Consider the following 42,360-nt stretch of genomic DNA (forward strand, 5'->3'; position numbering starts at 1 on the left):
ACAAGTCCATTTTCGCCACCCGGCAACTGGCCAAGCGCCAGCTTACCTGGCTGCGCGGCGAGCTTGATGCGCGCTGGTTCGACCCCCATATGGATGGGGAGCGCCTCGCAGGCGCGGTGTCGACCTTCGTTGCACGCTGAACCGACGCTGGCCGTGTACCATCATGGGCCGGAAAGCGGCTCGGGGGCCGCGGCAACCGCCGGCTACCAATAAGAACAATAATCAGGAGTGTGCAATGTCCAAGGGGCAATCGCTGCAGGATCCTTTCTTGAATGCACTGCGGCGCGAGCGCGTGCCGGTTTCGGTGTACCTGGTCAACGGCATCAAGCTGCAGGGCACCATCGAATCGTTCGATCAGTTCGTGGTCCTGCTGCGCAACACCGTCAGCCAGATGGTCTACAAGCACGCCATTTCCACCGTGGTGCCGGCGCGCAACGTCAAGGTCGGCCCGGGTGGTGGGTACGTGCAATCAGGTGAGGATGGTCAGGCGGGTGATGAAGCAGACGAATGATGTTGGAGCGGTGAATGTTTGACCGCTCGAAAAAGGGCGAACACGCCCTGTTGATCCAGCCGCATTTCGGCAAGCTGGAAGACGATGTGCTGGAAGAATTCGGTGATCTGGCCCGCTCGGCCGGCGCCAGCATCGCGGTGACCATCACCGCGCGGCTGGATCGCCCCAACCCGTCGACCCTGATCGGCAGCGGCAAGCTGGATGAGATCAAGGCCGCCGCCGAAGCCACCGGCGCAGACCTGATCCTGGTCAACCACGCGTTGAGCCCGGGCCAGGAGCGCAATCTGGAGCGTTTCCTCGAGCGCCGGGTGATCGACCGTACCGGCCTGATCCTGGACATCTTTGCCCAGCGTGCGCGCAGCCATGAAGGCAAACTGCAGGTCGAGCTGGCCCAGCTGCGGCATATGTCGACACGGCTGGTGCGCGGCTGGACCCATCTGGAGCGCCAGCGTGGTGGTTCGATCGGCCTGCGCGGCCCGGGTGAAACCCAGCTGGAAACCGATCGTCGCCTGCTGCAGAAGCGGGTTGAACAGCTGCAGAAGCGGCTGGAAAAGGTCGAAGTACAGCGCACCCAGATGCGTCGTGCGCGTGTGCGCAGCGAACTGCCGCGCGTCGCCCTGGTCGGCTACACCAATGCCGGCAAATCGACCTTGTTCAATGCGATGACCGGCGCCGAGGCCTATGCGGCCGACCAGTTGTTCGCCACCCTGGATCCGACCGTACGCCGGATCGCCGTGCCCGGTGGCAACGTCGTGCTGGCCGATACGGTTGGTTTCGTACGCGACCTGCCGCATGACCTGGTGGCGGCCTTCCGCTCGACCCTGTCTGAAGCGCGGGAAGCGGATTTCCTGCTGCACCTTGTCGATGCCGCCGATCCGCACCGCGAGGAGCGCATCGCCCAGGTCGACGAAGTGCTGACCGCCGTCGGTGCCGGCGACCTTCCGCAGTTGCTGGTGTTCAACAAGATCGACCGCATCGAGGGTGCCGACGTGCGCCACGACGGCCAGGACGGCGTGCCGGATGAATCACGGCGTGAGCGGGTGTGGATTTCCGCACGCGACGGGCAGGGCATCGAGCTGTTGCAGGCCGTGCTCGGCAAGCGGTTGGGTCTGCAGCACGTCACCGGCGAGTTGCGCCTGCCACCCAGTGCCGGCCGCCTTCGCGCTCGCCTGCACCAATTGGAAGTGGTGCGCAGTGAAGAGGCTGATGAAGAAGGCTGGCTGTTGCAGGTCGATCTTCCCATCGCCGAGGCCGAGAAGCTGGCGGCCAGCGCCGATGGCGAGCCGATCCGGGCCCTGCTGCCGGAGAAGCTGCCCGAATGGTGAGGCAGTGCCGGCCGTTGGCCGGCATGTCCTGCGGCCGCGACACCACCCTGCCATCTGCGGTACAACGTGCAGGTTCTTCACTTTTCAGCTACCCCGATGGCCTTCCCGACCGACGCCGAACTCAATGCCCAGGCCGCTGCGCTGGGCCAGCGCCTGCAACAGGCTTCGCTGCAGCTGGTGACTGCTGAAAGCTGCAGCGGCGGCTGGATCGCCAAGTGCATGACCGACATCGCCGGTTCCTCGGCGTTCTTCGACTGCGGCATGGTGGTCTACAGCTACGAAGCCAAGCAGCGCCTGCTCGGCGTGCGCGCGCAGACGCTGGAGCAGTTCGGTGCGGTCAGCCGCGAAGCCGTGCTGGAGATGGTCTCCGGGGCGCTGGTCAATTCCGGTGCCGGCATCGCGGTGGCGGTGACCGGTATCGCAGGGCCGGGCGGTGGCAGCCCGGACAAGCCGGTCGGCAGTGTCTGGATCGGCTGGAAGCGCCGTGGCGGCTATGCCCGGGCCGAACTGTTCCAGTTCGATGGTGACCGTGAAGCCATCCGCCGGCAGACCGTAGCGGCGGCATTGCACGGCATCGACGCCCAGCTGTGACATGCTGCTCCGGCAATCAACCGGAGTAGGCAACGATGTGGGAGACGCTGGGCACCGTCCGTGACCTTGGCCGGCTGCAGGAAATTGCCGCCGTCCTGATCCGCTACGGCTTCGGCGACGTCGTGCGGCGCATCGGCCTGGCCACGGTACTGGAACGTGCCGGCCGCCTGCTGCACTGGAACGAGGAGCGGCAGGAAATGCTGCGGATGACCGCGCCGGTGCGCGTGCGCAGCGCCCTGCAGGATCTCGGGCCGACGTTCGTGAAGCTGGGCCAGGTGCTCGCCACCCGCGTCGACCTGCTGCCGCCGGACTGGATCGCCGAACTCTCCGAATTGCAGAACGCGGTCCCGGCATTGCCCTACGAGAAGATCCGCGAACAGCTGGAGGCCGACCTCGGTGCGTCTCCGTCGCAGGTGTTTGCCTTCCTTGATGAAACCCCGATGGCGGCTGCTTCCTTGGCCCAGGCCCATCGGGCGCGGTTGCGTGATGGCCGCGAAGTGGTGCTGAAGGTGCGCCGCCCTGGTATCCGTGACGTGGTTGAAGCCGATCTGCGCCTGCTGGCACGGCTGGCCGAGATCGTTGAGGCTCGGCTGCCGGATCTGCGGCGCTACCGGCCCGCCGAGGTGGTGCAGCAGTTCACCGTGTCGCTGCGCCGCGAGCTGGATTTTGCCGCGGAATGCCGCAACGCCGAGCGCATCGCGCGCAACTTCGAGGGCCGTGACGACATCCTGATTCCGGCGGTGCACTGGCAATGGACCTGCGAAAGCCTGAATGTCCAGGATTTCGTCGACGGCATTGCCGGACGTGATCTGGCCGGTGTCGATGCGGCCGGCATCGACCGCCGTGAACTGGCCCGGCGTGGCGCCGACATCGTATTGAAGATGGTGCTGGAGGACGGCAGTTTCCATGCCGATCCGCACCCGGGCAACATCATCTACCTGCGCGACGGCCGCATCGGCGTGATCGATTTCGGCATGGTCGGCGCGTTGTCGGAGGTGCGTCGCTTCCAGGTCGCGCAGCTGCTGCATGGGCTGGTGGAACAGGACCCGCAGGGCGTGGCCGATGTGTTGCTGGACTGGGCCGGTGGCGTGGAAGTGGACGAGAACCGGTTGCAGCATGACATCAGCCTGTTCGTCGACCAGTACCGCGGCGTGCCGCTGAAGGACCTGCGCATCGGCCTGATGCTGGGCGACATCACCCAGCTGCTGCGCAGCTACAACCTGACCCTGCCGGCGGATCTGGCGCTGATGATCAAGGCCTTCCTGACGCTGGAGGGCATGGGCCGCCAGCTCGACCCGGATTTCGACATGGCCAGCGCCGCGCGCCCGTTCCTGGAGCGGGTGGTGCTGCAGCGCTATGCGCCGCGGGCGCTGTTCAAGCGTGGCCGACGCAGCTTGCTCGGCATGATCGACTTTGCCGGTGAACTGCCGCGGGACCTGCGCAAGCTGGTCCAGGCGGCGCGCCGTGGCCGGCTGCAGCTCAAGGTGGAGACCAGCGCGCTGCAGGGCTTCGGCGACCAGGTCAACCGCGCCGCGAACCGGCTGGTGATGGGGATCGTCACGGCAGCCTTGATCATCGGCTCCTCGATCGTGATGCACAGCGTAGGAGGCGTTTCCAGCCGTTGGCTGCTGGCGCTGGGCGTGTGCGGTTTCATCGGCGCAGGGTTCTGTGGGGTGTGGATCCTGTTCTCGATCTGGAGAAGCGGCAAGCACACGTAGTGTGCGTACTGCGGCGGTTCCCGCCGGGAACCGCGGCATCGCGCGGCGATTCCTGTAGCGCCGACCGCGGGTCGGCTGCTTCTGCCTTTGCCGCCCCCAACCAGCCACGCCGCATTCCCGGTAGCGCCGGGCCATGCACCGCGGCTTTCGCTCCTGCCGGAATCGCCCTCGGCACTTGCAGTCCTGGGCGTTAGTAGTAATACTACTAACCATGGACCTGACCGACACCCAGCAGGCGATCCTGCAGTTGATCGCCGAGCGTATCGAGAGCGAAGGCGCACCCCCTTCGCAGACTGAAATCGCGCGTGCCTTCGGCTTCAAGGGCGTACGCGCAGCGCAGTATCACTTGGAGGCGCTGGAGCAGGCCGGGGCGATCCGTCGCGTGCCGGGCCAGGCCCGCGGCATTCGTCTGGTGCAGGCACCGCCGGTGGAGAAGCTGGCCGAGCCGGGCCTGCCCGACAGCGTCCTGCGTCTGCCGATCCTGGGTCGGGTCGCTGCGGGTCTGCCGATCGGCGCCGACATCGGCTCGGATGATTTCGTGGTGCTGGACCGGGTGTTCTTCTCGCCGGCACCGGACTACCTGCTGAAAGTGCAGGGCGATTCGATGATCGACGAAGGCATCTTCGATGGCGACCTGATCGGTGTGCACCGCACCCGCGATGCCCATTCCGGGCAGATCGTGGTGGCCCGCATCGATGACGAGATCACCGTCAAGCTGCTGAAGATCGCCAAGGATCGCATCCGCCTGCTGCCGCGCAATCCCGATTACAAGCCGATTGACGTGCTTCCGGATCAGGATTTCTCGATCGAGGGCCTGTACTGCGGGCTGCTGCGACCGAACCGTTGACGATTCACCCTGCATTTCCCGCGGTCTTTTGTGGCGATTCTCTGGTTCTGCTGAGGTTGGTACGGATGTCCGATAATTTTTTTCCGAACGCCGGGCAGAATCTCAGCCTGTGCGATACGCCAGCCTTAAAGTGAACCCATGGCCAAGAAGACTTCCAAAGACAGCACCTCCAACGACGTGACCTCTGCAAGGACCAATCCGATGGACGAGAACAAGAAGCGCGCCCTCGCTGCAGCTCTGGGCCAGATCGAAAAGCAGTTCGGCAAGGGCTCGGTGATGCGCATGGGCGACCGCGTGGTCGAGCCCGTCGAGGCGATCCCGACCGGTTCTCTGATGCTGGATATCGCATTGGGCATTGGTGGCCTGCCCAAGGGCCGCGTGGTGGAAATCTACGGTCCGGAATCCTCCGGCAAGACCACGTTGACCCTGCAGGCCATCGCCGAGTGCCAGAAGCTGGGTGGCACCGCCGCCTTCATCGATGCCGAACACGCGCTGGACCCGATCTACGCAGGCAAGCTGGGCGTCAATGTCGACGATCTGCTGCTGTCGCAGCCGGATACCGGTGAGCAGGCGCTTGAAATCGCCGACATGCTGGTGCGCTCCGGCTCGGTGGACATCCTGGTGGTCGACTCGGTCGCCGCGTTGACCCCCAAGGCTGAAATCGAAGGTGAGATGGGCGACCAGTTGCCGGGTCTGCAGGCGCGTCTGATGAGCCAGGCGCTGCGCAAGCTGACCGGCAACATCAAGCGCTCGAACACCCTGGTGGTGTTCATCAACCAGCTGCGCATGAAGATCGGCGTGATGATGCCGGGCCAGAGCCCGGAAGTGACCACCGGCGGCAACGCGCTGAAGTTCTATGCCTCGGTGCGCCTGGACATCCGCCGTATCGGCGCGATCAAGAAAGGCGACGAGATCATCGGCAACCAGACCAAGATCAAGGTCGTCAAGAACAAGCTGGCGCCCCCGTTCAAGCAGGTCATCACCGAGATCCTGTACGGCGAAGGCATCAGCCGCGAAGGCGAGCTGATCGATATGGGTGTCGAAGCCAAGCTGGTCGAGAAGGCCGGTGCCTGGTACAGCTACGGTGAAGAGCGCATCGGCCAGGGCAAGGACAACGCCCGTGGCTATCTGCGCGACAACCCGCAGGTTGCCGCCAAGCTTGAGGCTGAGCTGCGCGAGAAGTTCCAGCCGACCGAAGCCGTCCGTGAGGAAGGCGAAGACGAAGGCGACGACGAGTAAAGGCTTGCTGTGGGGCAGGGCGGCGCCGTCAGTGACGTCGCCCTGTCCTGCAGATTCGGTTTCCCCGACGGGGGACGCGCCAGGGACGGCGCATTTGATTGAAGGCGAGAATGAACGATTCCGACGCCCCGGCACCTGGCCGCAAGCGCCGCGTACGCGAACAGACGCCTGTCCAGCGCGCCTTGGGTCTGCTGGTCCGTCGTGAGCACTCGCGCAAGGAGCTGACCCGCAAGCTGACGTCCCGGGGCATCGAGGACGAGGCCGCGCAGGCGGCGGTCGACAAGCTGACCGAGGCCGGTTGGCAGGACGACACCCGGTTTGCCGAGAATCTGGTGCGCATGCGCGCCAATACGGGTTATGGCCCCATCCATGTACGTGCCGAGCTGGGAACCCACGGGCTGGACAGCGAGCAGATCACTGCTGCGATGGATACCTTCGAGGGCGACTGGACGGAGAATGCCCGGGATCTGGTCCGTCGCCGCTTTGGTGAGGCCGGTCCGCAGGACCTCGCGCAGCGCCGCAAGGCCGCCGATCTGCTGGCCCGCCGGGGCTTCGATGGCGACAGCATCCGCCGCGCGACCCGCTACGATCCGGACGACTGAGACTGATGGCGCCGGGCCTGATACCCTTTGGGGTTTCGGCGGTCCGTTCGACCCTGGCCACTGCGGCCGGCGGCACGGGCCCCGGCCCGCAGACTGCCAGCCCCCATGAACGCATCCGCCAAATTCACGACATCCCAGATCCGCAGCGACTTCCTTGAATTCTTCAAGGGCAAAGGCCACACCATCGTGCCGTCGGCGCCGCTGGTGCCGGGCAACGATCCGACCCTGCTGTTCACCAACTCCGGCATGGTGCAGTTCAAGGACGTGTTCCTGGGCGCGGAGAAGCGCAGCTACGTGCGCGCGGCCGACGTCCAGCGCTGCCTGCGTGCCGGTGGCAAGCACAACGATCTCGACCAGGTGGGCTACACCGCCCGCCATCACACCTTCTTCGAAATGCTGGGCAACTGGTCCTTCGGCGATTACTTCAAGAAGGATGCGATCGCCTGGGCCTGGGAGCTGCTGACCCAGGTCTGGAAGCTGCCCGCCGAGCGCCTGCTGGTGACGGTCTACCAGACCGATGACGAGGCCTACGCACTGTGGCGCGACATGATCGGCATTCCGGAAGACCGGATTGTCCGCATCGGCGACAACAAGGGCGCGCCGTTCGCCTCGGACAACTTCTGGCAGATGGCCGATACCGGTCCGTGCGGTCCGTGCACCGAGATCTTCTACGATCACGGTGACCATATCGCCGGTGGCCCGCCGGGCTCGCCGGACGAGGACGGTGACCGTTTCATCGAGATCTGGAACCTGGTCTTCATGCAGTTCGATCGCCAGCAGGACGGCACGCTGATGCCGCTGCCGGCACCGTGCGTGGACACCGGCATGGGCCTGGAACGCCTGGCTGCGATCCTGCAGCACGTGCATACCAACTACGAGATCGACTTGTTCCAGGCGCTGATCCGCAAGGCATCGGAGCTGACCGGAACCGCTGATCTGGAAAACAAGTCGCTGCGCGTGATCGCCGACCACATCCGCGCCTGTTCGTTCCTGATCGTCGATGGCGTGCTGCCGTCCAACGAAGGCCGCGGCTACGTGCTGCGCCGGATCATCCGCCGCGCACTGCGACACGGCTGGATGCTGGGCGTGCGCCAGCCGTTCTTCAGCAAGCTGGTGCCGACCCTGGTCGAGCAGATGGGCGAGGCCTACCCGGAACTGCCGGCACAGGCCGATACCGTGGTGCGTGCCCTGCAGGCAGAAGAAGAGCGTTTCGCCGAGACGCTGGACTCGGGCATGAAGATCTTCGACGACGTTGCGGCCAAGGTCAGCAATGGCGTGATCCCGGGCGTGGACGCGTTCCGCCTGTACGACACCTACGGCTTCCCGCTCGACCTGACCCAGGACATCGCCCGCGAGCGTGACCTGACCGTGGACATCGACGGCTTCAACGCCGCGATGGAGACGCAGCGCGAGACCGCGCGTGCCGCCGGCAAGTTCGGCGGTGGCGTGACGCTGTCGGCCGATCTGGTCGCCACGCTCAAGCCGACTGTCTTCCTGGGCTATGACCGCCTGCAGGCCGACGGCCTCGGCGTGGTCGCGATCCTCAAGGATGGCCGCCCGGTGGACGCTGCCCAGGCCGGTGACGAGGTCATCGTGCTGACCAACCAGACCCCGTTCTACGCCGAGTCCGGCGGCCAGGTCGGCGACACCGGCACCTTGTACGCTGCCGGCGTACAGCTGCAGGTGAGCGATACCCAGAAGTTCGCGGGCCAGTTCCATGGCCACGTCGGCAAGCTCACCCAGGGCAGCCTGAAGATCGGTGACGTGCTGTCCGGCCAGGTCGATGGCGAGCGCCGTGGCGCGACCATCCTCAACCACTCGGCGACCCACCTGCTGCATGCTGCCCTGCGCGAAGTGCTTGGCACCCACGTGCAGCAGAAGGGCTCGCTGGTGGCGCCGGACCGTCTGCGCTTCGACTTCTCGCATTTCCAGCCGATCAGCGCCGAGGAACTGGCGATCATCGAGCGCAAGGTCAACCAGCAGGTGCGCGCCAACAACGCCGCCGAAGTGCACACCATGGGCATGCAGGAAGCGCTGGACTTCGGCGCGATGGCCCTGTTCGGCGAAAAGTACGGCGAGAACGTGCGCGTGCTGAAGATGGGTGACTACTCCACCGAGCTGTGTGGTGGCACCCATGTCAACCGGACCGGTGACATCGGTCTGTTCAAGATCACCTCCGAAGGCGGTGTCTCGGCCGGTGTGCGTCGTATCGAGGCCGTCACCGGCCAGGGCGCGCTGGACTACGTGGATGCCGAGGAGGCCCGTCTGGCCGAGGCCGCCGAGCTGCTGGGTGGCAGTGCTGCCGACGTGGTCGAAAAGATCCGTGCGCTGGGCCTGCGCCAGAAGCAGCTGGAGCGCGAGCTGGAGGCCGTGAAGGCCAAGGTCGCCGCTGGCGCCACCGCCGACCTGTCCGGCCAGGCCGTCGAGGTCGCCGGTGTGAGGGTTCTGGCTGTCCGCCTGGAAGGCTTCGACGCCAAGGCCCTGCGCGATGCCATGGACCGCCTGAAGCAGCAGCTGGGCGACGCGGTGATCGTGCTGGCCGGTGCCCAGGATGGCAAGGCGGCGCTGGTCGCGGGCGTGAACGGCAGTGCAATGGGCAAGGTCAAGGCCGGGGAACTGTTGTCCCATATCGCCGGTCAGATCGGGGGCAAGGGCGGCGGACGCCCGGACCTCGCCCAGGGTGGTGGCGAGGACGGGCCCGCCCTTGCTACCGCGCTGGCTGCGGTCGTCGAATGGGTCAGCCCCCGCCTGTGATGAATCCCCGCCGTCCCCCTCCTTGTAGGAGCGGGACGGCTGACGGTACCATTGCGAATCTTTTCCCTTTGTCGTGGGCGCGCTTCTTGACGGAGCGTCAAGCCGGTGGGGGATACCCTTCCACACGGTTCCATGGAGACTTAAAAAAATGTTGATCCTGACTCGCCGCGTCGGCGAAACCCTGATGATCGGTGACTCGGTGAGCGTCACCGTGCTTGGCGTCAAGGGTAACCAGGTGCGTATCGGCATCACTGCGCCGAAGGACGTCGCCGTGCATCGCGAAGAGATCTACCAGCGCATCCAGCGTGGTGACGAAGCCGGCAGCACCGGTGGTGAAAATTCTGCGGAATAAGGCTTTACCTTCGCGCGTGATTAACGTTATGATTCACGCCCCGCTGAGGTGCAACGCACCAGACGCGGAGAAAACCCCGGAGCGATGCCCGAGCGGCTGAAGGGGCTCCCCTGCTAAGGGAGTATAGGGTCAAAAGCTCTATCGAGGGTTCGAATCCCTCTCGCTCCGCCAGATGCAAAAGAGCGCCCGCAGATCCTGGATCTGCGGGCGTTTTCTTTGTGCGTCGCGTTGACCTGCGGCCCACGATCGCGGTGCCAGGTTCGCACCATGACCGCCGAGCGGAGCACGTCGATGACCAGTGCGAAGAAGGCCACCTTCCTGCAGCGACGTCTGGCGTTTCGGTGACGGCAGGATGGCTACGCTCCGGGTCTTTGTTGTCGACCCCGGATCAGCTGCCTGATGCAGCCAGCGCCAGCCAAGGCCCGGCCAACGGGCCGCAGCTGGGTATCATCGACGCACCATGACGCCGCCTGATTCCCCGCAGGACCCGCTGCAGCGCTTCCATCCCGCGACGCAGGCCTGGTTCCGTGCCGCGTTCGACGCCTCCACGCCGGTGCAGGATCAGGCCTGGTCGTCGATCGGTGCCGGGCAACATACCCTGGTCATCGCGCCAACCGGATCGGGCAAGACACTTGCCGCATTCCTGCATGCCATCGACCAGCTGTTCGCCGAGCGTGATCGGCAAGCGCGCGCAGCGCCGTTGGCCAAGCCGGTGCGGCGAACCCGCGTGCTTTACCTGTCGCCGATCAAGGCGCTGGGCAGCGACGTGCAGCGCAACCTGCAGGTGCCGCTGCAGGGCATCACCGACGAGCGCGCCCGACGCGGCGAGCCGGCGGTGCAGCTGACCGTCGCATTGCGTACCGGCGATACCTCCAGCAGCGAACGTGCAGGCCTGGTGCGGCGGCCGCCGGACATCCTGATCACTACGCCCGAGTCGCTGTACCTGATGCTGACCTCGCAGGCACGCGAGATCCTGCGCGATGTGCAGACCGTCATCCTCGATGAAATCCATGCAGTGGCCGGTGGCAAACGCGGTTCGCATCTGTCGCTGAGTCTGGAACGGCTGGATGCGCTGCTGCACGAACCGGCGCAGCGCATCGGCCTGTCGGCCACGGTGCGGCCGGTCGACGAGGTGGCGGCGTTCCTGGGCGGCGACCGCCCGGTGAGCGTGGTCCAACCCGGCTCGGCGCGGCAGCTGCAGATGCGCATCGTTGTGCCGGTGGAAGACATGTCCAGCCTGGCTACGCAGGGCACGCCCGGGGAGCGCGACGGCGGCGCGCGGATCGGCTCGATCTGGCCGCACGTGGAGGCAAGCATTCTCGACAACGTGCTGCGCCATCGCTCGACGATTGTCTTTGCCAATTCGCGTGGCGTAGCCGAAAAGCTGACCGCACGCCTGAACGAGCTGCACGCCGGACGCAGTGGCGAAGACGGCGCAATCCGTGGAGATTCGGGTAACGGGTTGGCCTATGGCTCTTTCACCGGCAGTACGGTCAACCGGGTCTCCGCTGCGCCGGCACTGATTGCACGCGCGCATCACGGGTCGGTCTCCAAGGAGCAGCGCGGCGAGATCGAGCAGGCGCTGAAATCGGGTGCACTGCGCTGCGTGGTGGCCACGTCCAGCCTGGAACTGGGGATCGACATGGGGCTGGTCGACCTGGTGATCCAGGTGGCCGCGCCGCCGTCGGTGGCCAGCGCCCTGCAGCGCGTTGGTCGCGCCGGCCACCAGGTGGGTGGCATGTCCCGCGGTCTGGTGTATCCGCGTACGCGGCGCGACCTGATCGATGCCGCCGTGGTGGTGGACAGCATGCTGGCCGGACGCATCGAGGCCATCGCTCCGCCGCGCAGCCCGCTTGATGTGCTGGCCCAGCAGACGGTGGCGGCGGTGGCGATGGAGCCGTGGCAGGCCGATGCCTGGTATGCGCGGGTACGCCGTGCCGCACCGTACCGCTCACTCCCGCGCAGTGCCTTCGACGCGGTGCTGGACATGCTTTCCGGCCGCTATCCGTCCGAGGATTTCGCCGGCTTCCGGCCGCGCCTGGTATGGAACCGGCAGAGCGGTGAGCTCAGCGCTCGCCCTGGTGCGAAGCAACTGGCAGTTACCAGCGGCGGCACCATTCCCGACCGTGGCATGTACAGCGTGGTGCTGCCTGAAGGAGAAGAGCGGGCCGGATCGCGCCGCGTCGGTGAGCTGGACGAGGAGATGGTCCACGAGTCGCGGGTGAATGATGTGATCACGCTGGGCGCGACCTCATGGCGGATCGACCAGATCACCCACGATCAGGTGGTGGTGACGCCTGCACCCGGACGTTCGGCGCGCCTGCCGTTCTGGCGTGGCGAAGGTGTGGGCCGCCCTGCCGAACTGGGACAGGCCATCGGCGCGTTTCTCGCCGCGTTGGAGGCGCACATCGACAGCAGTGACACCCCGGCGAAGGCGCTGCACGCACGCCTGCAGGCCAGTGGCCTGGACGCCAACGCGATCAGCAACATGCTCGGCCTGGTCGCCGAGCAGCGGCAGGCCACGGGCGTGCTGCCCACCGATCTGCGTCTGGTGGTGGAACGCTGCCGCGACGAGCTGGGCGACTGGCGGGTGATGCTGCATTCGCCGTATGGCCGCCGCGTGCATGATCCGTGGGCATTGGCGGTGGCAGCACGATTGCGCGAGCGCTGGGGCATCGACCCGGCCGTGGTCGCCAGCGACGATGGCATCATCGCGCGGATTCCCGACAGTACCGGGCGCGTTCCGGGGGCGGACATGTTCGTGTTCGAACCGGAACGGTTGCGCCGCACGATCACCGCGGCGGTCGGCCATTCGGCACTGTTCGCGGCGCGCTTCCGCGAGTGTGCCTCGCGCGCACTGCTGTTGCCGCGCCGCACGCCGGGGCGTCGATCGCCGCTGTGGCAGCAGCGCCTGCGCGCCGGCCAGTTGCTGGAAATCGCGCAGGCCCATGCGGAGTTCCCGATCCTGATCGAGACCGCCCGCGAGTGCCTGCAGGATGTCTACGACCTGGATGCGCTGGACGCGCTGATGCAACGCGTTCAACGCGGCCAGGTGCAGTTGCTGGACGTCGCGACCGAGGTGCCTTCGCCGTTCGCGGCCAATCTGCTGTTCGGCTATGTCGCCGAGTTCATGTACGAGGCGGACGTGCCGCTGGCCGAGCGCCGCGCCTCGGTGCTGTCACTGGACAGTGGCCTGCTTGCCGAGCTGCTGGGCCAGGTAGACCTGGGCGAACTGCTGGATGCGGGGGTGGTCGATCAGGTTGAACGTGAACTGCAGCGGCTGGAACCTGCGCGCAGGGCCCATGGCATGGAAGGCGTGTCCGACCTGCTGCGCGAGCTGGGACCGTTGCCTGCATCGGACCTGGCGCTGCGCCTGTCCGATCCGGAATTCGTGGAAGTGCACCTGGCAGCGCTGCAGGCGCAGCAGCGCGCCATCCCGGCTTCAATTGCCGGCCACACGCAGTGGGTCGCCGTGGAGGACGCCGCACGTGTGCGCGATGCGTTGGGTACGGCGCTGCCGGGCGGGCTGCCCGAGGTGTTTCTTGCAGGCATGCCCGATCCCCTCGGCGATCTGCTGGCCCGCCACGCACGTACGCATGCGCCCTTCACCAGCAGCGCGCTGGCCAAGCGGTTCGGGCTGGGTGTGGCGGTGGTCGACGGCGCGCTGGAAAGGCTGCAGGAGCAAGGGCGGGTGCTGCGTGGCAATTTCGGCGCAGCGCGGCGACAGCAGGGAAATGAGCGGGTGCATCCGCCGCCGGACGTAGTGCACGAATGGGTCAGCGAAGATGTGTTGCAGCGTCTGCGCCTGCGTTCGCTGCAGGCCGCACGTGAAGCCACCCGGCCGGTGCCACCGGCAGCCTATGTGCGCCTGCTGCTGGAGGGGCAGGGGGTATTGCTGGAAGGCGGCGCCGGGCGTGCCCGCAATGGTGCCGTTGCGGCCATGCTTGAGGGCAGCGACGGCGTTGCCCGTGTGGTCGAGCAGCTGGCGGGGTTGCCGCTGCCGGTTTCGGTCTGGGAACACCAGGTCCTGCCGACCCGGGTGCGCGACTACGCACCGGCCCTGCTTGATGAGCTGCTGGCCACCGGCATGGTGCTGTGGGCCGGGCACGGGCGGCTGGGTGACGACGACGGCCTGGTGTCGCTGCACCTGCAGGAACATGCCGCCGAAACGTTGCCGCTGCTGCCGGAAGCGGATCCGGCGCTGCGTACACCGATGCAGGACGCCATCGTGCAGGTCCTGGCTGATGGCGGTGCCTACTTCGCGCGGCAGCTGGCCACGCAGGTGCAGTCACGCCTGGCCGGCAGTGCGGCGGCGGCCGAGGACTTCCAGCTGGCGCTATGGCAGCTGGCCTGGAGGGGCGAAGTGAGCAGCGACCTGTGGTCGCCGTTGCGGGCCCTGGCCGGTGTGCGCCAGCAGCGGGCGCGCGTTGCGTCGGCCTCGCGGCGCACGCGGGGTTTCCGCTTCATGCCGACGCTGGACGCGCGGGCCACGGCGCTGGACCCGGCCATTGCCAGCGGGCCGACCCTGGCGGGGCGATGGTCGTTGCTGCCCCGCGAGCGCAGCAACGACACGGTGCGGGCGCTAGCGCTGGGCGAAAGCCTGCTTGATCGCTACCGGGTGGTGACCCGGGCGGCGGCAATGACCGAAGCGGTAACCGGTGGGTTCCCTGCACTGCAGCCTGTCTATCGAGGCATGGAAGATGCCGGGCAGGTCCTGCGTGGCCGCTTCGTGGCGGGGCTGGGCGGAGCACAGTTTGCAGAGCGCGGCACCATCGACCATCTGCGCGAGCTGTCCGAGCGTGTGCCGCGTGAGCTGTCGGTCGTCGCGCTGTCAGCGCTGGATCCGGCCAATCCCTTCGGCAGCCTGCTGCCGTGGCCGCAGCCGGTGGCCGGTGCACGTCCGCTGCGGCGTTCCGGTGCGATGGTGGTGATCGGCAACGGCCGGTTGCTACTGTACCTGGCGCAGGGCGGGCGGCAACTGTCCAGCTGGATCGAGGGCGGGGCAGAGGATGCGGCCAATACTCTGGTTGCCGCTGCACAGGCCCTGGCGGTGGCATTGCGCCGGGGGCGGCGCCTGTCCTTCACCCTGGAACGGATCAATGATGTGCCGGTGCATCGCGGCGCGCTGGTGGACGCGCTGCGGGCCGCAGGCTTCAGCAACGAGCCGCGCGGGCTGGGATGGAACGGCTGAGCGCGGCGGAATCACCTCGATGAATGCTCACTCCGTGGGGCCTGGCCCCGGATCGGACTGCCGGACTGTGATGCAGTTCGTTACGCGCCTGCCCCGGTGGCTGCAGAGTCCGGGTAGTGTGGCGATCGTGCACGTTGCGCAGACGGTTCTTCACTCGACAGGAGACTCACATGAAGCTGTTTTCTGCTGTGCTGCTGTCCCTTCTTTCGCTGCAGGCATCGACGGCGCAGGCGGCCGACGCTATGCGTTCGCCCCTGCTCGGCCGCTGGTCGCTGGAGATCGCCACTTCCGCACTTCCTGAGGCGCAGCGGCCGCAACAGGTCGTGCTGGAATTCAAGGATGCCGGTGCGGGCAGGTGGAGCTCGCACGTGGACATCGTCCTGCATGACGGCAAGACGATGAAATCCGACGGTACGCTGGCACTGGATGGCACGCCCGCGGCGTTGACCGGCAGCTACGGCGCCAACCAGGCAACGCTGAAACTGCCGGCGCCGAATACGCTGGTGATGCAGCTGGTCGATCATGGCGCGCCGGCGTCCACCCGCGTGTACACGGTGGCCGCCGATCGTTCAACGATGACCGAGACCAAGGCCTTCTTCGGCCATGACGGCACGCCGATCCTGCAGACCAACCTGTTCAAGCGGTTGCCGTAGTGATGTGATGCAGCGGCACCCACAGAAGCGTGCTCTGCGGGTGCCGTTGCTGTTCTGTCATGCTGCGGCGGGATCGCGCTTGCCGGTGTCGATGCCGTACCGGTCGATCGCCTGCTGCAGCAGGCCCCGTTCCACATGCCCGTCATCGGCCAGGGCCTTCAGTGCCGCCAGTACGATGAAGTGACGATCGACTTCGAAGAACGTGCGCAGCGATTCGCGAGTATCCGAGCGGCCAAAGCCATCGGTGCCGAGTGCGATGAAGCGCCGGTCGTTGATGAAGGGGCGGATCTGGTCGCCGACGATCTTCATGTAGTCGGTCGCCACCACCACCGGGCCGGCATGGTCCTGCAGGCACTGCTGCACGTAGGGAACGCGCGGCTCGTCGGCCGGATGCAGCAGGTTCCAGCGCTCGGCAGCCAAGCCATCACGGCGCAGTTCGGTCAGGCTGGTGGCACTCCAGACATCGCTTGCGATGGCGAAATCCTGCTGCAGCAGATCGGCGGCGGCCAGCACCTCGCGCAGGATCGCGCCACTGCCCATCAGCTGCACGCGAGGCTGTGCCGTGCTGTCGGCAGCGGCGGGACGCAGCAGATAGAGCCCCTTCAGGATGCCGGCTTCGGCGCCGTCAGGCAGTGCAGGGTGCGGGTAGTTCTCGTTGAGCAGGGTGATGTAGTAGTAGATGTCTTCCTGGTCCACATACATGCGGCGCAGGCCGTCGTGGATGATCACTGCCAGTTCGAAGTTGTAGGTCGGGTCGTAGGACACGCAGCTTGGAATCACCGAGGACAGCACGTGGCTGTGGCCATCGTCGTGCTGCAGGCCTTCGCCCATCAGGGTAGTGCGGCCGGAGGTGGCGCCAAGCAGGAAGCCACGGGTGCGCGCGTCGGCCGCTGCCCAGGCCAGGTCGCCGACGCGCTGCAGGCCGAACATCGAATAGAAGATGTAGAACGGAATCGTGGCCAGGCCGTGGTTGCTGTACGCGGTGCCCGCTGCGATCCACGAACAGATAGCGCCGGATTCATTGATGCCTTCCTGCAGGATCTGGCCGTCCTTGGACTCCTTGTAATAGCTCAGCTGGCCGGCGTCCTGCGGGGTGTACAGCTGGCCCAGGAAGGAATGGATGCCGATCTGGCGGAACAGCCCTTCCATGCCGAAGGTACGCGATTCATCGGGCACGATCGGGATCACCAGCCTGCCCAGTTCGGGATCCTTGAGCAGGGTGGTGAGGATGCGTACGAAGCCCATGGTGGTGGATTGGCCACGATCATCGCTGCCCTGCAACTGCACGTTGAACGTGGACAGCGGCGGGAGCGGCAACGGATCGACCTGGGTCAGCCGTGCCGGCAGCTGGCCGCCCTGCGCCTGGCGACGCTGTGCGAAGTAGAGCGCCTCGGCGCTGCCCGGTTGCGGGCGCAGGTAGGGCATCTCTTCCAGCTGCCCGTCGCTGACCGGCAGGTCGAAGCGGTCACGGAACGCACGCACCGCGTCGGCGCTCATCTTCTTCAGCTGGTGGTTGATGTTCTGGCCTTCGCCGGCCTCGCCCATGCCGAAGCCCTTCACCGTCTTGGCCAGCACCACGCTCGGGCGACCGCTGGTGTTCACCGCCTGCTGGTAGGCGGCGAATACCTTCTGCGGATCGTGGCCGCCGCGTGCCAGTGCCCAGATCTCGTCGTCGCTCATGTGCGCCACCAGCGCCAGCAGTTCCGGGTAGCGCCCGAAGAAGTGTTCGCGCACGTAGGCGCCACTCTGCGACTTGAAGGTCTGGTAGTCGCCATCCACGCACTCCATCATGCGCTGGCGCAGCAGCCCGCTGTGATCGCGTGCCAGCAGCTCGTCCCAGCCGCTGCCCCAGATCACCTTGATCACGTTCCAGCCGGCGGCGCGGAAGGTGCCTTCCAGTTCCTGGATCACCTTGGCGTTGCCACGCACCGGTCCGTCCAGACGTTGCAGGTTGCAGTTGACCACGAACACCAGGTTGTCCAGGCGCTCGCGCCCGGCCAGCGAAATGGCCGCCAGCGATTCGGGCTGGTCCATTTCGCCGTCACCAAGGAAGGCCCAGACCTTGCGGCCCTGGTGCTGCTTCAGCCCCCGGTATTCCAGGTAGCGCATGTAGCGGGCTTGATAGGCCGCCGTCAGCGGGCCCAGGCCCATCGACACAGTGGGAAACTGCCAGAACCCGGGCATCAGCCGCGGGTGCGGATACGAGGACAGGCCCTCGCGTCCGGCTTCGCGGCGGAAGTTGTCCATCTGCTCGGCACTGATGCGGCCTTCCACGTACGCCCGGCCGTAGATGCCCGGGGCCGAATGACCCTGGATGTAGATCATGTCGCCGTCGAAGGTTTCGGTCCGTCCACGGAAGAAGTGATCGAAGCCCACGTCATACATGACTGCTGCGGACTGGTAGGTGGCGATGTGGCCGCCGACATTGGAATGCCTGCCGGCACGCAGCACCATCACCATGGCGTTCCAGCGGATCATCGCGTTCAACCGCCGCTCGATGGCCAGGTCACCCGGGTAGGCGGGCTGGCGTTGGGGGGGAATCGTGTTGGTGTAGGCGGTCCACGCGCGGGTGTGCAGGTCGCCATGCTGCTGCACATCGAGTGCATCGAGCTGGTCCAGCAGATAGTGCGCGCGGGGGCGGCCGCCGGCCTCGATCACCGCCTGCAGGGACTCGCGCCATTCGCGGGTTTCCTGCGGATCGGCGTCGAGAGGGAAATGTGCCTGGTTCATGCTGCGTCTCCAGAGAGCGCCGGTTCTGCACCTGCACGGCACCGCCGGCAGGGCGACAGCTCTGGAGCGGAGTCGCGCCGGCAGGTCCGTGGCGCGGGGGCGGCCGTGGTGGCTGCCGAGGGGACAAGCGTAGGCGCCGTATCGGCTGGCGGGTAGACGGGCGACGATTGGGTCTGCGCGAACCTTCGCTTGGCCATGCAGCGCTGCAATGCGGATGTCATCGTTGGTGTGCACCCTGCTGGGTTTTCCAGCCTCGGGGTGGTTGGTCGGTTGTGAACAGCGTCAGGATCTGGGAGAAGAGCTACGCCTTGCGGCGCCGCCTGCTGCGTGGCTTCTTCCTTCGGCGTGGTTCACAGGTTGCCGATGCCGAGGACCTGGCCCAGGAGGTCTACCTGCGGCTGCTGCGCAGTACCGGCGAAGATGCCCAGGCGATCGAGAACCCCGAAGCCTATCTGTTCGCGGTGGCGGCCAACCTGGCGCGTGAACAGGCACGCTCGCGCTCCGGCCTGCCGCAGATCGAGGACGTCGACCTGCTGGCCGAGGTGCTCCGCAGCGAGGAGGACATCGAAGCTGATTTCGAGCGGGCACAGCGCTGGAGCGGAATCCGCGGCGCCATCGCGCAACTGCCGCCGACGACGCGGCGGGTGATGGAGCTGCACTATCGCGATGGGCTGGATTGCCGGCAGGTGGGGGCACAGCTGGATGTGTCGGTGCACATGGTGCGCAAGCACATCGGCAAGGGACTGGATGCCTGCAGGAAGGCGCTCGGCGCCGGGAAGGATGGATGAACCGGCAGGAGCCTGCAGCGATGGATGACGAGGTGGCCGACCAGGCCGCGCACTGGTTCCTGTGCAACCGCGAGGGGGACCTGAGCGCCGCTCAGCGCATCGAGTTCATGGCATGGATGAAGCGCTCTCCCGAACACATACGCGCGTACCTGCATGTCCTGCACGTGCACCGGCAGGTAGGCGCGGTGATGGTGGCGTACGGACAGGAGCAGGGGGACCGGGCCGCGCAGCCGGAGCTGCCGGCAACGGCGAAAGTCGTGCCGTTGTTTGCCGTACCGGTGCCCGTGCCGCGCGCCGTGGTCGCATCGCGATCACGCCGACCACTCTGGAGGCGGGTGGCTGCGGTGGCCTGCTGCCTGTTGCTGGTGGCCGGACTGGTGCCGTGGCTGATGCCTCGCGAACAGATGCTGATCGCCGGCCACGGGCAACTGCGTGAGGTGGTGCTGGCTGACCGGACGCAGGTGCGCCTGAACGCAGACAGCCGTCTGCGGGTGAACATCGGCTGGTTCAGCCGTCGGGTTGAACTGCTGAGCGGCGAGGCCACGTTCGATATCGCAGCGGATCACCGGCCGTTCGAGGTGCAGGTTGGCGATCTGCGGATCCGCGACATCGGCACCGTGTTCGATGTGTCGCGCCGTTTGCAGAGTACGCGCATCGGCGTGGTGTCCGGCGAAGTGGAGGTCTGGACCGCCGGCAGCGGGCAACGACGGCTGGCGCAGCTGCCTGCCGGGAAGGTGGTCCAGGTCGATCACCGCAGCCATGCGGTGCAGCCATTGGAAATACCGATGTCCATGCTGCTCGACTGGCAACAGCGCCGGGTGTCGTTCCGCGATGAGCGGCTGGACGAGGTGGCGGCTGCCTTCAACCGCCACAACCAGGTACAGGTGCGGCTGACCGATGACGCGGCGCGCGCGGCGCGCCTGTCAGGCAGCCTGGAGGCGCACCGGGTCGCAGCGCTGCAGGCATTCCTGCAGCGGGACGCACGCTTCGTCATCCGCCGCGAAGCGGACACGGTGTGGGTGTCCAGCCGTTGATCGCGGTTCGGCGAACGGTTGTCAGAAAAAATTCATCGAATCGGCGTTCTCCACTTCCGCCGATGCCGGCTCTTACTTGGGAGAAGCCGCCGTCGCATGCCGATGCGGTACCAGCAGTCCTCTCTCCTCCAAGGAACCGTGATGCGCAAGAAGCTCTATCTGTCGGTGGTACTGGCCTTGTCTCCCTGTCTGGGTGCGCATGCACAGGCGGCGTCGGCCAATGGGCTTGAGACCCGGGTCACCGCAGCGATCGCCGCGCAGCCGCTGAGCCAGGCGCTGGAGCAGCTGTCACGCAGTTCGGGCGTGCAGTTCCTGTATGCCGGCGCGGGCGCTGCACCCATGGCGGGCGCGGTACCGCGAGGAGCCACCGTCAAGCAGGCGCTGGACACGCTTCTGGCCGGCACCGGCCTGCGCTACACGGTGGTGGACGGCAACGTGATCGCCATCGACGCGGCACCGGTCTCGCGGGAAAGCCGGCAGGCCGCACCGGCATCGCGCCCACCGGAAGCGGTGGTGGCCCCGACCCTGGGCACGGTCAAGGTGATCGCCGCCCATGAGGTCATCGACCAGAAGAAGACCTCGCCGGTGATCAAGGATTCGGTGATCTACGACGAGATGGACAGCTATGGCGATGAGACGCTGGCCGAGAGCCTGATGGCCGCGCCCGGCCTGAGTGCGGTGGAAGATGCGGGCGAACCGCGTTACGTGACCGTGCGCGGCGTGCAGGCCAATCTCAACTACACGACCATCGACGGCATCGCGATCGCAAGCGTGGGCGGCAGTGGCTCCGGCGAGCGCATGAACAACCTGCAGCTGATTCCCAGCGACATCGGCACCCGCACCGACATCTACAAGAGCTTCAGCGCCGAGCAGGCACCGGATGCCATCGGTGGTGTGATCGACATCATCAGCCGCAGCGCCTTTGACCGCTCCGGCAAGTACGTGTTCGCCGATGTGGCCGGCATCCATTCCACGGCCGAGACCAATGTGGGGCGCAGCGCGGGGGGCGACCACAAGACCCTGGGCCACTTCGGCAAGAGCGCCAAAGCGGTGTTCTCCAATCAGTTCGGCGGCGATGATCAGTTCGGCATCGTCGCGGTCGCGCGCTATGAACAGCGCTCGCGCAACAGCGTCAAGCGCTGGGTGGAATCGAACTACTACTACAACGATGCCGGCAAGTACCTCACCGATGGAACCACCGGCCTCGACGAGGCGAAAGGCTGGAACGGCCTGCGCGCGCCGGGCAACTTCAGCACCGGCACCTACACCAACTACATCACCAACTTCGGTGGCTCGGCCAAGCTGGAATGGAAGCCATCGGACGACCCGTTCTATGCCTCTCTGCTGCTGTACTCGTACCGGTTCTACGAGAACTCGACGATGAACAAGACCGATCTGTATGGCAACGCCAAGTTCCCGATACGCAACCAGAGCGAGGACGGTGGCACCACCCAGATCAACAGCATCTACATCAAGAACCGCCACGACCGCTGGGACCGCAGCAACCGCGGCGCGATCGCCAGTTTCAACTGGGATATCGGTGACCTCTCGCGGCTGACCCTGCGTGCCGGCCACACCGAAGAGACCTTCCACAACAACCAGGTCTACTGGGGCGTGCGCGCCTACCCGAGCAACCTGTTCGTTGACTATGCCAACGACAGCCATGGATTTCCGAACGCCGTGGGTGTTTCCGATTCCAGCCTGCTGACCAGCTCGGCGTTCAAGCTCAATCCGGCGCAGGCCTATATCTCGCCGCGCGACGCCAGGGAAAGCATCGACAACCTGCGCGCCGACTTCAGCTACAACATCGATGCCGATGCACGCGGTTTCGGTCTGGCTGCCGGTGCCGAGTATCGCCACCTGAAGATCTGGCAGGACATCGATTTCGATTACTACAAGATCAGCGCGACCTTGAATGACTATCTGTACCCGGGTTCGACTCTGCTTGGCAGCGTTCCCGGTTTCCCGTTGATCGACAACCGCAAGTGGCATGACGAGCTTTACCCGAAGCTGGGCAACAACGATGCGGCGTACCCGAATGCCGACTTCACCAGCGATTACAAGTACGTGGAAGACATTGCCAACGCCTACGTGTCGGCGCATTACGCCTGGGACCGGCTGCTGCTGATCGGCGGCCTGCGCTACGACCACACCACCTTCGATGCGTTCAGCCCGTTCAGTGAGGATGGTGGCACCACCTACACATCGGCATTCCGCAAGAGCAGTGGCGGCTACAACAACCTGCTGCCGTCGCTGAACGCCACCTTCAAGCTGAGCGAAGACCAGCGCCTGAGGTTCTCCGCCAGCCGCACGCTGGGCCGGCCGACGCCCAGCAACATCGCCCAGGCCACCAGCACCAGCTGCGGCGACGACGAGCTGGGCGGAGGCTTCTGCACCATCAAGCAGGGCAATGCCTCGCTGCAGCCGCGCCGCTCGACCAACCTCGATCTTGCCTGGGACCTGTACTTCAACGGCAACAACGGCCTGGTCTCGGTGGCGTTGTTCGACAAGGTCATCAAGGACGACATCTACACCCTGACCACGTTCGAGAACGTCGGCGACATCCGCTACCGGATCACCCAGCCGATGAACACCGATGAGTCGACGCTGCGCGGTGTCGAGTTCGCGGTAGCCAACCGCAACCTGCAGCGGGGCCGCCACCGCTTCGACATGTACCTCAATGCCACCCGCCTGGACGGGCAGACCAACTACCGCATCAGCGACGGCAGCGAGCGCCGCCTGGACCGCCTGCTGTACCAGCCGGACTGGTCGGTGAACGGCTCGGTGATCTGGCGCATGCCATGGAAGAGCTCGCAGCTGCGCGTATCCGGCACCTACCGCAGCCGGATGCTGGTCGACTTCGGCGATACCCAGTGGCTGGATTCGTACTACGACCCGTACATGACCTTCAACCTGGCCTTCAGCCACAAGGTCAGCAAGCACGTGACGCTGAAGTACGAGGCCAAGAACCTGTTCAACACCCAGCCGACCTACAGCACCGGTCCGAACGGGCGCTTCCGCACCGAGATCGATGACTACGGCCGCTTCTTCTACTTCCACATCATCTACAACTGAAGGCGACCGTCTTGGATACGATCAATCGCAGGCGCTTCCTTGCCCTGTCCGGACTTTCCGCATTGGGTGCGTGGGCCGGAACGGCCCGCGCGCTGGCCGCGCAGAACGATGTGGCAGCGCTGAATCCGCGCAACCTGCTCGCATCGCCGCGCTTTGCCAGTACGCCGTTCACTCTCGGCGTGGCATCGGGTGATCCGTCGGCCGACGGCGTGGTGCTGTGGACGCGGCTGGCCACCGAGCCACTGGTGTTCGGTGGCGGCATGCCAACCCGGCCGATGGCGGTGGCATGGCAGCTGGCCGCCGACGAGAGCATGCGCACCGTGGTGCGGCAGGGCACCGCGCTGGCCCACCCCGAGCTTGGCCATGCGCTGCACGTGGAACTGGACGGCCTGCTGCCGGGGCGGCCGTACTGGTACCGCTTCACCGTGGGAGGCCATGCCAGTGCCATTGGTCGCACCCGCACCCTGCCTGCGGCCAACGCACGGGTCGACCGCGTGCGCTTCGCGGTGGCCGGTTGCCAGCACTACGAGGAGGGGCACTACAGGGCATGGCGGCACATTGCCGAGGAGCCGCTCGACTTCGTGTTCCATTACGGCGATTACATCTACGAGGGCGAAAGCCAGCCTGGCGTGCGCAGGATGAACGGCCAGCCGTTCACCAACCTGCGCAACCATGTTGGCCCGCAGACCTACACGCTCGACGACTATCGCCGGCGCTACGCGCAGTACAGGACCGATACGGACCTGCAGGCCGCGCACGCCGCGTCGCCGTGGTTCGTCACGTTCGATGACCACGAAGTGGACAACAACTGGGCCGGCGCCGAGGACCAGGACGGCACGCCCAGTGAAGTGTTCCTGCTGCGCCGCGCACAGGCATTCCAGGCGTACTACGAGAACATGCCGCTGCGTGCTTCGTCGTTCCCGCGCGACGGCCATATGCAGATGTACCGGCGCGCGCGCTATGGCACGCTGCTGGACCTGCACCTGCTCGATACCCGCCAGTACCGCAGCAAGCAGGTGGACATCGCGCAGCGCGGGCAGGTGGAATCTCCCGAACGCAGCATTGTTGGCGCAAAGCAGGAGCAATGGCTGTTCGACGGCCTGGCCGACGCCACGCCGCGCTGGCACACCATCGCCCACCAGGTTTCGCTGGGCAACTACCTGCGCGAGAAGGACGGCGTGGTGCAGGCTTCCGACGACCAGTGGTCCGGTTATCTATCCAGCCGTCGCCGCCTGCTCGATCACATCCAGAAGGTGGGCTTCGGCAACGTGGTAACCGCCTGTGGCGATGCGCACCGCCACTATGCCAGCGACCTGGTGCAGGACAATGCCGATTCCGGGGTGATTTCCAGTGAGTTCCTGGCCACTTCGATCACGTCGGGTGCGGACGGGCAGGGCGTGGATGCCTATGCAGAGAACCAGCTGCGGCACAGTCCGCACCTGAAGGCGACGACGGACAAGCGTGGTTATGTGCTGTGCGACGTCACCCGTGATGCCTGGATCGGTGACATGAAGACGCTCGATACGGTCATGCAGCCGAACGGCGCGCTGCAGAGCTGGAAGCGCTATGCCGTGGAGCACGGCCGGCCGGGGTTGCAGGAGGCCTGAGCGGGATGTTCCACCCTGTGGAGCCGAGCACGCGCCCGGCTCCACAGAATCACTTTCAGCCGTGATCGAAGCGCAGCGGTTCGCTGCCCATGGCAGGGTCGCTGGTGCCAGGCCGGCCGTCTTCGGTACGTCCGGCGAGGCGTTGCTCGACGCCCTGCGAGCGCACGATCAGGTCGTACCAGCCTGCGGTTGGTGCGGGATCCCAGGCCAGTACGGTTTCCGCGCCGGCCACCAGCTGCAGTTCGCGGGTGGGCATGTGGCCGACATAGGCGCCGGCCTGCACCTGGACCTTCCGCGCTGAAGGCGATGGATTACGCAGTGTCAGGCGCATCTGGCCGTCCGCGCGCTCCACGTGCGCGTACAGCGGCGCGAGCGTGCCATCGCCGCGATAATGGCGATGGAATCCATTTGGTCCCAGCAGCCAGAGATCGTAACGACCCTGCGCATCCAGCGGCCAGCGATCCTGCAGCGGGGCACCCGGTACCACGGTGTAACGGCGCGGAACGGCGTCCAGGCGCAGGCGGTCGTAGACATGCAGCACGGCCGCGGCGCCATCGCTGGCCAGCAGCAGGGTGAGACCAGCACCATCCACCGATGTGGCCTGCACGTGCGGCCGATAGGGCAGTGCCCGTGCAGGACGTACGCCGGGCTCCTGGCGGGCCGGATGCAGGCCATCGGGCAGCGCGGGCACGGTACGGCCGGGCAGGGCGGCGGCGCGCGCGGCGACAGCGGTGACATCGGGCAGCGCCTTGGCGAAGGGGCGGGTGTCGCGCTGGGCGAAGTCGAAGGCGTTGCTCAGATCACCGCAGACCGCACGCCGCCACGGCGAGATGTCCGGCGCGGCGACGCCGAAGCGGCGCTCGATCAGACGCAGCACCGACGTGTGGTCGTACACCTGCGAGTCGACCCAGCCGCCGCGGCTCCACGGTGAAATCACATACAACGGTACGCGCGGGCCAAGCCCATAGGGGCGCCCACGCAGCTCGGCGGCATCGTATTTCTGGTCGCCTGGTGCCGGGTGGCGGTGGTACTCGCCTTCGGTACTGACCGCCGACGCACCGGCCCAGCCGGCACCAAGCGGGGAGGGCGGTGCCGGTGGCGGCACATGGTCGAAGAAGCCATCGTTCTCATCGAACATCAGCAGCAGGGCGGTACGGCTCCACACCTCTGGATCGGCGGTCAGTGCATCCAGCAGGCGCGCAGTATAGGCGGCGCCCTGCGCGGGGCTGGACGGACCGGGGTGCTCGCTGCCGGCTGCGTCGGCGATGATGAAACTGACCTGCGGCAGGCGGCCGCTGATCGCGTCCTCGCGCAGCTGCGCCAGGCCACGGGTACTGACGCCGCGCGCGCGCAGCTCCGGGTCATGCCCCGGGGCGCCGCGGTACGCCTGGCGGAAGGTCTCGAACCCGGCAAGCGGGTTGTCGGTGAAGTTGTCGGCCATGTCCTGGTAGATCTGCCAGGACACGCCGGCCTGCTGCAGCCGCTCGACATAGCTGGCCCAGCGGTACGAGTCCGGATGGCCGCCCAGCTCGGGGAAATTGTCGTGCGAATTGGCGATCACCGGGCCGCCTGCCTGGCCCTGGGCGTCGTTGTGGCCGGTCCACAGGAACACGCGGTTCGGGTTGGTGCCGGCCTGCATCGCGCAGTGGTAGGCATCGCACAGCGTGAACGCATCGGCCAGGGCGAACTGGAACGGCATGTCGCTGCGCTGGAAGTAGCCCATCGAATGGTTCTGCTTGGCCTTGGGCCAGTGCGCCATGCGCCCGTGGTCCCACGCCTGCTGTGCATCAGGCCAGGTGTGGGGCGTGCCTTCCACCCGCATGTAGCCGAAGTGCGCAGCGGTATCCAACGGGAAGGGGGCGATGGCGCGTTGTCCGCTGGCGTCGGGCTGCAGCCACAGGCTGCGCGGGCGGTCGCCACCGGGCAGCGGTGATGCCGGGGCAACGAAACGGTCACCGAAGCCACGCACGCCCGGCAACGTGCCGAAGTAGTGGTCGAACGAGCGGTTCTCCTGCATGAACACCACGATGTGCTGCAGGTCCTGCAGGCTGCGCGTGCGCGAAGCAGGGGCGATCGCTGCTGCCCGGGCGATGCTGGGCAGCAGCGGCGAAAGGCCGGCGGCGACGCCGGCCTGCAACAGTCGGCGTCGGCCGGTATCAGTCACAGGGTCACACTCACAGGTCCACGCGGAAGGAGATGCCGACGGTGCGCGGGGCGCCGATGAAGGCGTTGTCGCGGCCGTCCACCCCTGCAAGATAACGCTTGTCGGTCATGTTGCTCACCACCAGGTTGGCGCCCATGCCCTTCAGGCGCGGCGACAGGCCCTGCAGGTCGAAGCCGATGTTGGCGTTGAACACGGTGGCCGAGGGCAGCTTGTTGACGTTGGCCGCATCCAGGTAGCGTTCGCCCAGGTAGCGGCCGGACAGGCCGAAGTTCCAGTTCTCACCCTGCCAGTCGGCCGACACCACCAGGATCTGCTCCGGCTGGCCGATCACCTTGGCGCCATCGACGATGCCCAGCTGCGTGTCGCGCGCGTCGTTGCCGCTGCCCAGGTACTTGGACCGGTTGTAGGTGTAGGCCGCATTGATGCGCCAGCCATTGTCCCAGCCGTAGCCGAAGGCCGCTTCCAGGCCGTTGCTCTCCACGCCGCCGAAGTTCTCGTAGACGCCATCGGTCTCGCCGAGGTAGTCGATGCCGCTGACCAGGCCGGCTGGCAGATACACGATGCGGTTGTCGAACTTGATGTTGTAGAGGGTGACCGAGGCGGTCAGCGGCCAGCGGCTGATGCGCATGCCCAGTTCGATGTTGTCGGCGGTCTCCGGTTCGACGTTGCGGAAGCGCTGGGGATCGGTTTCACCCAGCACGCCGGACGGGATCGCGGCGAAGTTCTGCGAGTAGCCGGCGAACAGTTCCAAGCCCTCCACGCCCGGGGCCCAGGTGAAGCCGGTGGACAGCAGCGGATCGGACTTCGAGTCGGACTTCACATTCTCGGCGGCGCCAATCACGCGGCGGCGGGACTGGTCGACGAAGAACTGCTTTACGCCCAGGCGTGCGCTGAACGGGCCGAAGCGGGCCACGTCCTCGACGTAGTACATCTGCTCATCGACCTTGTACTTGTCCTCGAACTGCACCCAATAGGGCTGGTGGTCGAAGGCGATGTCCTGGCCGACGTTGAGCAGGCGGTGCCAATCGCGGCGCACGGAACGGTCCAGCTTCTCCACCCACAGCCCGCCGCGTACGGTGTTGTCGATGGCACCAAAGGTCTGCCGCCATTCGACGTCGGCGGTCACGCCCACGCGATCGTTGTCGTAGTGGGAATGGCGGTAGGACTGCGCGCCCTGCACGTTGCCGGCGTAGCAGTTGGGGTCGTACTCGGCGCTGAAGCCGAGTCGCGGCGTGCAGCTGGCCAGGCGCTGGGCGGAACTGCCGTCGGGGTTCACGAAGTAGATCTGGCCGCGGTTGCTGCCACCGTAGACCGTCCTGCCGCCGAGGTACTCCGACTGCGGGCGACCGGCACCGTCGTCGTTGACGTCGGCCAGGTACGGCGGCAGCCAGTCACCGCGGCCCTGCATGCGGTGCCCGTAGGCGGCCATCGAGGCCTTGAAACCGTTGCCGCCATCGAAGGCTGCGCGCAGGTAGCCGAACGTGTTCTCGCGCAGTGCGCGCGAACCGGAGCGGTAGTTCTGGTCCAGGTACGGAATGCCGGTCAGGGTGCCGACCAGGCCGTCGCGGTCGGGGTTGGTGGCGAACCCCTTCGGCGAAACACTGGTGTACTCCGGCTCGTCGGCATCGTTGTAGGACAGGTAGCCAGTCAGGGTCCAGCGGTCCAGCTCGGTGATGAACTTGCCGGCGATGTTGTCGTTGCTGGTGTGGCCGGTGCCATCGATCCAGTCATGCACGCGCGCCGACGATGCGCTGATCCACGCGCGGGTGTGTCCTGCAAGCAGGCCGGTGTCGTAGCGCACGTAATACTTGCGCGCTTCATTGTCACCGGCACCCACCACCATGCGCAGTCGCTGCTCCTGCAGCGGGTCGCTGGTGAGGAAGTTCAGGGTGCCACCGAGTGCTTCGTTCGAGCGCGAGGAGATATCGGCCGTGCCCTGGCTCACTTCCACCGTTTCCAGGTCGAGCGTGTCGATGTAGCGGTTGGCCAGCGAGCCGCCGCCATAACCGGAACCACCATTGGGCAGGCCATCGATGGTGGTGCCGATCTGCTGGGTGTCGCGGTTGGTGACAAAGCCGCGCATGCTGATCTGCGTGCCCCACACCGAGGAACCGGTGGCATCGGCTTCGCTGACGACCACGCCGGGCACTTCGTTGAGCGCGCCATTGACGCTGCTCAACACGGTCTGCCGGTTCAACGTTTCCTGGCGCACCGAGGTCTTGGCATAACTGGTGGCCTGGCCGATCACCTGTACCTGGTCCAGGGTCCGCGCGTCGGCGCTTCGCGTATCGGCCACATCGCCCTGCGGTGCTTCAGCCAGGGCATCCAGTGCGGGAGCAATCAGCAGGGCAAGCAGCGAGATACGGGGAAAGCGCGCAATCGTTCGCATCGAAACCGGACCTTCAAGGGAGGAAAGTCCGGGAGTGTCGGCAGCGCCGATGACATGGCGGTGACGCGCAGATGCAGGGAGTGTGTTGTGTGACGGCCGGCAAGACCGGGGCGTTGCTCAGTAGCGCGCGTCCTTCGGTTTCGGATCGCGCGGCCAGTCCTTGGCCTTGCCGGCGAAGTCCGGGCGCGGCTGGTTGATGAAGTAGCTGGCGATATCCACCGCGTCCTGGTCGGGCATCACCTGCTGGCCCAGTGGCGGTTCACGGGTCGTTGCCGGCGGCATGTTGTGCTTGACGAAGCCTGCGGCCTTGTACAGCCGCGCCATGCCGGCACCGATGTTGAAGCTGCGCTCGCCCCACAACGGCGGGAACGCGATATCGCCGCTGGCGTCGCGCCGGCCTTCGCCGTTGTCGCCGTGGCAGGCGGCGCACTGCGCGGCATACAGCGCCTGTCCACGTATCGGGTCCGGTGTCAGCGTGCTGTCGATCGGCCCTTCGCTGGGCGCGGCCACGCGCGCACCCTCTGGTACCGGGCGGCTCAGCCACGCCATGTATTCCAGCATCGCACGCATCTCCGGCGCGTCCTTGGCCAGCGGCTTGCCGTTCATCGAACGCTGCAGGCAACCGTTGATGCGCTCGGCCAGGCCGATTTCCCTGCCCGGTCGCGGCATGTAGCGCGGGTAGCTGCCGCCTCCGGTGTTCAAGTAGTGGTTACCGAACGGTCGCTTGCCCTCGGCCATGTGGCACGAATTGCAGTTCAGATCGTTGCCGACGTTGTCCGGCAGAAGGCGTGCGGTCTCGTTGAGCAGGCGACGGCCGAACATCACCGCGTCGGCGTTGCCGAGGCTGGCGATCTCCTCGGCACTGGGCACGTGGTACTGGCCCACCACCTGGCCGTGGCTGTCGAGGATGTCCAGGGTCCTCGCGACTTCCGCGTCCAGGTCCGGGTACAGGTGCTGGTACAGCAGCGTGCCAGCACCGGCCAGCAGCACCACAACGACCGCGCTGGCGATCAACGCTGTCGAACGCTTCTTCGAACGCCTCATTGCGCCGTCTCCTGAGGGACCACATGCGCCGGCTTGTCACGCACCACCCGGCGCATGCGCGCTACGTCCAGTTCAGTGACCGCGCTGGCCTGGTTGCCCCAGCTGTTGCGGATGAAGGTGAGGATGTCGGCGAGCTGCGCATTGGGCAGCTGCTCGAAGCCCGGCATGGTGAATGCCATGCGGTCGTGCGCGGTATGTGGCGTGCGCCCGCCGGTCAGGGTCACCTGCACCAGCGAGCTGGGATCATCGGCGAAGACGATGGAGTTGCCCGCCAGGGCTGGGTAGACCCGTGGCATGCCGCGGCCATCCGCGCGATGGCAGGCCTGGCAGTGTTCGGCGTAGGCCAGCGAACCGGCCACCCGGTAGTCGCCGCCGCGCAGTGCGGCGGTGGTGGTGTCGGTGCCCGGCGTCCACTGCGCGCTGCGCCCTTCGCGGGCCGGCAGCTGCTTCAGGTACCGCGCCATCGCCAGCAGATCGGCGTCGGACAGGTACTGCGTGCTGTGCTCGACCACATCGGCCATGCCGCCAAAAGCCGCGGAGCGATCGGTGCGGCCGGTGCGCAGGAACTCGACGATTTCGGCTTCGCTCCAGCTGGCCAGGCCGGTCTGTTCATTGCGCAGGTTCTTCGCGTACCAGCCTTCCAGCACCGAGCCGGACAGGAACTGGCGGCTGCCATCGTCGGCCATCGCCTTTTCCTGGAAGGCCAGCCCGCGCGGGGTATGGCACGCGCCGCAATGGGCCAGGCCTTCAACCAGTTCGGCGCCGCGCTGCTGGCCGGCATCCAGGGTGGGATCAGGGCTGAAGCTGCGCGGGCGTGCGAACAGCAGCTGCCACCAGGCAAGCGGCCAGCGCATGTTTGCCGGCCACGGAATCGTGCTGTCGGCGTTGTCCTGCCGGACCGGCTGCACCGCACCCATGAAGTAGGCATACAGCGCCTTGATCTCGGCATCGCTGGCGATCACGTACGAGGCGTAGGGCATGGCCGGATACAGCGGCTGGCCGTCATGGCGGATGCCACGCCGCACCGCGCGCTCGAAATCGGCGTAGTCGTATGCGCCGATGCCGGTCTCCGTGTCCGGTGTGATGTTGGTCGAGTACAGCGTGCCCATCGGGGTCTGCATGCCAAGGCCACCGGCGAACGGCCTGCCACCCGGTGCGGTATGGCAGGCGGCGCAGTCGGCGGCACGCGACAGGTACCGGCCCTGCTCGATCAGGGCCGGGTCGTGGATGTCGACCTCGGCCTGTTGCGGTGGGGCGAACCAGTACGGTGTACTGCGGGCGATGCCGTAAGCGGCGGCCAAGGTGGCGGCCAGGGCAATGGCGAGCTTGAACGGGGTGCGCATGCCGGCACTGTGGCCATTCGTGCGATGGCGTTCATTGATCCGGATCAATGCTTTGGCCGGTCGCGACATTGTGACAAGCTGAATCGATCCTGCGCTGTCATCAACCCGTCATCCAGCTGCGATAGATGGCGCCGGGCGTGGCCGCTAACCTGCCACGCTGTCGCACTTTTCCCCTGACTGCCCATGAAGCGCCTGCTGCTGCTTTTGCTGGCGTGCGCCGGCCTGTGGCTGGCTGCATGCTCTTCCTCGATGACGGCCTCGTCCACCTCGCTCAGCGACCGCCTGATCGCGCCCGGTGGCGTCTCGACCCTGCTTGATCAACCGCGTATCGCCGCAGCTGTGGCCGCGCTGCCGAACCGGCATGGCTTCGCCCCGGGCCGTGATGGCGTGCCGATCTTCTGGCGTGCTTTCGATGCGGGCGACTACGGTGCGCGCTACCACTACCTGCCGCAGCAGCACCAGAACGGCCTGCCGCTGGATACCGGGTTGAGCCTGTCCGTACCGCAGCCGTTCCGCGCGCAGGCGCCGCGCGGCACCGTAGTGCTGCTGCACGGCTGGATGATGAACGGTGATTCGATGCTGCCATGGTCGCTGCAGCTGGCCGAGTCGGGCTACCGCGTGATCACCCTGGACCTGCGCAACCATGGCCAGTCCGGCGCCGGTCCCTCCGGCTACGGCACCTACGAGTCGGACGATGTTGTGGATGTCATCGCCGAACTGCGCGCGCGCGGCGAAGTGACCGGCCCGCTGTACCTGTTCGGTGTTTCCTACGGCGCTGCCACCGCATTGTTCACCGCCGACAAGCTGGGCGACCAGGTCGCCGGCGTGGTGGCGATGGAATCGTTCGCCAATGCCGGGGTTGCGATCCGCACCATGATTCCGCATCTGATGGCCCTGCAGCCGGAAGGGTTGAAGGCACAGGCCATCGCTTCGTATGCACGCTGGCGCTACGGCAGCCAGGACATCAACCAGGTGGTGGCCGCCGCCAGCCGCCGCATCGACGTGGATCTGGACAAGGTGGATGTTGCCCGCGCGCTGGCCGATACCCGCGCCTGCGTGCTGCTGCTGCACGGGCAGGGCGACCAGCACATTCCGGTCAGCCAAGGCCGCGCGTTGGCGCAGGCCAATCCGCGTGCGCACTACATCGAGATGCGCGGCGAAGATCACATCACCCTGCCGCTGCGGCTGGACCTGCTGGCCGGGGCGGTCGATGACTGGATGGCGCGCGACGAGCACCATCCGAAAGCCGCGTGTCCGGCACCGCAGTTGCCGGACCAGGCCGAATGGCTGGTGCATGGCGTCGACACACCCGCAAAAACCCCAGCACGCGGCTGAGCTTCAGGGCAGGCGGCGGGCCAGCGAACGTGCAGATGCCGCTACACCCAGCAGCATCGCTGCCACGCACAGGAAGGCAAAGCCCAGGCTGGTGGCATGGGCGAGCGCGCCGATCGCTGCGGGGCCTGCAAGAATGCCGGCATAGCCCAGCGTGGTGACTGCGGTGATCGCAATGCTCTCCGGCATCGCGCGCTGCTGGCCCGCCATCGAGAACAGGGCGGGCACGATGTTGGCGCAGCCCAGGCCCACCAGCACGTAGCCAACCAGCGCCATGGCGAAGGAGGGCACCAGCGTGGCCAGCGCGAAACCGGCCGCAGCGGTGATGCCGCCAATGACGATGGTACGGGTTCGGCCGAGGCGCTCGACGATGCCATCGCCGAACAGGCGCATCGCCGTCATCGCCAGCGTGAACACGGCAAAACCGGCACCGGCCTGGTCGCGCGGCACGTGGCGTATTTCGGCCAGGAACACCGCGCTCCAGTCCAGCATCGAACCCTCGGCCAGGAACACCACGAAGGCGAGCACGCTGATGAACAGCACCACGCCGTGCGGCAGGGCCAGCATCGGGCCGTCATGCAGAATGCGCTGCGGGCGCCAGTGCGGTGCCGACAACAGGGCCACCAGCAGCATCGCCGCCACGGCAACCAATGACGCCAGCCACAGGGGCGTGCCGAGAACCAGCAGGCCGGTCATGCAGCCGGCGCCGATGAAGCCGCCGATGCTGTAGAACGCGTGGAAGCCGGACATCATCGGCCGCCCTGCATCGCGCTCGACGGCCACCGCCTGCATGTTCATCGTGCAGTCCATCGCCCCCACACCCGCACCGAAGACGAACAGCGTTGCTCCCAGTGCCAGCGGCGTGGGGGCGAGCGTCAGCAGTGGCAGGGCGAGCAGGATCAAGGCCGTGGTCGCGATCATCAAGCGGCGCGAGCCCAGGCGCGCGGTCAACGCACCGGCCAGTGGCATCGCCAGCAGCGAGCCGAGGCCAAGGCACAGCAGCAGCCCGCCCAGGCTGGCGTCGGACAACCCGGCCTTGGCCTTGGCGAAGGGCACCATCGGTGCCCAGGCAGCGGTGGCAAAGCCGGGAATGAAGAACGCAGCGCGGGTCGCGTGCTGCTGGGCGCGGGGAGAAGAGGGCGTCATGCGCGAGGAAGGCTCCAGAGGATCGCCTTCATGAAAACGTTTTCAGAAGCCATCGGCAAGTGCCATGGATGACATCGGGCGACGCATACGAATGCAGTGGTCCGGATGCGTCACCGTTGATTAACGCCATCAGTGGAGAGTAGCCCGACGGTCGGCATTCCGCCCGGCCGCCGCCGGAGATCAGCGCATGAGCACCACACCGACCATCCTCCTCGTCCATGGGTTCTGGGGCGGGGCCGCACACTGGGGCAAGGTCATCCTGGAGCTGCACCGCAAGGGCCACGACCAGGTGAAGGCGGTCGAACTGCCGCTGACCTCGCTGGTCAACGACGCAGAGCGGACGCGCAGGATGATCCGCCAGATCGATGGCCCGGTCGTACTGGTCGGGCACTCCTACGGGGGCGCGGTGATCACCGAAGCCGGCAACCAGCCGAATGTGCAGGCGCTGGTCTACATCGCCGCATTTGCGCCGGACAGTGGTGAGAGCCCCGGTGGCATCACCCAGCAGCACCTGCCCGAAGCGGCGCCGAACCTCGCCCCGGACAGCGATGGCTATCTGTGGCTGCGTGCCGACAAGTTCCATGAGAGCTTCTGCCAGGACCTCAGCGCCGACGAAGGCTGGGTGATGGCGGTGACCCAGAAGGCGCCGCTGGCCAGCACCTTCGGCGATGCGATCAGCGATCCGGCGTGGAAGCACAAGCCGAGCTGGTACCAGCTTTCCAGCCAGGACCGGATGATCGCGCCACAGAACCAGAAGGCCATGGCCGAACGCATGCAGCCCAAGCGCCTGCTGCAGCTGGAGGCAAGCCATGCCTCGCTGGCCTCGCATCCCTCCGAAGTGGCAGCACTGATCCTGGAGGCCGTGGCTGCCGTCGACGGCTGACTATCGCCAGGCAGCAGTCCCAGGTCAGGCACTGGCGCCACCCCACGACAGCGGGGGCGCAGGAGAGTAAACTCCTGCGCCGGCCGCCCTTGGCCGCATTTCCCCCTTCCCCTCGAGCCGCCGCCAGAGGATCCCACCCCTTCGTGGAGGTCCCGTCGTGTCGTCTGTGCCTGTTCGTTTTTCCGTGCTGTCCCTGCGTCGCCGCCCATTGGCGAAGGCCCTTGCCAATGGTCTTCTGCTGACCACACTGGCCACTGCCGGCGCCGCCTCGGCGCAATCGGCGCCGGCTGAAGAAGAGGGCAAGACGCCCTCGCAGACGCTGCAGACCGTACAGGTCACCGCCAACCAGCTGGGCACCATCACCGAGGGCAGCGGCGCGTACACGCCGGGTACCATCGCCACCGCCACCCGCCTGGTGCTGACCCCTCGGCAGACCCCGCAGACCATCAGCGTGATCACCCGTGCGCAGATGGACGACTTCGGTCTGGATGGCATCGATGACGTGATGCGGGTGACCCCGGGCATCAGCATCGTCACCTACGACAGTGAGCGCACCGAGTACTACGCACGTGGTTTTGCCGTGCAGAACTTCCAGTACGACGGCATTCCGATGTCACGCGACTCGGCGTACTCGGCCGGCAATACGCTCAGCGATACCGCGATCTACGACCGCATCGAAGTGCTCAAGGGCGCCACCGGCCTGCTGACCGGCATGGGCGACCCCGGCGCGACCATCAACCTGGTGCGCAAGAAGCCGGGCAAGGAATTTGCTGGCAGTGCGACGCTGGGGGTCGGCCGCTGGGACGACTACCGTGCCGAAGTCGATGTCGGCGGACCGTTGACCGCCGATGGCCGCGTGCGCGGGCGCGCGGTAGGTGCCTGGCAGGACAAGCATTCCAATCTGGATTTCTACCAGCGCACCAGCAAGGTCGGCTATGCCGTGCTGGAAGCCGATCTGGGCGAACGCACGCTGCTGACAGTCGGTGGCGACGTGCTGGAGAGCGATCCCAAGGGCTCGACCTGGGGCGGTATTCCGCTGCTGGACAGCCAGGGCAATTTCAACGACATGCCGCGCTCGTTCAACAACGGCACCCACTGGAGCGGTTGGCGCCAATACGTGCGCACCGGCTTTGCCACGCTGGAACATACCTTCGACAACGACTGGGTAGCCAAGCTGCAGCTCAACCATCAGGTCAACGGCTACGATGCGGCACTGGCCGGTGCGGCCGGTGGCAATCCCGATCCGGTCACCGGCGAAGGCGTCTCGTTGTGGCTGGGCAAGTACGTCGGCAAGACGGTCAGCAACGCGGCCGACTTCTATCTGAGCGGCAATTTCGGCCTGTTCGGTCGCCAGCATGAACTGGTGGTCGGCGGCAGTGCCTCGCGCAAGCGCTGGACCAACACCGGCTATTCGCCGCAGCCCGGGTACCCGACCGCCGTTGCCGACTACAACAGCTGGAAGGGCGACATCCCGGAGCCGGAATGGCAGCGCGGTTATGGCAACAATGAGGTGACCCGCGAGAACGGCCTGTACGTGGTCGGTCGCTTCGACGTGGCCGACCCGTTGAAGGTGATCGTCGGCAGCCGCCTGGCCAGCTACCGTTCGCCGCAGACGCGCGAGACCGGCGTGTTCGTGCCTTATGCCGGCGTGGTCTACGACCTTGGCCAGCACTATTCGGTCTACGCCAGCTACAGCACCATCTTCAAGCCGCACAGCGAACGCGACGAACAGGGCAAGGCACTGGATCCGCTGGAAGGCCGCAGCTATGAAATGGGCCTGAAGGCGGAGTTCCTCGATGGCCGCTTCAATGCCAGCGCGGCACTGTTCCAGCTCGACCAGGACAATTTCGCCCAGCCTACAGGCGGCAAAACGCCCAACGGAGAAGATGCCTATCGCGCACTGATGGGCGTACGCACCAAGGGCTACGAACTGGAGATGTCCGGGCAGTTGGCCGAGGGCTGGCAGGTGCAGGGCGGCTTTGCGCACAAGATCGCCCGCCAGGCCGGCAGCAAGGTGACCACGCTGGAGCCGGAAAACCAGTTCAGCCTGCACACCAGCTACCGCCTGCGCGGCGACTGGCAGGGCCTGACTGTCGGTGGCGGTGCGCGCTGGCAGGACTCCACGTTCGGCGACATCACCAACCCGGCCAGTGGCACGTCGGTGGTTCATCGCACCCAGCCGTACTGGCTGCTGGATGCCATGGCCCGGTACCAGTTCAACGATCGCCTGTCGGCCACGGTCAACGTCAACAACCTGCTGGACAAGCGCTATTACACGATCTTCAGCTGGTACAGCACCTACACCTGGGGCGAGCCGCGCAACGTGCGGCTGGCAGTGACGTACAGGTTCTGATCGCGTTGCAACAGGACATGCCCGCGATGCCGGATGGCATCGCGGGCATGCTGGTTACAGCTTCAGGTCGAACACCAGCACTTCGGCGTCGTTGCCGTTTTCCAGGGTCAGCTGTGCCTCGTCGCTGACCTGCAGTGCGTCACCCGCTTCCAGGGTGATGCCATTGACCTGCAGCTGGCCACGCGCCACCTGCACATACGCGCCGCGGCCGGCAGCCAGGGCGTGGTGCAGCTTCTGCTCGCCATCGAGGATGGTGGCGAAGATGCGCGCATCCTGATGGATGTGCAGCGAACCATCGGCGCCATCCGGCGAGGCGATCAGGCGCAGCTGGCCGCGCTTGCTCTCCGGCGTGAAGTGGGTCTCCTCATACGACGGCGCGATGTTCTCGGCCTCCGGGAAGATCCAGATCTGCAGGAAATGCACCGGATCGCTGGCCGAATGATTGAACTCGCTGTGGCTGACGCCGCTGCCTGCGCTCATGCGCTGCACGTCGCCGTAGCGCAGCACCGAACCGGTGCCCATCGAGTCCTTGTGTTCCAGCGCGCCGCCCAGCACGTAGGAGACGATCTCCATGTTGCTGTGGCTGTGGGTGCCGAAACCCTGGCCGCCGATCACCTTGTCTTCGTTGATGACCCGCAGCGGGCCGAAGCTCACATAGCGGGGGTCGTAGTAGCTGGCGAACGAGAAGGTATGGCGCGAGGACAGCCAGCCATGCTCGGCCAGGCCACGGGTAGCGCTCTTGCGGATCTGCAGCATGATGGAATCTCCTTGTTCGATGGTTTCGATGGGGCGGGGTGGGCGGGTAGCCGCTGTGTTTCCCCGTTGAAGAGAAGTATCCGCTTGCACCTTGGGTTTGAAAAACGGATAGTTTTGACAGCCATCATCGAAAATTTCGAATGCTCAAGCTCAGCCTCGATGCCCTGCAGATCCTGGACGCGATCGACCGCCGAGGCTCCTTTGCCGGCGCCGGCAAGGCCCTGCACAAGGTGCCTTCGACCATTTCCTACACCGTGGCCAAGCTGGAAGAGGATCTGGGGGTGCAGCTGTTCGACCGGATCGGCCCGCGGGCAGAGCCGACCGAGGCCGGGCGCGCGCTGCTGGAGGAGGGCAGGCACCTGCTGCGTGCGGCCCGGGAGCTCGAGCTGCGGGTGCGGCGGGTGGCCTCGGGCTGGGAGGCGGAATTGACCCTGGCGGTGGATTCGGTATTTCCGACCTGGCTGCTGGGGCCGGATATCGCCGCGTTCCGCGAGGTGGCGGCGCCCACCCGGCTGCGCCTGTTTGGCGAAGCACTGTCCGGTACCTGGGAAGCGCTGCTGGACCGGCGCGCCGACCTGTTGGTCGCGGCTCCCGGTGAGGGCCCCAGTGGCGGGGGCTACGTGGTCGAGCCGCTGGGCAGCGTTGATTTTGTGTTTGCGGTGGCACCCGGGCATCCGCTGGCGTCCGTACCGGGTGTGCTGGGCCGCGAGCAGTTGGCGCCGTATTGCGCGATCGCCGTGTCCGACTCGGCGCGGCGGCTGCTGCCACGAACGGTGGGGCTGTTGATGGGCCAGGAGACGTTGACCGTGCCGGACATGGCCAGCAAGTTGAAGCTGCAGTGCCAGGGGCTGGGATTCGGCTTCCTGCCCGAGCCCTGCGCGCGCGCGGCGGTGGCGCGCGGCCAGCTGGTGATCCGCGAGGTCGAGGAGCACAAGCCGGAAGAGACCTTCTGGTTGGCCTGGCGCACCGGCGAAGATGGCGCGGCCCTGCGCTGGTGGCGCGAGCGCCTGCGGCGGCCGGAGCTGCTGGCGCAATGGTGGCAGGCGATGGCAGAGGGGTAGGGTTCGGCAGGCCTGCACCTGCAGTAGTGCCGGCCGCTGGCCGGCAACCTCAACAGCAACAGCAATAGCAACAGCAACAGCAACAGCAACAGCAACAGCAGAAGCTGGTTTCCTGTGGGGAGGCGGGGTGGGTCCGGTTGCGGGAGACGCCGTAAACCCGTCCATGGGGGCTTGGCCGCGGCATCCATGCCGCGGACACTCCCGCAACCGGACCCACCCCGCCTTCGACAGATTTTCGCGATCTGCCGGAATGGCTTGGCCTGCTCTTGGCCTGCTCTTGGTGGGTGTCGACCTTGGTCGACACGTAGATCCACGCCAAGCATGGATGTCCTTCGTTCAACTGTCGAAATATTCGAATTCAATGGAGTCATCCACGCACGGCGTGGATCTACTGCAGATCGCGGTGATCTGTCAGGGGCGGGGCGGTATGGGTAGGCAGGACCGTTGGCGCCATGGATGGCGCCATCGATCCCCCATGGATGGGTTTACGGCGTGTCCTGCCTATCCATACCGCCCCGCCATCCCACGGAATGCCAGCTGTTGCTGTTGCTTGCGCAGTGGCTTCTGCAGGTGCAGGGCGCAGCCCTGCCAAAAAACACACATAAAAAAACAGCAGGCCGAGGCCTGCTGTTTCGGTGTAATGGTGCGCCCGGAGAGATTCGAACTCCCGACCGCCTGGTTCGTAGCCAGGTACTCTATCCAACTGAGCTACGGGCGCCAATTACATAAACTTATTGTGTTGATCGTGTGTGGTGCGCCCGGAGAGATTCGAACTCCCGACCGCCTGGTTCGTAGCCAGGTACTCTATCCAACTGAGCTACGGGCGCGCGGTACACAATCAAATTTTACTGCACTTCCAGCGGCGGATGCTGAAGGTCTGTCGAGTGGTGCGCCCGGAGAGATTCGAACTCCCGACCGCCTGGTTCGTAGCCAGGTACTCTATCCAACTGAGCTACGGGCGCCCTGCGACAGGAGCGGAATTATGCGGATGTCGGCGCGAGTCGTCAACGCTTTTGTGAAAATTTTCACCCAACTGAATGAAAAACGCCTCTGCGACAGCCTCCGGGTGTTTCATCCACGCGAAGTGATCGGCCTGCGTACCCAGCTCCTGCGCAGAAAGCACGCGTAATTCCGAGGCGACATTCGGCAGTTTCGCCAGCAGCGCCTGCATTGATCCGCTTGGCGCCAGCCAATCGTCTTCCATCAGCACCGCCTGCGCACTGCCGTGCACGCGCGCCATCTGCGCATCCAGGTCCTCGTCCATGCCTGCGGCGGCGTAGTGATTGCTCAGCCCTACGCGTGCCCAGTCGGCGGTCAGTCCGCGTGCTTCGGTGCCGCCGAAACCCAGCCGGCGCCCGTGCAGCACGCCCTGGCGCCGCGCGATCCACGGCAGGAAGCGATAGATCAGTGGCAGCAGGCAACCGCGTGGTGGCGGGAACGTGCGCCAGAACGGTGTACCGCTGGCGGCCAGCCACAATCGATCGAACGCCTGTGGTTGGCGTCCGGCGTGCACGCAGGCCAGCTGCCCGCCCAGGCTGTGGCCACCGATGATCCATGGCAGTACCTCCTGCGCGTCATCGGCATCGGCGAGCAGGGCCTGGCTGGCCGGCAGATCGTGGTCGAGAATCTGCCGGTAGCCCCAATCCTGGCTGCGCGACGGGCGCAGCGAACTGCTGCCATTGCCACGCCATTCGTGCAGGTAGACCGCCACGCCCCTGGCTGCAAGTGCCTGCGCCAGCGGTACGTAGTGGCGCGCGGCCACGCCCAGCGCCGGCAGCCACAACAGCCGTGCCAGCGGCTGTGCGGGCACGCAGGCGATCACGTCGAAACGGTGGCCATCGCCGCTGTTCACGGTGAGCGCGCGTGGCGAATCGCTCATGCGTGGGGCGCCGCGCCGAAGTGGTCCAGTACCAGCACCTCGCTGCGGCCGGGCGCATAGCCCTGCTGCAATCCGCGCGCTACGTAGTCGATGCCGGCTTCGCAGGCATTGGCCAGGCTCAGCCCGTTGCAGAGCTGCGCGGCGATGGCCGAGGCTAGCGTGCAGCCGGTGCCATGCGCATCCAGTGGCAGGCGGGCATGGATGAATTCTTCGCTGCTGACGCCGTCGAAGTAGCGGTCGACCACGCGGTTGCCTTCGTGCAGGTGCCCCCCCTTCAGCAGCACTGCACCGGCGCCCAGATCAAGGAGCGAGGCGGCGGCCCGCTCTGCGTCGTTGCCATTGGCGATGCTGCGGCCGACCAGCAGCTCCGCTTCGGGTGCATTGGGGGTGACCAGGGTGGCCAGTGGCAGCAGCCGTTGACGCATTGCCTGCAGCGCGCTGTCCTCCAGCAGGCGCGCACCGCTGGTGGCCACCATCACCGGGTCGAGCACCACGTGCGGTGGTCGATGGCGTTCCAGTGCATCGGCCACCGCGTGGATCACCTCGGCGTTGGCCAGCATGCCCAGCTTCACCGCGTGGATGTCGAAGTCGTCGAAGCAGGCTTCGATCTGCGCGCGCAGGAAGTCGATCGGTGGCACGTGCACGGCGCGGACGCCGCGGGTGTTCTGCGCGGTCAGTGCGGCAATCACCGACAGCCCATGCACGCGATGCGCGGCGAAGGCCTTCAGGTCAGCCTGGATGCCGGCGCCGCCGCCGGAGTCGGAGCCAGCGATGGTCAGGGCGGAAACAGGGGTGGTCGGGCTCATGCAGCGATTGTGCCGTGCTGCCTTGCCAGGGGGTAGTGCCTGCCGGGCTGCGCCCGGCACCGGCAGAAGCCGGGGCAACAGCAACAGCGGCTCTGGATTTCTGCGGGGGAGGCGGGGCGGTGTCGGATTGCGGGGACGCCGCAAGTACGTCCTTGTAGGCTTGGCCGCGCCATCCATGGCGCGGACA

At 66.4% G+C, this 42,360-nt stretch carries 29 protein-coding genes and 4 tRNA genes (1 of these 33 only partly in view); 21 read left to right on the top strand and 12 right to left on the bottom strand.

All coding sequences use genetic code 11. The features are described 5' to 3' along the window. The 13 genes from miaA to M2299_RS08645 form a co-directional block, all read left to right on the top strand. On the top strand, positions 1-140 hold the final stretch of the coding sequence (miaA, locus tag M2299_RS08585) for a tRNA (adenosine(37)-N6)-dimethylallyltransferase MiaA (RefSeq protein ID WP_100436079.1). It extends 814 nt beyond the left edge of the window; the window shows 140 of its 954 coding nt (coding positions 815-954); the start codon falls outside the window, past its left edge; its stop codon occupies positions 138-140. A gap of 95 nt (positions 141-235) precedes the next feature. Then, a complete protein-coding gene (hfq, locus tag M2299_RS08590; RefSeq protein ID WP_025878916.1) occupies positions 236-511 on the top strand; it encodes an RNA chaperone Hfq in 276 nt (91 codons plus the stop codon). 14 nt (positions 512-525) lie between these two features. Then, on the top strand, positions 526-1,836 hold the full coding sequence (gene hflX, locus M2299_RS08595; protein ID WP_025878917.1) for a ribosome rescue GTPase HflX: 1,311 nt from the start codon (positions 526-528) through the stop codon (positions 1,834-1,836). Between the two features lie 96 nt (positions 1,837-1,932). Then, positions 1,933-2,427: a nicotinamide-nucleotide amidohydrolase family protein gene (locus tag M2299_RS08600; protein ID WP_025878918.1), complete on the top strand. Its 495-nt coding sequence runs from the start codon at positions 1,933-1,935 to the stop codon at positions 2,425-2,427. Positions 2,428-2,462: 35 nt separating this feature from the next. Then, positions 2,463-4,145: a 2-polyprenylphenol 6-hydroxylase gene (ubiB, locus tag M2299_RS08605; protein WP_223494782.1), complete on the top strand. Its 1,683-nt coding sequence runs from the start codon at positions 2,463-2,465 to the stop codon at positions 4,143-4,145. A gap of 211 nt (positions 4,146-4,356) precedes the next feature. Beyond that, positions 4,357-4,992, top strand: a complete 636-nt coding sequence (gene lexA, locus M2299_RS08610) for a transcriptional repressor LexA (protein ID WP_025878920.1) — start codon at positions 4,357-4,359, stop codon at positions 4,990-4,992. Between the two features lie 201 nt (positions 4,993-5,193). Continuing rightward, the gene (gene recA / locus M2299_RS08615; protein ID WP_025878921.1) at positions 5,194-6,231 is read left to right on the top strand and encodes a recombinase RecA; all 1,038 of its coding nucleotides are present in this window, start codon (positions 5,194-5,196) and stop codon (positions 6,229-6,231) included. Positions 6,232-6,341: 110 nt separating this feature from the next. Then, positions 6,342-6,833, top strand: coding sequence for a recombination regulator RecX (gene recX, locus M2299_RS08620; RefSeq protein ID WP_025878922.1), 492 nt, complete (start codon positions 6,342-6,344; stop codon positions 6,831-6,833). A 105-nt stretch (positions 6,834-6,938) separates the two neighbouring features. Further along, positions 6,939-9,587, top strand: coding sequence for an alanine--tRNA ligase (alaS, locus tag M2299_RS08625; RefSeq protein ID WP_280884201.1), 2,649 nt, complete (start codon positions 6,939-6,941; stop codon positions 9,585-9,587). A 148-nt stretch (positions 9,588-9,735) separates the two neighbouring features. Beyond that, a complete protein-coding gene (csrA, locus tag M2299_RS08630; protein ID WP_025878924.1) occupies positions 9,736-9,939 on the top strand; it encodes a carbon storage regulator CsrA in 204 nt (67 codons plus the stop codon). Between the two features lie 78 nt (positions 9,940-10,017). Then, positions 10,018-10,110, top strand: a tRNA-Ser gene (locus M2299_RS08635). 289 nt (positions 10,111-10,399) lie between these two features. Beyond that, entirely contained in the window at positions 10,400-15,130 is a 4,731-nt protein-coding gene (locus M2299_RS08640; protein WP_280884202.1) for an ATP-dependent helicase, read from the top strand. 170 nt (positions 15,131-15,300) lie between these two features. Beyond that, a complete protein-coding gene (locus M2299_RS08645; protein WP_032976518.1) occupies positions 15,301-15,783 on the top strand; it encodes a hypothetical protein in 483 nt (160 codons plus the stop codon). A 57-nt stretch (positions 15,784-15,840) separates the two neighbouring features. On the opposite strand, the gene aceE is transcribed toward M2299_RS08645, so the two are convergent. Then, the gene (aceE, locus tag M2299_RS08650) at positions 15,841-18,513 is read right to left on the bottom strand and encodes a pyruvate dehydrogenase (acetyl-transferring), homodimeric type (protein WP_280884203.1); all 2,673 of its coding nucleotides are present in this window, start codon (positions 18,511-18,513) and stop codon (positions 15,841-15,843) included. A gap of 272 nt (positions 18,514-18,785) precedes the next feature. Between aceE and M2299_RS08655 the strand changes: the two genes are divergently transcribed. The 4 genes from M2299_RS08655 to M2299_RS08670 all read left to right on the top strand — a co-directional run bounded on the left by M2299_RS08655 (position 18,786) and on the right by M2299_RS08670 (position 25,017). Next, complete coding sequence (locus tag M2299_RS08655; protein WP_100436084.1) at positions 18,786-19,301, top strand: sigma-70 family RNA polymerase sigma factor; 516 nt, start codon at positions 18,786-18,788, stop codon at positions 19,299-19,301. Beyond that, positions 19,298-20,335, top strand: a complete 1,038-nt coding sequence (locus tag M2299_RS08660; RefSeq protein ID WP_280884204.1) for a FecR domain-containing protein — start codon at positions 19,298-19,300, stop codon at positions 20,333-20,335. The genes M2299_RS08655 and M2299_RS08660 overlap by 4 nt, the downstream gene beginning before the upstream one ends. 141 nt (positions 20,336-20,476) lie before the next feature. Continuing rightward, on the top strand, positions 20,477-23,410 hold the full coding sequence (locus tag M2299_RS08665; protein ID WP_280884205.1) for a TonB-dependent receptor: 2,934 nt from the start codon (positions 20,477-20,479) through the stop codon (positions 23,408-23,410). Between the two features lie 11 nt (positions 23,411-23,421). After that, complete coding sequence (locus M2299_RS08670) at positions 23,422-25,017, top strand: alkaline phosphatase D family protein (protein ID WP_280884206.1); 1,596 nt, start codon at positions 23,422-23,424, stop codon at positions 25,015-25,017. Between the two features lie 55 nt (positions 25,018-25,072). Here M2299_RS08670 and M2299_RS08675 read toward each other — a convergent pair whose 3' ends face one another. The 4 genes from M2299_RS08675 to M2299_RS08690 all read right to left on the bottom strand — a co-directional run bounded on the left by M2299_RS08675 (position 25,073) and on the right by M2299_RS08690 (position 31,957). Beyond that, positions 25,073-27,181, bottom strand: a complete 2,109-nt coding sequence (locus tag M2299_RS08675) for a phospholipase C, phosphocholine-specific (RefSeq protein ID WP_100436088.1) — start codon at positions 27,179-27,181, stop codon at positions 25,073-25,075. Positions 27,182-27,191: 10 nt separating this feature from the next. Continuing rightward, the gene (locus tag M2299_RS08680; protein WP_280884207.1) at positions 27,192-29,570 is read right to left on the bottom strand and encodes a TonB-dependent receptor; all 2,379 of its coding nucleotides are present in this window, start codon (positions 29,568-29,570) and stop codon (positions 27,192-27,194) included. Positions 29,571-29,687: 117 nt separating this feature from the next. Continuing rightward, on the bottom strand, positions 29,688-30,614 hold the full coding sequence (locus M2299_RS08685; RefSeq protein ID WP_099783575.1) for a c-type cytochrome: 927 nt from the start codon (positions 30,612-30,614) through the stop codon (positions 29,688-29,690). Beyond that, positions 30,611-31,957: a cytochrome c gene (locus M2299_RS08690; RefSeq protein ID WP_032976535.1), complete on the bottom strand. Its 1,347-nt coding sequence runs from the start codon at positions 31,955-31,957 to the stop codon at positions 30,611-30,613. The genes M2299_RS08685 and M2299_RS08690 overlap by 4 nt, the downstream gene beginning before the upstream one ends. Before the next feature lie 183 nt (positions 31,958-32,140). Here M2299_RS08690 and M2299_RS08695 point away from each other — a divergent pair, with 183 nt between their 5' ends. Then, positions 32,141-33,292: an alpha/beta fold hydrolase gene (locus tag M2299_RS08695; RefSeq protein ID WP_280884208.1), complete on the top strand. Its 1,152-nt coding sequence runs from the start codon at positions 32,141-32,143 to the stop codon at positions 33,290-33,292. Between the two features lie 3 nt (positions 33,293-33,295). On the opposite strand, the gene M2299_RS08700 is transcribed toward M2299_RS08695, so the two are convergent. Further along, positions 33,296-34,435, bottom strand: a complete 1,140-nt coding sequence (locus M2299_RS08700; protein WP_032976527.1) for an MFS transporter — start codon at positions 34,433-34,435, stop codon at positions 33,296-33,298. Positions 34,436-34,622: 187 nt separating this feature from the next. Here M2299_RS08700 and M2299_RS08705 point away from each other — a divergent pair, with 187 nt between their 5' ends. Together M2299_RS08705 and M2299_RS08710 are read left to right on the top strand one after the other, a co-directional pair. After that, a complete protein-coding gene (locus M2299_RS08705) occupies positions 34,623-35,318 on the top strand; it encodes an alpha/beta hydrolase (protein ID WP_033830819.1) in 696 nt (231 codons plus the stop codon). A gap of 157 nt (positions 35,319-35,475) precedes the next feature. Then, positions 35,476-37,671, top strand: coding sequence for a TonB-dependent siderophore receptor (locus M2299_RS08710; RefSeq protein ID WP_280884209.1), 2,196 nt, complete (start codon positions 35,476-35,478; stop codon positions 37,669-37,671). A gap of 54 nt (positions 37,672-37,725) precedes the next feature. Here M2299_RS08710 and M2299_RS08715 read toward each other — a convergent pair whose 3' ends face one another. Next, a complete protein-coding gene (locus tag M2299_RS08715; RefSeq protein WP_025878940.1) occupies positions 37,726-38,427 on the bottom strand; it encodes a pirin family protein in 702 nt (233 codons plus the stop codon). A 140-nt stretch (positions 38,428-38,567) separates the two neighbouring features. Here M2299_RS08715 and M2299_RS08720 point away from each other — a divergent pair, with 140 nt between their 5' ends. Then, positions 38,568-39,488: a LysR family transcriptional regulator gene (locus tag M2299_RS08720; protein ID WP_025878941.1), complete on the top strand. Its 921-nt coding sequence runs from the start codon at positions 38,568-38,570 to the stop codon at positions 39,486-39,488. A 641-nt stretch (positions 39,489-40,129) separates the two neighbouring features. On the opposite strand, the gene M2299_RS08725 is transcribed toward M2299_RS08720, so the two are convergent. The 5 genes from M2299_RS08725 to thiD form a co-directional block, all read right to left on the bottom strand. After that, a tRNA-Arg gene (locus M2299_RS08725) sits at positions 40,130-40,206 on the bottom strand. 32 nt (positions 40,207-40,238) lie between these two features. Beyond that, positions 40,239-40,315 (bottom strand) — tRNA-Arg (locus M2299_RS08730). 58 nt (positions 40,316-40,373) lie between these two features. Beyond that, positions 40,374-40,450: transfer RNA gene (locus tag M2299_RS08735), tRNA-Arg, on the bottom strand. Next, positions 40,441-41,367 (bottom strand): alpha/beta fold hydrolase, encoded by a 927-nt coding sequence (locus tag M2299_RS08740; RefSeq protein ID WP_280884210.1) that lies wholly within the window; start codon positions 41,365-41,367, stop codon positions 40,441-40,443. Before M2299_RS08740 ends, M2299_RS08735 begins: the two co-directional genes overlap by 10 nt. Further along, positions 41,364-42,173, bottom strand: coding sequence for a bifunctional hydroxymethylpyrimidine kinase/phosphomethylpyrimidine kinase (gene thiD, locus M2299_RS08745; RefSeq protein WP_025879449.1), 810 nt, complete (start codon positions 42,171-42,173; stop codon positions 41,364-41,366). Before thiD ends, M2299_RS08740 begins: the two co-directional genes overlap by 4 nt. Positions 42,174-42,360 lie beyond the last annotated feature (187 nt).

Origin of the sequence: Stenotrophomonas sp. 1278, assembly GCF_029892765.1 — a bacterium.
Taxonomy (GTDB): Bacteria; Pseudomonadota; Gammaproteobacteria; order Xanthomonadales; family Xanthomonadaceae; genus Stenotrophomonas; species Stenotrophomonas indicatrix.

Excerpts from the sequence above, each read along its gene's own strand:
- hfq (WP_025878916.1), top strand. The coding sequence starts at position 236 with ATGTCCAAGGGGCAATCGCTGCAGGATCCTTTCTTGAATGCACTGCGG.
- hflX (WP_025878917.1), top strand. The coding sequence starts at position 526 with ATGTTTGACCGCTCGAAAAAGGGCGAACACGCCCTGTTGATCCAGCCG.
- M2299_RS08600 (WP_025878918.1), top strand. The coding sequence starts at position 1,933 with ATGGCCTTCCCGACCGACGCCGAACTCAATGCCCAGGCCGCTGCGCTG.
- ubiB (WP_223494782.1), top strand. The coding sequence starts at position 2,463 with ATGTGGGAGACGCTGGGCACCGTCCGTGACCTTGGCCGGCTGCAGGAA.
- lexA (WP_025878920.1), top strand. The coding sequence starts at position 4,357 with ATGGACCTGACCGACACCCAGCAGGCGATCCTGCAGTTGATCGCCGAG.
- recA (WP_025878921.1), top strand. The coding sequence starts at position 5,194 with ATGGACGAGAACAAGAAGCGCGCCCTCGCTGCAGCTCTGGGCCAGATC.
- recX (WP_025878922.1), top strand. The coding sequence starts at position 6,342 with ATGAACGATTCCGACGCCCCGGCACCTGGCCGCAAGCGCCGCGTACGC.
- alaS (WP_280884201.1), top strand. The coding sequence starts at position 6,939 with ATGAACGCATCCGCCAAATTCACGACATCCCAGATCCGCAGCGACTTC.
- csrA (WP_025878924.1), top strand. The coding sequence starts at position 9,736 with ATGTTGATCCTGACTCGCCGCGTCGGCGAAACCCTGATGATCGGTGAC.
- M2299_RS08640 (WP_280884202.1), top strand. The coding sequence starts at position 10,400 with ATGACGCCGCCTGATTCCCCGCAGGACCCGCTGCAGCGCTTCCATCCC.
- M2299_RS08645 (WP_032976518.1), top strand. The coding sequence starts at position 15,301 with ATGAAGCTGTTTTCTGCTGTGCTGCTGTCCCTTCTTTCGCTGCAGGCA.
- aceE (WP_280884203.1), bottom strand. The coding sequence starts at position 18,513 with ATGAACCAGGCACATTTCCCTCTCGACGCCGATCCGCAGGAAACCCGC.
- M2299_RS08660 (WP_280884204.1), top strand. The coding sequence starts at position 19,298 with ATGAACCGGCAGGAGCCTGCAGCGATGGATGACGAGGTGGCCGACCAG.
- M2299_RS08665 (WP_280884205.1), top strand. The coding sequence starts at position 20,477 with ATGCGCAAGAAGCTCTATCTGTCGGTGGTACTGGCCTTGTCTCCCTGT.
- M2299_RS08680 (WP_280884207.1), bottom strand. The coding sequence starts at position 29,570 with ATGCGAACGATTGCGCGCTTTCCCCGTATCTCGCTGCTTGCCCTGCTG.
- M2299_RS08685 (WP_099783575.1), bottom strand. The coding sequence starts at position 30,614 with ATGAGGCGTTCGAAGAAGCGTTCGACAGCGTTGATCGCCAGCGCGGTC.
- M2299_RS08690 (WP_032976535.1), bottom strand. The coding sequence starts at position 31,957 with ATGCGCACCCCGTTCAAGCTCGCCATTGCCCTGGCCGCCACCTTGGCC.
- M2299_RS08695 (WP_280884208.1), top strand. The coding sequence starts at position 32,141 with ATGAAGCGCCTGCTGCTGCTTTTGCTGGCGTGCGCCGGCCTGTGGCTG.
- M2299_RS08700 (WP_032976527.1), bottom strand. The coding sequence starts at position 34,435 with ATGACGCCCTCTTCTCCCCGCGCCCAGCAGCACGCGACCCGCGCTGCG.
- M2299_RS08705 (WP_033830819.1), top strand. The coding sequence starts at position 34,623 with ATGAGCACCACACCGACCATCCTCCTCGTCCATGGGTTCTGGGGCGGG.
- M2299_RS08715 (WP_025878940.1), bottom strand. The coding sequence starts at position 38,427 with ATGCTGCAGATCCGCAAGAGCGCTACCCGTGGCCTGGCCGAGCATGGC.
- M2299_RS08720 (WP_025878941.1), top strand. The coding sequence starts at position 38,568 with ATGCTCAAGCTCAGCCTCGATGCCCTGCAGATCCTGGACGCGATCGAC.
- M2299_RS08740 (WP_280884210.1), bottom strand. The coding sequence starts at position 41,367 with ATGAGCGATTCGCCACGCGCGCTCACCGTGAACAGCGGCGATGGCCAC.
- thiD (WP_025879449.1), bottom strand. The coding sequence starts at position 42,173 with ATGAGCCCGACCACCCCTGTTTCCGCCCTGACCATCGCTGGCTCCGAC.